Below are 55,094 nucleotides of genomic sequence, written 5' to 3' on the forward strand. Positions count from 1 at the left end.
ACAGGGCTTAGGGGGACATCATGACCGGCGCCGCCATCGACGCTCGGCAGTTGATCGAAGTAGGTCCGCCACTCATTGGGCACGGAACCTGGGTCGGCGAGGTATTGCTCGTAGAGCGCTTCCACATAGTGAACGTTGCTGCCGCTCACATGGGAGCTGTTCCACATCAACTCCATTATGCCTTGTTGCATCTCTCGGTCACCCTACACTGATGGGGTGTTGTCGGCGCCGTCACGGGCCAGCCGCGACGGCTTGGCTGGTGCCCTGCCGGAAGGGCGTCTTCTCTTCCCGGCGGTTCCAGCCGTGAGGCCGGAATCCTTGCAATCCATGGTCGAGAGCCGGTACCTGTGGCACCGGCTCTCGTCCTGCTGATCGCGAGCCGACCGCGACACGACGTCGCGGTCTGGCATGGGCCGCTATGATAGCAAGCCCCGCGCCACGATTTAAGTGGCATTCGCGAGTAGCATGTCGCGGATCTTTCCGATCGCGCGGGTCGGGTTGAGCCCTTTGGGGCATACCGCGACGCAGTTCATGATGCCGCGACAGCGGAACACGCTGAACGGATCCTCCAGTCCGGCAAGGCGCTCTCGCGTCGCGGTATCGCGCGAGTCCGCCAGGAAGCGGTAGGCCTGCAACAGGCCGGCCGGGCCGACGAACTTGTCCGGATTCCACCAAAACGACGGGCAGGAAGTCGAACAGCAGGCACACAGGATGCACTCATAGAGACCGTCGAGCTTGTCGCGATCCTCCGGCGACTGCAGGCGCTCGATCGCCGGCGCCGGGGTATCGTTCTGCAGATACGGCTGCATGCGCTCGAACTGCTTGTAGAACAGCCCCATGTCGACAACCAGGTCGCGCACCACCGGGAGGCCGGGCAGCGGGCGCAGCACCAGCTTGTTGTCCTTGACCACATCGGACAGCGAAGTGATGCAGGCCAGGCCGTTCTTGCCGTTCATGTTCATGCCGTCGGAGCCGCATACACCTTCGCGACAGCTGCGACGGAAGGCCAGGGTGGTGTCCTCGGCCTTGAGCATCTCCAACACGTTCAGAACCATCAGGTCGCGGCCCTGGGTGTCCAGCTGATACTCCTGCATGTAGGGCGCGGAGTCGGTTTCCGGGTTGTAGCGGTAAATAGATACCTGAAGCATCTCGTGACTCCCCTTAGTAAGTACGGATTTTCGGCTCGAAGGTGTCGACGGTCTTCGGCTTGAAGTTGACGTCGCGCTTGCCGACCCGCTTTTCGGCCGGGAAGTACATGGAGTGCTTCAGCCAGTTGGCGTCATCGCGATCCGGGTAGTCGTAGCGGGAATGCGCGCCACGGCTCTCCTTGCGTTCCAGGGCCGCGATGGCGGTGGCTTCGGCCACTTCCATCAGGTTGTCGAGTTCGAGCGCCTCGACGCGAGCGGTGTTGAAGGCACCGGACTTGTCGACCAGATGCGCCTCGCCGATGCGACCGCGCAGGTCGGCCAACTGCTTGACGCCCTCCTGCATGTGCTCCTCCTGGCGGAACACGCCGAAGGAGTTCTGCATGATGCTCTGCAGCTCGGTCTTGAGATCGGCTACAGACTCGCCGCCGGTGGATTCGTTCCAGCGCGTGATGCGCTTCATGGCCGTTTCGATATCGGAATCGGTGGCACCGAGGTAATCGATACCCTCGTTGAGTGCGCCTTCGATGAATATGCCGGCCGCGCGGCCGAACACCACCAGGTCGAGCAGCGAGTTGCCGCCCAGGCGGTTGGCACCGTGCACCGAAACGCAGGCCGCCTCGCCGCAGGCGAACAGGCCATTGATGATGTGATCGTTGCCGTCGGCGTCCTGCATGATCGCCTGGCCATGCACGTTGGTCGGAATACCGCCCATCATGTAGTGGCAGGTCGGCACCACCGGAATCGGCGCATTGGTCGGATCGACGTGGGCGAAGATCTTCGACAGCTCGCTGATGCCCGGCAGGCGCTTGTTGAGCACCTCTTCGCCCAGATGATCGAGCTTGAGGAAGACATGGTCGCCCTTCTCGCCGCAGCCACGGCCCTCGAGGATCTCCATGACCATGGAACGCGCCACCACGTCGCGTCCGGCGAGATCCTTGGCGTTGGGCGCATAGCGCTCCATGAAGCGCTCGCCGTCCTTGTTGACCAGGTAGCCGCCTTCGCCGCGACAACCCTCGGTCACGAGCACACCCGCACCGTAGATGCCGGTGGGATGGAACTGCCACATCTCCATGTCCTGCATCGGGAAGCCGGCACGCAGCGCCATGCCGATGCCGTCACCGGTATTGATCAGGGCGTTGGTCGTGGAGGCGTAGATACGTCCGGCACCGCCGGTGGCCATGACGGTGGCCTTGGACTGGACGTGCACCACTTCGCCGGTCTCGATGCACATGGCGATGCAGCCCACCACGTCGCCGTTGGCGTTCTTCACCAGATCGACCGCGAACCACTCGTTGAGGAACGTGGTGTTGTTCTTCAGGTTGTTCTGGTAGAGGGTGTGCAGCAGGGCATGGCCGGTACGGTCGGCCGCCGCACAGGTGCGGGCCGCCTGGCCGCCCTCGCCGAAATTCTTCGATTGACCACCGAACGGACGCTGGTAGATGCGACCGTTATCGAATCGCGAGAACGGCAGTCCCATGTGCTCCAGCTCGAAGACGGCCTTGGGCCCCTCGGAACACATGTACTCGGCCGCATCTTGATCGGTGATGTAGTCGCCACCCTTGACGGTGTCGTACATGTGCCAGCGCCAGTCGTCGTTGGGATCGGCGGAAGCGATGGCACAGGTAATGCCGCCCTGGGCGGAGACGGTGTGCGAGCGAGTCGGGAAGACCTTGGACAGCACGGCTGTCTTCTTGCCGGACTTGGCCAGCTCGAGCGCGGCACGCAGGCCGGAGCCGCCGCCACCGATGATGATGGCATCGTAGGACAAGGTACGCATGTTAGGCATGAATCAGGCTCCCCACAGAACTTGGATGCCCCAGACCAGGAACACGAAAATGGCCAGGATGATGACGACCTGGGTGCCGAGGCGGATGGGCGTCGACTTGAGATAGTCGGTGGTCACGGTCCACAGACCGATCCAGGCGTGCGCGGCAAGAGAGATGAAGGCCAACAGAGAGAAGATCCGCATCCAGGTCTGGGCAAATAAGTTGTTCCAGGTGGCGTAGTCGAGCCCAGGGTTGAACAGCAGGTACGCGACGATGAAGACCGTATAGAGCGCCAGGATGATCGCCGTGACGCGTTGAAGCAGCCAGTCGGAAAGGCCGCTGCGACCCAGATTGGTGATGTTGGTTACCATACCCAGACTCCCGCCAGAATGACCAGGACGGCACTGAGGACCACGGTGGCCTGTGCCTTCTTGACGCCCCCTTCCAGGGTTACGCCGTAACCGGCATCCATCAGCATATGGTTGATACCGGCAACGAAATGGAATGCCAGGGCCGACAGCAGACCCCAGGCGATCAGCTTCGCCAGGAAATTATGCGCCAGCGCATCCCTCACGGCCTCGAATCCTTCCGGCGACGACAGGGATTTGTCGAGCGCCCAGAAGGCAAAGATGAGGCCAATGAACAGGATGACGCCGGTGATGCGATGGGTGATCGACGTCAGGGCGGGAAGTGGGAACTGTATCGTGGTGAGGTCGAGGTTGACGGGTCGTTTGCTATTCACGGCTCTATACACACTCTCTTGGCTCGCTCTGCCACCAGTGGGACCAGGCGTGAGCGGGCGGTGGTTTGAGGTAGGGGGCTCGCCGCTGCCGAGACGGGCATGACAACGAGTACCTGCCAGTCGCGCGGTGTGGATTATAGGGACATGAACCCCCAGTGACAAATGCGCACCGCTGCGACTCGACCATGGTTCAAGCCCGTTCGTATCCCGACGACAGTTAGTGAAACCACTCTATTCTCGAAGTATGCTTGGCACGATGGCTCATGATGCAAAGCATCATTTCCTCTACAGATAATTATACAGCACAAGAACTCCTGCATAACTACCCGGTCACTTTGGCCTAATTGACAATCCCGGGAACGCTTCTATAGTGGGCGAACCTTTTTCGTGGGCCAGGCGTTGCAACACGGTTTGCGAATGAATGAGTTAACGCACATTTCGACTTCAGAGGAGGCCAGTATGGCTGACAGGAAAGCGACACTGACGGTAGACGGCCTGGACAAGACGATCGAGCTGCCGGTCTACTCAGGCACCCTGGGCCCTGACGTGGTCGATGTCCGTGGTCTCGGCGCCGAAGGCCTGTTCACTTATGACCCTGGCTTCATGGCAACCTCCTCTTGCCAATCGGCCATCACCTATATCGATGGCGCCAAGGGCGTGCTGCTGCACCGTGGCTACCCTATCGACCAGTTGGCCAAGGAGTCCAACTTCGTCGAGCTGTGCTACACGCTGCTGTTCGGCGAACTCCCCAACGACGAGCAGTACGCCGACTTCGAGTCGCGGGTCCGCAACCACACCATGGTTCACGACCAGATCAACAACTTCTTCAAGGGTTTCCGGCGCGATGCCCACCCGATGTCGATCCTGTGCGGCGTGGTCGGCGGCCTGGCGGCCTTCTACCATGACCACATGGACATTACCGACGAGAAGGACCGGGAGATCAGTGCCATCCGCCTGATCGCCAAGATGCCCACCATCGCGGCGATGTCCTACAAGTATAACGTCGGCCAGCCGTTCAACTACCCGCGCAACGACCTGAGCTATGCAGAGAACTTCCTCTACATGATGTTCAGCAACCCCTGCGAGGAGTACAAGGTCAATCCGGTCTACGCCAAGGCCATGGACCGCATCTTCATGCTCCACGCCGACCACGAGCAGAATGCCTCGACCTCCACGGTGCGGCTGGCCGGCTCTACCGGCGCCAACCCCTTCGCCTGCATCAGCGCCGGCATCGCCGCATTATGGGGGCCAGCTCACGGCGGAGCCAACGAGGCAGTGCTCAAGATGCTCGACGAGATCGGCGATGACTCCGAAGAGAACATCCAGCGCTTCATCGACAAGGCCAAGGACAAGGACGACCCGTTCAAGCTGATGGGCTTCGGCCACCGCGTGTATCGCAACTTCGATCCACGCGCCAAGGTGATGAAGGAGACCTGCGACGAGGTTCTGGCCGAACTTGGTATCGACGACCCGCAGCTCAAGATCGCCAAGCGCCTGGAGCAGATCGCCCTGGAAGACGAGTACTTCGTGGAACGCAAGCTCTACCCCAACGTCGACTTCTATTCCGGCATCATCCTCAAGGCCATGGGCATCCCGACCAACATGTTCACGGTAATCTTCGCCGTGTCGCGCACGATCGGCTGGATTTCCCACTGGCACGAGATGCTCTCCCACGACTACAAGATCGGCCGCCCGCGCCAGCTCTACACCGGCCACACCCAGCGCGACTATCCTGCCAAGTAGTCCGGCAGGCAGCGGCCCTGCCGCAGCGCCACCCTTCGCAGAGAGCCGCCTCCGGGCGGCTTTCCGCTTTTCGGTAGCATGACAGCATGCAAGACAAGAGGAGTCTCCGATGAGCCAGAGCCTATCCACCGTTGCCTTCATTGGCCTGGGCGTCATGGGCTATCCCATGGCCGGCCACCTGGCCCGCGCCGGGCTAGAGGTTCGCGTCTACAACCGCACCGCCGTCAGGGCCGAGGCGTGGGTCGCCGAGCATGGCGGCACGCACCACGCCACCCCGCGCGAAGCCGCCCAAGACGCCGACCTGGTCCTGGTCTGCGTGGGCAACGACGACGACGTCCGACAGGTTACCCAGGGCGAGGACGGCGTCCTGCACGGAATGAGCCAGGCCAGCCTGCTGGTGGACCACACCACCGCCTCGGCGGACCTGGCCGAGGAACTCGCCGCCGCCTGCCGGGCACGCGGCATCGGTTTTCTTGATGCCCCGGTCTCCGGCGGCCAGCAAGGCGCGGAGAACGGTGCGTTGACCATCATGTGCGGTGGCGACGACGAGGACTTTGCCCGAGCCGAGCCTGCGCTCGCCCATTATGGCCGCGCGGTGACCCTGATGGGCCCGGCAGGGAGCGGGCAACTGACCAAGATGGTCAACCAGATCTGTATCGCCGGACTGGTGCAGGGCCTGGCCGAGGGGCTTCACTTCGCCGAGCAGGCCGGTCTCGACCAGCAGCGAGTAGTCGACGTCATCTCGAAGGGAGCCGCCGGCTCATGGCAGATGGAGAATCGCCACAAGACCATGATCGACGATGAGTACGAGCACGGCTTTGCCGTGAACTGGATGCGCAAGGATCTGGGGATCTGTCTCGAGCAGGCGAGGCGCCTGCAAGCCCGCCTGCCGGTCACGGCGCTGGTCGACCAGTTTTATGGTGACATACAGGTGATGGGCGGGGGACGCTGGGATACCTCATCATTGTTGCGGCGTCTGAGATCCGCAGGCCGTAACTGAGCCGCACGAGGCGTCGCCTACCCGCGACGCCTCGTAACTGACAGTATCAGAAAAGTAACACAAAAGTCTTGACAGCCTTTTCAGCCAACGCTCTTAAACGGCCTCCGACTTTTTCCACACATTCTGTGGATAACCCTGTTTACAACCCTTAGAAAACGCCATCAAATCGGCATGACAAGGGGGTTGGCCTTAGATTGTTTATTTTTTGATCAATCATAACTCATTGAATTTTATCATTTTTTGCGACTGCACATTCTTGGCGATGCTAACGCATAGATTTCGCACAGCCAGCCAGCGAGACACTGCACAAGTGGACAAGTCAAGCCTGAAATGGTGGAAAAACCGATGCTTCAATGCACTTTCCACGCATGAGAAGACCACCCGAAGGGTGCTTGGGAATGTAATTAATGAGAACAAAAAAAGTCGCTAATAAGCGACAGGATGCGAAGACAGGAATACGTGAGTGGCGTCCCATAGGGGGTTCGAACCCCTGTTCCCGCCGTGAAAGGGCGGTGTCCTGGACCACTAGACGAATGGGACGCAAGACGTCACGGAAACGAAGTGGTGGAGCCTAGCGGGATCGAACCGCTGACCTCGACACTGCCAGTGTCGCGCTCTCCCAGCTGAGCTAAGGCCCCACACGTCTCGTGAAGACGAGGCGTATACTACTGATTCGACTCGTCTTCGTCAACTTGAATTTCGCTTCGGGCTTCGGGCTTCGGGCTTCGGGCTTCGGGCTTCGGGCTTCGGGCTTCGGGCTTCGGGCTTCGGGCTTCGGGCTTCGGGCTTCGGGCTTCGGGCTTCGGGCTTCGGGCTTCGGGCTTCGGGCTTCGGGCTGGCAGCAGTCTGTATAGTGACACGTCTGCTGCCAATGGCTTAGCCCGCGGCTCGCAATTTACAGCTCTCGAAATTCCTTCTCGAAGCGCTTGGCCTGTTTCTTGGAAACGCCGCCAAGGACTTCAATGGCGTGACGCAAACGCGCTCGTGTCACATCGGAGCCGAGAATGGCCATGGCATCCATGACGGAGGTGCTCGATGCGGAACCCGTGATGGCCACGAAGACCGGTGCCAGGAAATCCTTCATCTTGAGGTCGAAGTGACCGGCAAGGGCCTTGACCTCGTCGAGCAGGATCTCCTTGCTCCATGCCGGCACCGTCTCGAAGCGCCAGACCAGGAACTGGAGCAGCTTCACAAGCTCCTCGCGATCCAGCTTGACGCCTGCGAAGTCCTCTTCACGGATCGACGGCAAGCCCGAGAAGAAGTGTCCGGCCAGCGGCGCGACCTGAGACAGGGTTTCCACCCGGGGGCGCACCTGAGGAAGGATCTTCTCTACGTACTCTTCGTTGAAGGCCCATTCGATCAGGGCCTGGAGAAAGGCTCGGTCATCGAGATCCTCGCGGATATAGAGGCCGTTGAGCCAGGTCAGCTTCTCTAGATCGAAAACCGGCCCACCCAGCGAGACACGCTGAACGTCGAAGTGCGCCATCATCTCGTCGAGGCTGAACTTTTCGCGCTCGTCGGGCATCGACCAACCCATGCGTCCCAGGTAGTTGATCACAGCCTGCGGCAAGAACCCCATGCGACGGTAATAATTGATGGAGGTCGGGTTCTTGCGCTTGGAGAGCTTCGACTTGTCGGGGTTGCGCAGCAACGGCATGTGGCACAGTGCGGGCATGTCCCAGCCGAAATACTCGTAGAGAAGTTGGTGCTTTGGCGCCGAGTTGATCCACTCCTCACCCCGCAGTACATGGGTGATCCCCATCAGATGGTCGTCGACGACGTTCGCCAAGTGATAGGTGGGCATGCCATCGGACTTGAGCAGCACCTGTGCATCCACCTGCGCCCAATCGACTTCGATGGGGCCGCGCAGCATGTCGTCGATCACGCAGGTACCGGTGGAAGGCACTCTCATGCGAACCACATACGGCCAGCCTTCGCGCTCACGACGTGCCTCTTCCTCTTCTTCCAGGGCCAGATCCGAAGGCTTGAGCGCCAGGTGCATGCCGGCCGCCTTGCGCGCCTCACGCAACTCATCGAGCTCCTCGCTGGTGCGATAGCACTTGAAGGCATGGCCTGCCTCGATCAGCTGCCGCGCGTACTGAGCATAGATGTCGCCGCGCTCACTCTGCCGGTAGGGGCCGTGCGGTCCTCCCACGTCGGGGCCTTCATCCCACTCGAGGCCCAGCCAGCGCAGCGAGTCGAGAATCATGCGTTCGGACTCGGCAGTGGAGCGAACGCGATCGGTATCCTCGATACGCAGAATGAACTGGCCGCCATGCTGTCGGGCGAAACATAAGTTGAACAGGGCGATATATGCGGTGCCTACGTGGGGATCGCCAGTAGGAGATGGCGCTATGCGAGTTCGTACGGTCATGTCGTCCTTATCCGGTTGTCATGCATATGGCGGCATTATACGCACCTGGGCCCATAGCGGCAGCCGCCTCGGCAAGACGCCTGGGAGCCGCCTCATCTCTCCCCCTGCTCCTTTTTGCCGCTCAATAAGTGTCTTTTTATCGTTGACGCGTTAAATTTGCACAGTCAGCGAGGATAATCGAACATCCTCGTCCCTATTTATTCGACTGTCGACAGGTTGACGAGATGGATTCATTGGGCCCTAAAATCAAACAGCTGAGGTTGAAGGCGGACCTCAACAAGGCCGCCCTCGCACGGAAAGTCGGTGTCTCTGATGTCACGATCTCTTACTGGGAATCAGGCGCCATCAAGCAAATCGGTCACGCCCGACTGGTGGCCCTGGCTGAGGCCTTGGATTGCTCGCTGAGCCAGTTGCTGGCGAACGAGGACGAGGAATCATCTTCCGCGCTATACCTGTATGGCAAGCCGCCCGCTCCCTGGCTTGCACCGAGCGCCAACCGCGTCGCACTCCCTGGCGATCTCATTTCCAGCTTCGATTGGCATGGCGAGTGTTACCTGGTCACGCCGGCCCCCGGCGAGCACTTCGATTTTCTCGATTCAGGCGACTTTGCCGCCTTCGGCCCGACCGACGCCTACGACAAGCCTGGCCATTATTTAATCGAGGGTGAGAATTGTCTCTATATCGACCAGCTGGAAGTGGACGTCGGCCTGAAGGAAGGAGACCGTGTCGTCGGCAGACTGCTGGCACGCTGGCGGCAGCACGAAAAACTTTGAGCGACAGCGTGTTTCAATCGACTTCCAGCACCTCCACCCGATCGGTTGCTCGCCGGGGTTCGTTGCCTATCAGGAAGCGCCGAGAATAGCTGGCAACCTGTCCCAAGCCGTGACCTGACGCCTTTACCAGCGGACCTTCGAGCGCCTCTCCTCGGTCGCCGATTCGCTCGCGGACGCCTGCGGGCTGAACGCTGGCTTCGGACAGGTTCACGGTAATGCGATAGCCACCATCGGGAAGACCACTGCCCGGCCCGAGGGGCCCGGCGGTAAATCGCCCCTCAGTGACACCTGTACGCGTCTGCCACCGCACTCCGCTCACTTCACGCTCAACCATTACCACTAGCCGCGTCTCATCCGGCAGGTTGGTGTTTCCCTCCACGACGAGGCGGCGATCGCTGCGTAGCGTGGCGCCTGCTTCGATCTCGACGGAGAGTGGCTTCGGCGGCGTCGCGTCCGGCGCCGGCTCGGCAGCGATGTCGGCAGTGCTCTCGCTCTGCTGGGCGCCTTCCGTATCGCCCTCTCCCCGGGAGTTATCATCGTCGCCCCCACAGCCCACCAGCCCCATCAATGCCAAGAGACCTGCGCAGGTCAGCCGACGCCATGCCATCATGCCCTTCTCCCGACCGGTAGCTAAGCAACAAGACTACCATTCATTGGCAAGGGCAGTCCGTCCCGGCAAGCGGAGGGATCAGGGCATTCCTTCGAGTTCGGCACAATCGAAGCAGAACGTCGCATACGGCAGGGCCTCGAGGCGCGCCGGATCGATCAATTCGCCGCAGCGCTCGCAGACATCCCCTTCACCTTCCTCGATACGCTCAAGCGCATGCAGAACCTGCTGCAGCTCCTCCTCCGCTTCGCTCTCGAGGGCATCGATGACATCCTCGTTCTCCAGTTCGATTGCCTGCTCCTCCAGGTCGCGATCAAGAGGCTCGTCCTGCCTCAGCTTATGGAGCTTGTACTGGTCCACACGCTCGACCAGTTCGTCGCGCAGCGCTTCCAGTACGTCTTGTCGTTCCTGCATCTCGCACCTCCAGCGATGACGGCACATGACTACTACATAGCATATGCCGACGATATCGCCTCGGATCGCGGGCCGGGCGCTACTCGCTGCTGGCGAAGAAAAGTGAGTAGTGCCACTCTTCGTAAGGCTGGCAGGATGTTACCCGCTCACCGAGCTGCGCCAACCGCGCCGCGATCATCGAACACTCTTCCAGGGAGAGAAAGGGACCGATGGCTTTTTCCTCTTCTCCTTCGAGGAAGGTGAAGTGCAGTAACGCCGGCCGCCCGCCCTCGAGCGCCCCGAGTCTGTCCGGATAGGTATCCACCATGGCGGCAGCATCAGCGAAGACATCACAAAGATTCTCTCGTCTCACTTTCAATGCAAGATTGAGTTCTTCCCTTTCGCGCGCCTGTGCGTACTCCGCCATGAAACAATTGACTTTATACTGCTGAAGAAGACTCAGGGAACGCTCGTAGAAGTAAGGATGACGGCGCATGAGTTCCGCAATACCATCTGAATAGAGTCTTTCGATTCTATCGTATTCACTCGCTTCGACTTGATACTCTTTAAATGAACTTCTTTCCCACTCCTCTGGCCAAATCAGCATCCAGGACATAAGTACGGAAAAAGCAGCCAGCATGATCATGATGCTGTATCGATAGAATAGATCCGACAGGTTCCCTACTTTCTTATTCATTTTTCTTTTCCTTATCGCCAATCGTCACAGGCCCCAGGCACTTCGCTCCAAGCAGAGCAAATCCGCCTGATACCAGCCCCAATATCTGTCGCCTCATGCGCTTGAAGAACCAAATGCCGACCAAGCCGTCAGTATGGTCGGCATCGATGCCGATTCTTTTCTCGAACCATAGAGCTAGACACGCTGAGGATAGAGAGAGACCCGCTGAGACTCGTCATAGGGCAGACAGCCTGTGGTTCGCTCCCCTAGGCTTGCCAGCCGCTGTGCTATCTCGGCGCACTCTTCCAGAGTAAGGAAAGGTCCGATACGCTGTTCGGCAGCCTTGTCCAGATAGATGAACTCGTAGAGTTCAGGGTGGAAACGACTCCAGCCGTTCAGGCGATCGGCATAGGTATCAACCATGGCAGCGGCATCGGTAAAAATACCGCAAAGCCTCTCATAACGAGGCAAGGCGGAAGGCCGGCTCACTGCAGCTTCGCCGGTACCAAGATGGTGCTGCATCAAGCAGTAATATTTTTGATTATCGAGGATGCTCAGCGATTTTGTGAATAGTTCGCCATTGACTCGCATCAAGTCCGCGGCATCTTCCGAATAGGAAGTACTGACTTTTTCATATCGTATCGCTTCCGGCTCCTTCCCAACGGCCATATTGACCGTCAAGCCGTGCGGCCAGAAAAGTATCCCTGAAGCGAAAAGCAAAAAGACAACAATTGCGATGCTAGGACCTTTATCGCTAAGAAATTTTGATCCTGCCTTCCATGTTAGCGCGATCATTCTTCTTCTCCTGCGTTGTGAGCCCTATGGATAGCGACTTCTACTAATAGAGACTTTCGCTCTTTACCTTCTCCTTTGTTCCAACTCATTGGCTGAGCCCTGCCACGCTGACCACGGAACGACGCCTAGCGCCATCGACCCAGCCCGCTGCCCAAGCTATCTAAAAAACACCAGCATAGCTCAGGTCCGCTTTACGTATTGTTGCATTTCAAGCATTCACTCCTGAGAGTGGCAGGGGAATATTCACCGCAGCCCTCACCAGTCAAGCCCGAATCAGGCAGAGAAAGCCCGACCGTCAGGCCGGGCTTCGATCTCCGCATCCGCTGCTCACCACTGCGGATTCCTGTCCGCGCCTCCCTGGGTCGCATTGGCCATCCTGGCCCGGCCTTCCTTGTCGCGCTTCCCTGAGCTCCAATACCTTGCCATCTTTCGCAAGCAAACGATTTAACCTGCGTTAACAATAAGAGCAGGAAATTTGTCATGATCCACACTTAAGAAACGTAATGTTACCTTTGCAGAATGACATAGATCATGGGCCAAGCGACGGCTGTGCGTACCCTACCCCGCCTGATGGCGCCCCCGCTGCTTCACAGGCACCCCCGACAGGCAAAAAGAAAAGCCCGGCCGATGCCGGGCTCCAATCTGTGGTTCCTTTCCCGCTCACCACGACATTCCTGTCGTGCATCCCTGGCGTCATCGAGCGCTCCTCTGCTCGGCCTTCCTTCGTCCCCGCATCCTTGCGAGATACTCATAGCCTAGGTGCCAAGCCGCTACGTGACAAATGGCAAAAATTCATGGGCTCACGCGGAGATACGCAAATTCATCAATCTCGACTGCTTGCCAATTTAACGCTTGCGTGAAGGAGACCCATCGCACGAAAACGACACCTCCCGCTTGCTCACCTCGATGCGTATGACGCATCGATAAGGGTGCCGCTATGCGGCGAGGAGAGCGTCACCAATCGGGCCAACGGCCAAGGCTGCCTACGAAGGATCGAGCCATTGCGTACTCTCCGACACGAAGAAAGCCCGGCCTTGGCCGGGCTTTCCTGGGGTCGATTCCCTTCGATAGAACGCGGGCTTCCCGCCCGCCCCTCCTGCCCGCCCCTCCTGGAACTTGAGCCATCCTGGCCCTGTCTTCCTTGTCGAGCGCTCCCTCGCTCTGATGGGGATAGCTTGCCAGAGCCAGATGGGCAGGTCAGTCTCTCTAAGCGGTAGTGCTTGTAGGAGATCGTGCATGGAGCGCGTAATACGCTTTCACATCAGGCGACGCCTAACGGACACCGAGCGCTGCTTGGCCTTGTGGGGTGAGCTCGATTCGCTGCAGGTCACCGCGTTCGTCACGTGTCACCGTGACCAGGCCGTCGGCCTCCAAGGCCTCGACTTGCGCCGGCAGTTCATCGACAAGGCTATCATCACCAAAGTGACCGAAAGGAGCGGCCAGCACACCGCCGTGCTGTAAGGCGTACGATATTATCTCGACCTGATGGTCCGTCAGTTCATGATTCATGCGTCCTCCGGAGAGCGTTCGAGGCGTGAGCCGATCCTTGCGTCGTCGCCTGCCAGCAAAGAGGCAGCCCCCTCACCGAAGTGAGGGGGCTGACAGGCTGCTACATGCAGATATGGCTATGGAACACCGTGGCCTTGGGACATCCTGTCTCGTTCAGCCTTCCTGTTCCTTTGCGTGGGTTTCCTACCCAACAAGGCATCCCGCCTTGAAAAAGCATCCATGCCTTGGATACATACTTAAGTCTAATAAAGAAGCGCTTCATTTCAAGATGACTTTGACATGTCTTATTCCCAGGCGAAATAAAGGGAATAGAACCCTGGCCAGGTCGCCGTTAAAAGCCGAATTAGACCCACCTACATGGCTCGATTAAAAGAATTGGAGCCGTGGGGAACCATGTATCTTCATGTAACGTTAGGCAACAATAACGCAGAGCTGAACGACAGCTCGCAACCTGAGGTGTACGTAATGACCGAATTCGTATGCCCAATCTGCAAAGGACGGTGGCTTGGCAGCTATACCTGTGAGCACCGCTGCACCCAGTGCGGCAATCCGATCAAGGCCAGAGAGCCATGGAGGGAAGAAGACGAGACCGAAGAAGCCGTCATGAGCGACCGGATCGAACAAGACGAGGGCCCAATTCCCGCAGCGAGCGACGTAGGGATGGCCATAGCGGAGTCCCGCTCATGACCGTCCCTGCCGAGATCGAGATCGCCAGCATCCAAACCCTGGAAGCGGAAGTCGCGGCCCTGAGGCTGGCGATTGCCGAAGTGGGGCTGGAAGTTGAATGCCTGAAAGCGGGCTATCGCATCACTGATGCCTCACTGTCCCGGCTACAGACGACAGCCCGGTGGCAGGAACTGCGGGCAGCCATTTCCACCATCGAGGCCATGGGTGACCACTCACGCCATATGACGCTGGCCGTCAATAGTCTGCACGCCAGGGCCCGACGCCTGCGAAAGAACGCTGAGTAGGGGTCGCCTTCCATTCCGGACCGTCTGAGTACCGGACTCTACTGGGCCGCCAGGCCCCCTGCCGAAACGGGCCCTCGGGGGCCCGTTTCGGCCTGGTCAGGTAGCCACCTTCATCGTCACGATGCCGGCGACTATCAGCAGAGCGGCAAAGACGCGCAGGGGCGATACGGCTTCCCCCAGGAGCCACACGCCGACGATAAAGGTGCCTATGGCACCGATGCCTGTCCAGATCATGTAGGCGGTACCCAACGGTAGGCTTCGCATCGCGACCGCCAGCAACCCGAACGAGCCCACCATCGTCACCAGCATCACGGTGGTCGGCAACAGGCGCGTGAACCCGTGCGACTGCTTCATTGCCAAGGCCCACACGACTTCAAGCAGGCCGGCCAGACCGAGAAGCACCCAAGACATAGATGTCCCTTTTCATCTCTCGGGTCGTCCCGAAATGTATGCCCGGGATGGGGGGAGGTCGTCCTCCCGGGACGGGATTATAGAAGCGTTTATTCCCAAGGCAATGCTTACGTCGGAAGCTGTGCCCGCCTCACCCGGCGCAACGTGCTGGAAGGAATGAGTCGACGACCGGCGATGCAACAAAAAAGCCCGGCCATGAGGCCGGGCTGCATTTTTGCTTCCTTTCCACTCCCTCAGGCATCCTGCCCGAGCATCCTTGGTGCGTGAGCCTTCCTTGACTCGTTCTTCCTTGCCGGGCCTCCTGCCCGATGTGCTTACTGTGCCAGATGAAAGGCGGCAAGAGATTAACCTGGGATAGATCGGCTTGTAAGAGATTGCCGATGCGTACTGTAGGCGCACATGCCCAGTGAGCCAGCTGCCAGGCGCCACATGCACTTGTTGCGTCGCTCTTCGCAAGGCCTTCTCTGGGCGCGCTGTCTCTTCTTGCGTACAATGACCGGCCATCTCCGTCCCTGCTTCCTGCATTTCGTCATGGAGGCGCGATCAAGCGTCGCACCCGGTGAATCGTCACCGTATGGACAGCTTGGCAGTCGTGCACGGTGAGGCGATACGAGGCGGATCAAACGGTAATGACGGCACGACCCTGGAGGCCATCGATTGAGCGATATGACTGGACACGATCCTCTGGCACGGGCTCGCCGGTTCTCCGTGGCGCCGATGATGGACTGGACGACCCGTGATTATCGTGTGTTCGCCCGCACCCTGACGCGCCGAGCCCTGCTCTACACCGAGATGGTCACTACTGGGGCCATCCTGCACGGCAGCCCGCGCGAGCGCTTCCTCGGCTATGACGAGGTCGAGCACCCCATCGCGCTGCAGCTAGGCGGCAGCGACCCCGGCGAGCTGGCCGAATGCGCGGCCATCGCCGAGGCGTGGGGCTACGACGAGGTCAACCTCAACGTCGGCTGTCCCAGCGATCGGGTACAGAACAACCTGATCGGCGCCTGCCTGATGGGTCATCCCGAGAAAGTCGCCAACGCGGTGCGAGCCATGCACGATGCGGTGTCGATCCCGGTGACGGTGAAGTGTCGCATCGGCATCGACGACCAGGATGAGGACGCCGACCTCGAGCGTTTCATCGCCCAGGTGGCGGATGCCGGCTGCGAGACGTTCATCGTGCACGCACGCAAGGCGTGGCTCCAGGGACTCTCGCCCAAGGAGAATCGCGACATCCCGCCACTGAACTACCCGCGCGTGCATCGCCTCAAGGCCGACCGGCCGGAGCTGCACATCGGTATCAACGGCGGCATCAAGAGCCTGGACGAATGCCGCGAGCAGCTGGCCCGGGTCGACAGCGTGATGGTCGGGCGCGAGGCCTATCAGAACCCCTGGCTGCTGGCCGGCGTCGACGAGGCGCTCTACGGCGAACCCGGACCGGCCGCCACCCGGCACGAGGCGGCGCGCATGATGCGTCCCTACATTGCCCGCCGGTTGGAAGAAGGGGCGAAACTCAACCACATTACCCGCCATCTACTGGGCCTGTTCCAGGGCCAGCCGGGCGGTCGCCGCTTCCGACGTCACCTTTCCGAGAACGGCCATCTGGACGGCGCCTGCCTTCGGGTCTTCGATGACGCGCTGAGCCTGGTACCGGAGCGGGAACCCGTCGCCACGGCCTGATCCGCTCAGTAAAGCGGATCGGGCAATGGCTCGAGGCTGGAGTGGAAGGTCTCGATGGCGCTCTCAGCCTCCTCGATGGCGTCGAAGCGAGCGATATGGAACAGCGCCTCGCCCTCGTTGGCCAGCGGCAGCCGGCTCATGCCGATCACGATGCCGTCGGCCATGGCCCTGACCGCTGCCTCGGCGTTGCCGAAGGGGTCGGCCACCTTGCCCAGCACATCGCCGCGAGCCACCCGCGCACCGAGGCGCACCTTGGGCCGCAGGATGCCGTCGATCGGGGCTCGCGCCCAGCTCGAGCCGTTGGCGACTTCCGCCGCCGGCGGCGGCCGGCGGCGGTGCTCTCCCGCGAGCATACCCAGCCGTCGCATCACGCGCAGTACACCACGCACCCCTGGTGCTATCGCCCATTCATCGAAGCGCAGCGCCTCGCCGGCCTCATAGGTAAGCACCGGAATGCCGCGGGTCTGTGCGTAGTGGCGCAGGCTGCCCTCGCGCAGCTCGGCATTGAGGATCACTGGCGCACCGAAGGCGTTGGCCATGCGCTCGGTCTCGCTGCCGGAGCTGAACTGGGCACGGATCTGCGGCAGATTGGTCCGGTGAATGGCGCCAGTGTGCAGGTCGATGATGTGGGTCGCGTGATCGACGATCTGCTCGCGGAATAGCGCCGCGACTCGCGCCCCTAGCGATCCCGTCTCGCTACCGGGAAAGCAACGATTGAGGTCGCGCCGATCGGGCAGGTAGCGGGTGTGCTGCACGAAGCCGAATACGTTGACGATGGGCACCGCCACCAGGGTGCCATGTAGCCCCTGGATCTGCTTCGAGCGCATCAGCCGCCGCACGATCTCCACGCTGTTGATCTCGTCGCCATGGATGCCTCCGCAGACCAGCATGACCGGCCCCTGGCGCCGGCCGTGAACCACCTCGACAGGAATATGCAGTGGCGCGTGGGTATAAAGCCGCGCAACCGGCACGTCGATCTGCTTGCGGCTACCCGGCATGACTCGGACACCTGCAAGGTCGAAGGGGGTGCGAGGCATGAAGGCTCCTGAAACGAAACAGTGTTCGTCTCGTTATACAGGGCTAAGCCGTGTATGACGAGAGGCCCGTCTCAACGTCCCAGGTGCGCTTCCATACACTCGTGTAGGTAAATTGGGCAGTGCTGCGGTAAAATGATCTCGGACCGGACCCCGAGGAGGCAGTCAAAAATGGCCCGACGCACTAAGACGGAAGCCGCCGCGACGCGCGAAGCGCTGCTCGATGCCGCCGAGGCGATCTTTCTCGAACGCGGGGTCGCGCGGACGTCATTGGAGCAGATTGCGCGCCACGCCGGCATGACGCGCGGCGCGGTCTACTGGCACTTCAAGAACAAGGCCGACCTCTTCCAGGCCATGCTGCAGCGGGTAAGGATGCCCTTTCAGGAACTGGTCGAGGAGATCGGCGACCCCAGCCTGGCCGAGAGACCGCTGGAGGCCATCCGTCAGGCCTGTCAGCGTGGCTTCGAAAGGCTGGAACTGCCCCGCTACCGCCGCGTGCATGCCATCCTCATTCATCACTGCGAGACCTTCGCCGAGATCGATCCCTTGGCGATGCAGAACGAGATGGCCGACGATGCCCTCGGCGCCCTGCGCGAGTATTTCGCCTGTGCCGCCCGGCTGGGCCAGCTGCGCGAGGACATCTCGCCGGAAATTGCCGCCAGACTGATGCAGGCCATGCTCGGCGGTCTGTTCCACGACTGGCTGCGTAACCATGAGCGCTTCGCCCTGCGCGAGGACGGCATGGCGCTGGTCGAGGCTCAGCTCCGCCTGTTAGCACGCTCCTCCCCGTCGTCACGTTGATCTCACCGGTCCGTCATTGGTCGACCCACCGCGGCACTTGCCCTGTTTCAGACGCAGCTGGCTCAGCCGGGTGCGCGCATCAAGGAAATCACCCTCCGCCACGCTGCGATACGCCGCTTCGCCAGCGATGTGCTTGACCAGCACACGCCGCTCGCCGGCGTGGGGCATGTTCGATGGCTTGCCATGTAGGCGTACCTCGCACTCCGGATCGTCGACGAGCACGGCCCGAGTCCAGCCTTCGTCATCGGGTTCCGCCGTTACTTCCACGCATTCTCCCAGCAAGCTGCGACATTGCGAGCTGAAGTGCCGGTGAAACCAGCGGTGCAGCGCCTGGCATAGCCCGGCGGCTAGCGGCGAGGCGACCGCAAAGGCGGCCCACAGCACCGCCAGACCGAGGGGTACTCGAAACAGGCCCAGGGAGAACCCGCGCAGCACGAACCACTCCAGCGCCAGGGTGATGCCCCCCGCCAGCACCACCAGTACGCTCAGCGCGAAGGCGACCGGCACGCCGGCGAATCCCAGCGCTACCATGCTGCTGGCCAGGTGATCGCCCTTCAGGCTGTCACGCTCGAAGAGTTCCAGCGGCGCCAGACGCAGAGCCACCAGCAGCCAATACAGCGCCACCAGCGGCAGCAGCACGCTGAATATCACGACGGGAAAGCTCACGGCGAGCTGGCGGATGGTTTCCATGACAGCCTCCTACACCGGTAATTAGCCGGCAAATGACCTGTACCTCCAGCATAGACCAAGGCGCGAACGGCTGGAGATGCCAGGGCGGCATGCCTCATGAAAAGCGCTCAGGAAAAATCACCAGCCGAAAAGAAAGGCACCACCCCGAGGGGTGGTGCCTGGCTTGATAAAGGCGTCGCGGCCGGTCAGCCCCGTTCGCCCTCCGCCGACGCCTGGTCATGCGTCGTATCGCTACCGCGCAGCTTGCGCCGCAGCCAGTCGGAAATGACGGCGATCATGGCGTAGAAGCTTGGCACGAAGCAGCTGCCCAGCACCGCCACAGAGGCCATGCCGACCGCCACCGTGGTGCCGATATGATGGCTGCTGACGTCGCTGGCCCCGCTGGCCAGCGCCAGCGGCAGGGTGCCGAAGATGAACGCCAGCGAAGTCATCACGATCGGGCGGAAGCGTAGCTCGGCAGCGGTGATGGCTGCCTCGCGGATCGACTTGCCCTGCTCCTTGCGCTGCAGCTCGGCGAACTCGACGATCAGGATGGCGTTTTTGGCCGCCAGCCCCACCACCACCAGCATGCCGATTTCCACGTAGACGCTGGTGTCGAGCCCGCGCAGCGCGATGCCACCGATCCCCCCCAGGAAGGCGAAAGGCGTCGCGGTCAGCACCGCCAGCGGCAGCGACCAGCTCTCGTACTGGGCCGCCAGGATCAGGAACACCATCACGATGCCGAACACGATGGCCAGCATCGCGGTGTTGCCCAGCTGGCTCTCCTGGTAGGCGGTGCCGGTCCAGCCCATGCCCCAGCCGCCGCCCAGCGTCTCCTCGACGATCTCTTCCATGGCGGCGATGGCCTGACCCGAGCTGTAGCCCGGAGCGGGCCCGCCCTGGAACTGGGCGCCCAGGTAGACGCCGAAGCGCGACACCACCGCCGGCTTGGCCTGGCGCTCCAGCGTCACGAACTCGGAGAGGGGAATCCGCTCGCCATTGCCGCCGCGCACCGAGACCTTGCTGATGTCGTCCGGTGTCTTGCGGTACTCGTCCTCGTTCTGCAGGTAGACCTGGAAGTTGCGGTTCTGGTAGCTGAAGTAATTGACGAAGCCGTTACCGAAGGTGTTAGACAGGGCAGCGTTGAGGTCCTCTAGCGCCACCCCGTAGCTGAGCGCCTTCTGCTGGTCGATCTCCGCCCGGTAGCCCGGCACGTTGACGTTGAAGGTGGTGAATACCTGCTGCAGCGCCGGGTGCTGATTGGCCGCCTGCATCACCTGCACCGAGGCCTGGAAAAGCTCCCGCGGGCTGGCGCCCCCGAAGGACTGCAAGTAGCCGGTGAAGCCGCCGGTGGTGGATAGCCCCATGATCGGTGGCACGTTGAAGGCCATGGCCGAGCCGCCGGGCACTTCCGCCCCCAGCTGCATGATCCGCCCCACCAACTCGGTAGCGGTCAGCTCACGCTCCGACCACGGGTCCATGTTGATGAACATAATGCCGCGAGCGGTGTTCACCGCGCTGGAGAGGATGTCGTAGCCGGCCACCGCGGAAGAGTAGCGCACACCGGGGATCTCCTCGATGCGCTCGCTCAGCTCGGCCATGTAGGCCCGGGTCCGCGCCAACGAGGCCGAATCGGGCAGTTGCACGCTGGCCAGCACGACCCCCTGGTCGGTTTCAGGCACCAGGGTCGAGGGTGTGATCTGATAGAGCCACCACGATCCGCCGATCACCAGGGCAGTCAGCAGCAGCGCCAGCCCCCAGAAGCGCACCAGCGCCTTGACCACCCACATGTAGGCGGCGGTAATGCCGGCGAACAGGCTGTCGAACAGACGCAGCGGCGTATTGATCGCCCGCATCAGCTTCGACTGGCCCAGCTTGGGCTTGTGCTTGATGAAAATCGCCGACAGCGCCGGGGTGAAGGTCAACGCCATCAGTGCGGAGAAGGCCACCGAGACAGCTACCGTGATGGCGAACTGCTGGTAGATCTGGCCGGTGAAGCCGCCAAGGAAGGCCACCGGCACGAACACCGCGGCCATGATCAGCGAGGTGGCGATGACCGGCCCGCCTACTTCCCGCATGGCGCGGATGGTGGCCTGGGTGACCGTGATCTCGTCGTCCTCGCTGAGTACCCGCTCGACGTTCTCCACTACCAGGATGGCGTCGTCCACCACGATACCGATCGAGAGTACCAGCGCGAACAGCGTCAGCAGGTTGATAGAGAAGCCGAACAAGTAGAAACCGGCGAAGGTGGCCAGCACCGAGACCGGCACCACCGACATGGCGATCACCGTGAAGCGCCAGTTCTGCAGGAAGATGAACAGGATCACGCCGACGATCAGGAAGGCTTCGATGAAGACGTGGGTAACGGTTTCCACCGAGGCATCAATGAACAGGGTCGTGTCGTAGGGCACCACGTACTCGAGCCCCGGCGGGAAACGCCCCTCCAGCTCGTCCATGGTGTCGTACACCGCCTGCGCCGTCTCCAGGGCGTTGGCGCCCGGCTGCTGGTTGATGATGATCGGGGTCATGGAGGCGCCGTTCAACCGCGCTTCCACACCGTAGAAGGAGGCCCCCAGCTCGATGCGTGCCACGTCGTCCAGACGCAGCGCCGAGCCATCCGGGTTGGTACGCAGGAAGATATTGCGGAAATCGTCGACATCGTTCAGCCGGCCACCCGCCGTGATGGTATAGCTGAACGCGCGCGGATCGCGCTGCGGCGTGGCCGCCAGGCTGCCCGCCGGCACCTCGGTGTTCTGGGCACGAATGGCTCTCGCCACCTCGGTGGGGGTCAGGTCGTACTGAGCCAGTTTGTCCGGGTCCATCCAGATGCGCATGGCGAACTCGCCGCCACCCAATACCTCGGCCTCGCCCACGCCGGGTACCTGGCGCAGTTCGTCGAGGATATTGAGGGTCGCGTAGTTCTGCATGAAGACGTTGTTGTAGTCGCCCTCGGGGGAGATCAGCGCCACCAGCATCAGAATCGAGCTGGAGCGCAGCTCAACCGTTACGCCCTGGGCCTGCACCGCCTCTGGCAGCTGCGACAGGGCCCCCTGCACCCGGTTGTTGACGTTGATGGTGTTGATGGCGCCTTCGGTGCCGATGTTGAAGGCCACGTCCATACTCATGGAGCCGTTGTCGGCACTGGTCGAGGTCATGTAGAGCATGTCCTCGACGCCGTTGATGGCTTCCGCGAGCGGTGCGGCCACCGTCTGGGCCACCGTCTCGGCATCGGCACCGGGGAACTGGGCGCGTACCGAGACAGTGGGTGGCACCACGCTGGGATACTGCTCGATCGGCAACACCCGCATGCTGGCCACCCCGATCAACGTCAGGATGATCGCCAGCACCGTGGCGAAGATCGGCCGTTTGATGAAGAAATTGGAGAAACTCATGTGGCGTCGTCCTCGCCGGCCTCGGCAGGTGCCGCGCCCTCATCCATGGCAGAGGCGGCTTCTCGTTCAGCCTCGGCTTCGGCCTGCTCGACCTCTTCGCCCAACTCTTCGGCATCGCCATCGAACGGCTGCGGCTCGATGGGCGTACCGGGTTCGATGCCGGCGGGATCGCCGACTACGACACGCTCGCCTGGCTCGAGGCCATCACGGATGATCTGCCAAGGCCCGGCCACCTCGCCCAAGTCCACCGTGCGGGCGCGCGCCACGTCGTCCTCGTCGAGCACGAACACCTGGGGCCCCATCAGACCCTGGGTAATGGCGATCTCGGGCACCGCCAGCACATCGAAGCGGCGTAGCCCCACCAGGCTGACGCGGGCGAACTGACCCGGCAGCACGCGGCCATCCGGATTGGCGAACGTGGCGCTGGCTTGTACGGTGCTGGTGGCCTCATCCACCCGTGAGCCGAGAAAATCGAGGTGCCCTTCCAGCATCTCGCCCTCGGCAGCGCCCGCTCCGGGCACCCGCAATACGGCCTGGATCTCCTCGAGCGTTTGCTCGCGCAGTTGATGGCGCAGCTCGAAAGCGTCGCGCTGCGGCAGTTGGAAACGCACCTCCAGCGGGTCCAGTGGCGTGATGGTGGCTAACGCCGTACCGGAACTCACCAGGTTACCCACGTTTACCTGCGAAAGCCCAATCCTGCCCGACACCGGGGCCGTCACTTCGGCGTAGCCCAGATCGATACGTGCGCTCTCCAGCGCCGCTTCGGCCTGGGCGACGGCGGCCTGGGCGACACCCAGCTCGGCGCGTGCCTGATCGACCTGCTGGCGGCTCACGGAGTTCTGGTTCAACAGCCGCTCGAAGCGCTCGGCGTCGCGTTGGGCACGGGCCAGCTCGGCACGCGCACTTTGCAGGTCGGCCTCGCGCTGGTTCACCGCCGCCTGATAGAGATCGGGTTCGATGGTGTAGAGCTTCTGCCCCCTCTCCACCATCTGGCCGGGTTCGAAATGGCGCTCCTCAAGGAAACCGGTGACCCGTGCCACCAGGGTGACCTCATCGTCGCTACGCAGCAACGAGGCATAGGCCTTTTCCAGAGCGATATCCCGTTTCGTGATTTCCACGACCTCCACCGGATGCGGGGGCCGCTCCCGGTTGCCGCCCTGCGGGGCCTGATCGGGCGAATCATCCTGGCCACAAGCGGCCAACAGCAGGCCAGCGGCCACCGTCAGCAGGATGTGCCGGCCGTGTCGGAACAGGATTTTCATGGTCTGAGTCGTTCCCGTGATGTGCGTAAAGAAGCATCGAGTTTACATTCACACATGTATGGAAGTAAATGTTAGGGAGCTAAACAGCTGCGCCAAACACTGCCAGTCAGTGATGCGATGAATCCCGAATGTAGAAGGGGCCACGGGGAGACCCCCCTACGAGCGAACACATCCACTCACTCGGAGCGAGGCCGACTGCGTATTATCCGCCCTTGCGGATGGACCTCGATGCGACCGCCACTACCCTCGCCCACCACGTCGTCGCGCCACATGTCCGGGCGTTGTCGCGGTCTTACTTCATCGGGCCGGGGCGGCTCATCGGGGCGAGGCAGGCCGGCGTTGGGCACGTAGCGCTCGAATAGCGACGCGGGAAGTTCCAGCACGAAGGAGGAATCGTGTCGCCTACGCTCGCGCCAGCGTTCGCGATGCCAGGCGAAGGGCTGGAAAACCGGTTGCCAGGCGGGAGACGACGAGTCACGGCGTGGCTCCCCCGGTTCCGCCCAGGCGGAAGCACTCAGGGCAAGCCATCCCGCCAACAACAGTGAACGCAAGCCGACTCGTTCGAGTCCCAACGATTTCATCGTATCGTCCCCCCCTGTGCCTCGCTTTCCACCCCATCCGGGCAGGCTTCAGTATAGGTGGGCTGCCGCGCGGGGCTAGCCGCGTAAATCAAGCGGTTCGATGCATCATGCCTCGTGGGCAGGGCCGTCGGTCGCAGGCCAGCAGCTCGTCTGTCCCGCCCTGGCCCGCCACCGACTCTACGAGGTGTGGAGGCTTACAACGGGCGTCGTGCTGAGCTACAGGTGATAGCTCAGCGACAGCGCGCCGTGCACGGTGCTGTTCTCCTGGCCTTCGAACTCTCTACTACGCCAAACATGCGCCAAGCTCACCTCCCAACGCTCCCAGGTCAACGCCAGTCCTAGCACAGCGTCGCCGACCAGCTCCCGGCGGTCGACCGAGTGGCTGTCACGCACGGTGTTGCCGTCCAGCAGCAGGTTGTGTGCCGTATAGCGACCCTGCAATGCGGCAAAAAGATGCCAGCCGCGGGCCGGTGACATCGAGACCTGTCGATAGCCGCCTTGCTCAACCCCCAGCGACGGCCAGCCCATGCTGTTGTCCAGCCCTTGGCCAAGACGCAAGCCGTAACCCGCTCCGGCCTGAACGACGAGATTGCCAAGGGATGCCGAGAGTCCCGGCCCGTGCTGCATTTCCATTGTCCCCAGCGACTGGCGATGCCACCAGTGACGGCGGTAAGACGCGTTGAGGATGGGCTCGTTACCCAACTGGTGGGACCAACCGCGTGGTCGTTGGCTGCTGGTGAAACGGTGCACCTCGCGCTGGACGCTGTCGGCCGCCGCGACAGGCCCGACCGCGCCGACGTCGAACTGCAGCGCCTCTTCACGCTGCCAGGCGCCGCGCAGCGGTTGCCGGCCATACAGGGAAAGGCCGCCCAGCACCAGGCCGGCATAGGGGCGGTCATCCTCAATGAGGTCGTGTCGCTCCACCTCCACCGGCGTGTACATGCGGTAGCTCAGGTGGAAGCTCAGCGTGTCGACCTGATTCAGCCAGCCTTGCGGCAGGCCTGCGGCGATTCGCTGGCTCCAGTGATCCGGCGCCGCCGCCTGGGTCCAGATAAGTTCCATGCCGGCCGTGTAGTTGGCGTCATCCCGGCTGAGCATGCCGTCGTTGTCCAGCTGCAGCGTGACGACACCCGGGTCGGCCAAAACCTGTGTGGCCAGGAGACAGCCGACGGCCCATGCGCCAGCGAAACCGCCCATGCTTCGATACATAGCGACAGCCCTCTTCCTTGAGCAGGCTAATGAACATACTCGAGTGTATGTACGCTACGGCATAGTGGGCAAGCCTATTCAAACAAACTTTTGAATGAGCGATCCGTCGCGTCATGCCTGCTCGACAATGGCCACCGCCCGCTCAACCGCGCCACGGTAGCCTCCACCGAACAGCAGCAAGTGATTGAGCAAGGGGTAGAGCTGGAATAGCGCCTCGCGCCGCGGCCAATCGTCGGGAGCCCGGCCATTCCAGTAGGCCTCGAAGAACGCCTCACCCGGCGAGCCGAACAGGGTCAGCATGGCGAGATCGACTTCGGGATAGTGGCGATAGACCGCCGGGTCGAGGATCGCGGGCCCTTGGGGAGTATGCAGCACATTTCCCGACCACAGGTCGCCGTGCAACAGGCTCGCCGGGGCATGCGGCAGCCACGCATCGAGACCCTCCGCCACGACCTCGATGCGGCCGCGCAGCCGCGCGTCCAGCAGGCCGCGTTCGTGGCAGGCCTGGGCCAGCGGCAACAGACGCCGCTCGCGCTGAAAGTCGCGCCCGTCGGCAAGCGGTGCGTTGGGTTGCGGGGTAAGGCCGCAGGCATTGTCGCGGTGCCAGCCATGCTCATCCGCAACGTTGTCGTGCAGTGCCTTGAGACCGTCGCCCAGCGTTGACGCGGAACGCACTGAGCGCGAGCCACTCTTCAGCGCCTCCATGATCAGCCATTCCCCTTCCAGTGCCAGCACCTCGGGTACCACCAGGGAGCTGGCCGCCTCGTGCAGCGCCCTGAGCCCGTCGGCCTCGCCGCTCAAACGTTCGGGATCGTCGCGCTTGGCCACGACCGCCCCCTGATCGGTGTCCAGCCAGTAGACCGCCGCGATATCGCCGCCGCTCATTGCCCGCGGCTCCCCGCGTGGCGTCAGTCCGCTGCGTTCAAGGAGAATCGCCAATCCGGTTTGCATGAACCACCTTCCGCGCCGCTACGATAAGAACAGGTCGTCTGCCGCTCTAGCGTAGGGGACAGGTCGACCACCCTGCCATAGCGGGCGACGTGTTCCGCCATCCCGCTATGGCACAAAGACGAATCGAGCGTTATCAGGCCATGGCAAGAATGGGCATGGCGATGGACAGAAATGAATGTCACGAGGATAGAACCATGTACAAGCTCGCCTTCTTCGTTCCTGTCGAGGATGCCGAAGCGGTCAAGGAAGCCGTGTTCGCCACCGGAGCCGGGCGTATCGGCGATTACGAGGCCTGCTGTTTCCAGACCTTGGGCACCGGCCAGTTTCGCCCGCTCGACGGCGCCGACCCGCACATCGGTCAGGTCGGCGAGCTGGAGCGCGTGGAAGAGGCCAAGGTGGAACTGGTCTGCGAGAATCATCTGATTCGCGAGGCCGTCACGGCCCTGAAGACGGCTCACCCCTACGAGGAGCCGGCCTTCGACGTGTGGAAACTCGAGGTTTTCTAGCCTCTTCTTCCAGCCGCTTACCGGATAGCATTCGCACTCAACCCAGACGTTGGGCGATGCGCCGTTCGAGTTGCGCCTGGTCCTCGGCGAAGCGGCGGATTCCCTCGGCCAGCTTGTCATTGGCCATGGCGTCCTGGTTGTGCCCCCAACGGAACTCGGGCTCGGTGAGCGGCACCGGACGCTCTTCGGCGGGCGGGAACTCAACTTGCTTCTCGACCTCGCCCTTCTCTGCTGCCAGCTCCTCGAGCAGTGCTGGCGATATCGTCAGCCGGTGGCAACCGGCCAGTGCCAGCACCTGGGCCGTGGTGCGAAAGCTCGCTCCCATGACCACTGTGTCGAAGCCGCCGCGCCCGGCGCGCTCGCATACGCTGCGCACGAATTGCACCCCCGGGTCCTCGTCCGGCGCGTACTCCTTGCCGGTCTCCTTTTTGTACCAGTCGGTGACACGGCCGACGAACGGCGAGATCAGGAAAACACCGGCATCGAAGCAGGCTTGGGCCTGAGCCTCGCTGAGCAGCAGCGTCAGGTTGCAGTTGATGCCCTCCCGCTCGAGCCGCTCGGCGGCACGGATGCCTTCCCAGGTCGAGGCCAGCTTGATCAGTATCCGGTCGCGTCCAATGCCACGCTTGCCGTACAGCTCGGTCAACTCGTGCGCCTTGCGAAAACTCGCCTCGCGATCGAAGGAGAGCCTGGCGGCCACTTCGGTGGAGACCCGTCCGGGAACCCGCTTGGCGATCTCGCTACCCTTGGCCACGGCGAGGCGGTCCACGGCGCGCTCGACCTGCGCCTGAAGATCGCCCCCTTCGGCCTTGACCGCGGCGAGCTCCTCGTCGATCAGTGCCTGGTAGCCCGGCAGGTCGAAGGCCTTGAGCAGTAGCGAGGGGTTGGTGGTGGCATCCTGGGGCTGGTAGCGACGAATGGCGTCGAGGTCGCCGGTATCGGCGACGACCAGCGAGTGTCGTTTGAGCGCATCGAGTCGGGTCGTCATGGTCTCTCCGTATTCGAAGTCGGGACGTGGGGTCAGACCGGAACGCCGTGATGGGCGGCAAGCGCCTGGCGGTAACGGCCGTACACCTGTGCATAAGCATCCACACTCACCGGATCGGGCTCGGCCAGCGAGGCCTCGTCGAGGTGCACGAGTCGCGTACAGAGCGACTCGAGCGTGGCGTCTCCACGACGATGGCACCAGGCCGCCTGAAGCGCGGCCCCCAGGGCCGCCGCATCGGTGATCTGCGGGCAGATCACCTGGGTCCCGGTGATATCGGCTACCATCTGCCGCCACACCGGGCTCTTCGCACCGCCGCCGATCAGTCGGATCTGACTTGCCCCCTCGGCCAGCTCGCCGAGCAGCTCGAGCCCGTAGCGCAGGCCGAAGGTGGCACTCTCGATCACCGCGCGGCACAGGTTGGCCTGGGTCAGGTTGAGGCTGGTCAGGCCCAGGAAGCTGGCCGAGGCATGCGGCAGCGCCGGCACCCGCTCCCCCTGGAAGAAGGGCAGCACCGTGACGCCCTCGGCGCCGATCGGTGCCGCGGCCAGGCGTTCGCCGAAGGTCGCCAGGTCGAGCGCGAACAGCTCGCGCACCAGCGTGCTCGCCGAGGTCACGTTCATGGTACAGATCAGCGGCAGCCAGCCGCCATGGCTGGCGCAGAAGTTGGCCACCATGTCGCTCTCGGCGCGCACCGGCGCGGGCGAATAGGCGCACACCGTACCCGAGGTACCGAGGCTCATGGTCACGATTCCGGGGGCGATGTTGCCGGTCCCGATGGCCCCCAGCATGTTGTCGCCGCCGCCGCTGGCGACCAGCACGTTCTCATCGAGGCCGAGCTCACGAGCCAGTGCGGGGCGCAGCGTGCCGGCCGGTTCCTGCGAGTCGATCAGCCGCGGCAGCACTCGTTCGGGATCGAGTTCCGGGGCGATCTCGGCGAAGACGTCGTGCCGCCAATGCCGGGTCAGGGTGTCGAAGTAGCCGGTGCCGGAGGCGTCGCCTGCCTCGGCCACCTTCTCGCCTGTGAGCCAAAAGTTGAGATAGTCGTGGGGAAGCAGCAGGCTTTCGATGCGCTGATATGCCTCGGGATGCACCTCGCGCAGCCAGGCCACCTTCGATGCGGTATAGCCGGTCTGCAGCACCAGGCCGAGCCTGTCGAGGCAGCCCGCCTCGCCACCCAGGCGCTCGATCAGGGCGGCATTGGCCATTGCCGTCTCGGTATCGCACCACAGCTTGGCGGGATGCACCGGGTCTCCCTCGGCGTCCAATGCCACCATGCCGTGCTGCTGGCCGGAAACGCCGATGGCGCGAATCGCGCGCCTCTCGATCCCCGCGTGCGCCACGGCCTCGTCGAAAGCACCGCGGAAAGCCTCGATCCACTCCTTCGGGTGCTGCTCGCGGCACCCGTTCTCGCCCTCGAGCAGGCGATGCGGACGGCTCGCCTCGCCGAGAATCGCCTCGCCGTCGAGGTCGACCACTACCACCTTGGTGCTTTGGGTACCGCAGTCCACGCCGATATACATCACGCCCTACCTCGTTCGTGTACCAAGTACTCAAGCGTAGCGCGCGCGCCGCGCTCATGCAGGCGCTGAAGTGCGTCGAGATAGGCGTCACGGAAGCGTGACGCATCGGCGAGATCGCCGAACAACTCGCGATTGTCGATGAAGGCGGTCGGTCGGCTGCGATTGTCGGCGGCAATGGCCATCAACCTATCCTTCAGGCGGTCAACCACCTCGATCGGTTCGCCCTGTTCATCGATGCCTTCGGCATAGCGCGCCCAGCTCGCCACCACCGCCGCAGAGCGATGGATCTCGCCGCCCCGCGCGAGCTGCTCGCGAATCACCGGCACCAGCCACTTGGGAATGCGGTCGGAGCTTTCGGCGCAGAGTCGCGCCAGTGTGTCCTTGATCTCGGGATTGGCGAAGCGCTCGATCAGCGTGAGACGGTACTGTTCTAGATCCACGCCTGGCACCGGCGCGAGCGTCGGGCTGCCTTCGTGGCGCATGTAGCCGAGCAGGAACTCGATGAACAGCGGGTCCCGGCACACCTCGTGGGCGTAGCGGTAGCCGGCCAGGGTGCCGAAGTAGCACAGCGCCTGGTGGCTGGCGTTGAGCAGGCGTAGCTTCATCAGCTCGTAGGGCACCACGTCCTCGACCACCTGCACGCCGACTTGCTCGACCGGTGGCCGCCCGTTGACGAAGCGATCCTCCAGCACCCACTGGGTGAAGGGTTCGCAGACCACCGGCCACGCATCGTCAATGCCGAAGCGCTGCACCAGTTCCTCGATGTCGGTTCCGGCGGTAACCGGCGTGATGCGATCGACCATGGCGTTGGGGAACGGCACCTCGGACTCGAACCACTCGCCGAGCGCGGCATCACGCGCTCGGGCGAAGGCGGCGAACATACGGCTTGCTACCTCACCGTTGCCCTGGATGTTGTCGCATGACATCACCGTGAACGGCGCCACGCCGCGCTCACGACGCCGCCTCAGCGCCTCTACGACCAGACCGAATGCGGTACGTGGAGTACGGGGATTGGCCAAGTCGTGGCGCACGTCGGCATTTTCGAGATCGAACTCCCCGGTGACCGGGTGAAAGTTGTAGCCCCCTTCGGTGACGGTCAGCGAGACGATGCGAATGGCCGGGTCGGCCATGCATTCGATCACTGCCTCGGGGTCGTCGGGAGCGAAGAGGTAATCCACCATGCTGCCGATCACACGCGGCTCGCGCTGGCCGTCGGGGTGCTTCACCACCAAGGTATAGAGATGATCCTGCGCCGCGAGCGCCTCCTGCATGCGCCGGTCGCCGGGCATTACGCCGACCCCGACGATGCCCCAATCGAGTGCCAGCCCTCGAGTCATCAGGTCGTCGAGGTACATCGCCTGGTGAGCGCGATGGAACCCGCCCACCCCGATATGGACGATGCCCGGCGTCACCTGGCGGCGGTCGTAGCCGGGCACGGCGACCCGTGGGTCGAGCTGGTTGAGCGTGGCGCTGCTCAGAGCGGTCATAGGGCACTCCTTGCCGCGTGCGGCAATGACGGTGGAAAGGCGAAACGGCGTCGGCGGGATGTCCTAGCGCCAGTAGAGATCCGGCTCGATGGATTCCCGCTTGATCAGGCGCGCATTGAGCATGTCCTTGTGGCGCGCCTTGGCGATGGCGCCCGCCTGGTCCTGCCCCATGCCTAGCCAGCGCTGGATCAGCCGCGCCTCGAGGACTTCATCGCTGACCTCGAGGAACAGCGTCATGTCGAACAGGGGGCGCAGCTCACGCCACGGCTCACGGTCGAGCAGTAGATAATTGCCCTCGACAATCACCAGGCGGTGCTCGAGGGTGATCAGGCGCCCACCGGCACGCGCCAGATCCAGCGGCCGATCGAAGGTCGGCACCGCAACGCTGCGATCGGCGCGGCGGATGCGCTCCAGGTCGTGCTTCAGGCCATCGGGATCGAAGGTCTCCGGCGCGCCCTTGATCGCCAGTTGGCCCCGCGGCTCAAGGATGGCGTTGTCGAGGTGATAACCGTCCATCGGCACCACCTCGGCGATGCCCGGCTGCCGCTCGTTGAGTTCGCGGCACAGCCACTCGGAAAGGAACGACTTGCCCGCCCCCGGCGGCCCGGCCAGGGCAACGATGAAGCGTTGCCGGTTCTCTGCGGCCTCGAGCAGGCGCACCGCCATGTCGTGAATATTGGGGTTCATTTTTTCAGCTCATCCAGTTACCGCCGTCCACGTTCAATGTTTGGGCAACCACGTATTCGCTGTCCTCCGAGGCGAGAAACACCGCCGCCCCGGCATGATCCTCGGGCCGCCCCATGCGTCCGTAGGGCACCGCTTCGCCGACCAGGCGCTTCTTCTCGCCCAGCGGGCGGTTCTCGTAGCGCGCGAAGAGCGCATCGACCTCATCCCACATCGGCGTGTCGACCACCCCCGGGGCAATACCATTGACGTTGATGCCGTACTTGATCAGGTCGAGTCCGCACGACTGGGTGAGGCTGATCACCGCCGCCTTGCTCGCACAGTAGGCGCTGACCAGCGCTTCGCCGCGTCTCCCCGCCTGCGAGGCCATGTTGATGATCTTGCCGCCCTGGCCCCGGGAAACCATGTGCCGCGCCACCGCCTGCAGGGTGAAGAACATTCCCTTCGTGTTCACGGCGAATTGACGATCGAAGCTCTCCTCGGTGACCTCGAGCACCGGGGCCATGTCGAATACCGCCGCGTTGTTGACCAAGATATCGATGCCGCCCAGGTGCTCGGTGACCGCCTGGATGGCGGCGGCGATCGACTCGCGATCGCAGACGTCCAAACGCACGCCCATGATCCGCTCGGCCCCCTTGGGGCGCAACCGGCCCACTGCCTCCTCGACGCCCTGCGTATCGATGTCGGCCACGGCGACCCGGGCCCCTTCCTCCAGGTAGCGATCGGCAATGGCCAGGCCGATACCGCGTGCCCCGCCGGTGATCAGAGCGGTCCTGTCAACGAGCTTCATTACAGACTCCTTTTCTCAGCGCTCGTCGCCTGCGGCGACGCCACGCGCAGCTGTCGTTCCTCATGCCAGCGGTCGATGAGCGCCGCCAACCCATGCATGCTCGGCAGTATCCGCCAGGCGCCGGCACGGCGCAGACGCTCGGCGTGGCCATCCTCGATGTGGCTGGCCCCGGTGAAGCCGATTACCATCATGCCGGCGGCATGCGCCGCGGTGACACCGGAGACACTGTCCTCGACTACTAGGCAGTCACGTGGGGCACAACCCAGCGAGCGCGCGGCAAACAGGTAGAGATCGGGGGCGGGCTTGGGACGTTCGACCTGCTCGGCCGTGAATAGCGGCACCTCGCTGAGCCAGGCGTCGAGCCCGGTGGTGGCAAGCGAGGCCACCACGCGGCGGCGCCGGCTATTGGAGACGATGGCCAGCGGCAACCGCAGGCCGGCCACCGTTTCCACCACCCCCTCAATGGCGCGGACCTCTTCGGCCAGGCGTGCTTCGATGGCGCCGTCGATCCGCGACAGGGCGTCCTCGGGCAGGCGATGCGCGCTCTGGGCTTCGAGCTGCGCCAGGATGTCCGCAGTGGTCATGCCCAGCGCCTGGCGCAGGGCGACATCGCGGGGAATGTCCGGCAACAGGTCGGCCAGTTGCCGGACCAGCGTGGCCTCGGCGATCGTCTCGCTGTCCACCAGCACGCCATCGCAATCGAAGATCAGGGTCGGTGCGCTCATTGGCTCCCCGCCATGCTGGTGGCCCGATTGTCCTGACGATTGAGCGCGGCCAGGGGGTGACGATGAAGGCTGGGCAGGGCCAGGCCGTCGCTGCCGAACAGATGGGCACAGGCGGGAGCGAAACCGAAGCACAGCGTATCGCCCACCCGGTGCTCGACGTTGCCGTCGGCGCTCACGGTAATCAGTGCCTTCTGCATGCGCACGTAGAGCGAGGTCAGCCCGCCGAGACGCTCGATCACCTCGATGCGCCCTTCCAACGGTCCACCGGCGTCGAGCTGGATGTGCTCGGGGCGGAAGCCGAGCTCGAGCGCAGTGCCGGGCGCCACGCCATCACCGTCGACCGGCACCTCGCAGTTGGCGCCGCCCGGCAGCCGCACCTCGACTCCCGCGGGGCCGGCGTGGGCGACCGTCACCTCCACGAAGTTCATCTTCGGCGAGCCGATGAAACCCGCCACGAAGCGATTGCGCGGATGATGGTAGAGCTCCATCGGCGAGCCCACCTGCTCGACCACCCCGCCCTGCAGCACGACGATCTTGTCGGCCATGGTCATGGCCTCGATCTGGTCGTGGGTGACGTAGATCATGGTGGCGTCCAGCGCCTCGTGCAGACGCGCCAGCTCGATGCGCATCTGAACGCGCAGCGCGGCATCGAGGTTGGAGAGCGGCTCGTCGAACAGGAAGATGCTGGGGTTGCGCACGATGGCACGCCCGATCGCCACGCGCTGGCGCTGGCCGCCGGAGAGAGCCTTGGGCTTGCGGTCAAGCAGCGGCTCGAGCTGCAGAATCTCGGCGGCCTCGCGCACCTTGCGCCGGCGTTCCTCCTTCGAGATCCCGGCGAGTTTGAGGCTGAAGCCCATATTGTCCTCGACGGTCATGTGCGGGTAGAGCGCGTAGCTCTGAAACACCATCGCCAGGCCACGCTCGGCCGGGCCGACCTCGTTAATGCGCCTGCCGTCGATCATGATGTCGCCCGACGTAGCACTCTCGAGCCCGGCGATCATGCGCAGCAAGGTCGACTTGCCGCAGCCGGAAGGGCCGACGAAGACCACGAATTCCCGGTCGTTGACGTCCAGGTCGACACCCTTGATCACCTGGGTATCGTCGAACCGCTTGACGATGTTGCGAAGCTGTAGGGTTGCCATGGGAGTTCCTCGTTACTTGACGGCGCCGAAGGTCAGGCCGCGCACCATCTGCTTTTGGGTCAACCAGCCGAATATCAGGATCGGCGCGATGGCCATGGTCGAGGCGGCGGAAAGCTTGGCCCAGAACAGCCCCTCGGGGCTCGAGAAGGAGGCGATGTAGGCGGTCAGCGGGGCGGCGTTCGATGAGGTGAGGTTGAGGCTCCAGAACGCCTCGTTCCAGCTCAGGATCACCGACAGCAGCCCGGTGGAGGCGATCCCCGGCAGGGTCAGCGGCATCAACAAGTAGACCACTTCCTGGAAGGTGCTGGCGCCGTCCATGCGTCCCGCCTCGAGAATGTCGCGGGGCAGGTCCTTGAAGAAGGTGTAGAGCATCCACACCACGATCGGCAGGTTCATCAGGGTGTAGACGATGACCAGCCCGGTGCGGGTATCGAGCAGCCCGGTGGTGCGGAACAGCAGGTAGATCGGCACCAGCACCCCGACCGGCGGCAGCATCTTGGTCGAGAGCATCCATAGCAGCGTGCCCTTGGTGCGCCGGGTGGGCAGGAAGGCCATCGAATAGGCCGAGGGAATGCCGATGAGCAGGGCCAGCAGCGTAGAGCCGAAAGCCACCGTCACGCTGTTGAGCGCAAACTTGAAGTAGTCGGCCCGGGCCTGTACGGCGATATAGCTGTCGAGAGTCGGCGAGAACAGCAGGCTCGGGTCGGCAATGGCCGCCGCCTCGGTCTGGAAGCCGGTCAGCACCATCCACAGGATGGGGAAGAAGATGAGCAGAGCGATGCCCCAGCCGAGCAGCGTCAGCAGCCATCGGCGAACATCGAGCAACCCTTGCGGGGCGTCGATAGCAGGTGCGGCATCGGCAAAGGACGCCTGACTTTCGGCCGTCAGGGAGGGCTTGGGTTTGGCCGTCGTCATGATGAGTCTCCTAGCTTTCCAGGTTCCGGGCCACCAGCCGAACCAGGAAGATGGCGACGATGTTGGCGAGAACGATGGCGACCACGCCGCCGGCGGAGCCCAGCCCGACGTCGAAATCGAGCAGCGACTGCATGTAGATCAGGTAGGCCAGATTGGTGGTGGCCAGCCCCGGTCCACCCGAGGTGGTGACATAGATCTCAGCGAAAATGGTCAACAGAAAGATCATCTCGATCATGATCACCACGCTGATGGCGCGCTTGAGGTGCGGCAAGGTGATGTAGAAGAACACCGCCAGCGGACCGGCGCCGTCCATGCGCGCCGCCTCGACCTGATCGTCGTCGAGCGACTGCATGGCGGTGAGCAGGATCAACAGCGCGAACGGCAGCCACTGCCAGGCCACGATGATCACGATCGAGGTCAGCGGCAGCGACGAGAACCAGTCCACCGGGGACGCGCCGAACACCCGCGCCAGCCACGCCAATACCCCGTTGTCGGGATGCATCATCATGTTCTTCCATACCAGTGCGCTGACCGTGGGCATGACGAAGAACGGTGAAATGGCCAGCACACGGGCGATGCCGCGACCGGGAAACTCCTGCTGGAACAGCACCGCCAGCAACGTACCGCCCACCACGGTGATGACCAGCACCCAGCCCACCAGCAGCAGGGTATTGCCCATGGCCCGCCATAGCGCCGGGTCGGTGAACAGGTACTCGTAGTTTTCCAGCCCGGCGAAGCCGGTCATTTCGGGCATCAAGAGGTTGTAGCGCTGGAAGGAGAACCACAGGGTCATGCCCAGCGGCACCAGCATCCACAGCAACAGCAGGCTGACCGCGGGGGCTTGCAGCGAGAGACTGCGAAGTCCGCCGACGGTACGTCCGGAGGCGCGTGTCTTGCTCATGGCGAGTTACCGCGATTGAGGGGTTGGGCGGCCGGGACGACACACCGGCCGCAGGGTCGGGCGCGTATCAGTCGAGATAGCCGGCGCGCTGCATGGTGCGCTCGGTGGCACGCTGGGCCGAGGCTAGCGCCTGCTCGACGGAAGTCTCGCCGGTCAAGGCCGCCGCGATCGTCTGGCCGACCTGGGTGCCGATCGACTGGAACTCGGGAATTCCGACGAACTGCACGCCCTGGTACGGTGTCGGTTCCAGGGTCGAATCGGTGGGGTCGGCGCTGTTGATCGCCTCGAGCACAAAGCCGGCGAACGGCGCCTCGCGCTGATAGTGCTCGTTCTCGTAGGTCGATTCGCGAGTGCCCGGCGGCACGCTGGTCCACCCCTCGCTCTCGCCGACCAGTTCGATGTAGTCCTGCCCGGTAGCCCAGGCGATGAAGGTCTGGGCCGCCTCGGGCGAATCGGATGAGCTGGGGATCGCCAGTGCCCACGACCACAGCCAGTGCGCGCCCTTGGGGGTCTCGGCGATCGGCGCCGGGGCGAAGCCAAGCTCATCGGCCACCTCCGACTCGTCGGGGTTGAACAGCTTGCCCGCCGCCGAGGTGGCATCGACCCACATGCCGCACTTGCCGCGCGAGAACATCGCCAGGTTCTCATTGAAGCCGTTGGAGCTGGCGCCTGCAGGGCCGTAATCGTTCATCAGATCGACGTAGAACTGGACCGCCTCCTGCCAGGCCGGCGAATCGAGCTGCGGGTTCCACTCCTCGTCGAACCAGCGTCCGCCAAAGGTGTTCACCAGGGTGGAGAGAAACGCCATGTTCTCGCCCCAGCCCGGCTTGCCGCGCAGACAGATACCGGCCACACCGTTCTCGGGGTCATGAATCGCGCCCGCCCATTCGCGCACTTCCTGCCAGGTGGGCTGATCGCTCATTTCGATACCGGCCTCCTCGAACAGGTCGGTGCGATAGAACATCATCGAGCTTTCGGCGTAGAAGGGCAGCGCATACAGCGTGCCGTCGTGGGAGAGGCCATCGCGCACCGGCTTGAGCAGATCGTCGACGGCATAGTCGTCGGGCAGGTCGTCGAGCGGCACCAGCCAGCCGCGCTCGGCCCAGATCGGAGCCTCGTAGGTGCCGATGGTCAACACGTCGAACTGACCGCCGTCGGTGGCGATATCGGTGGTAAGGCGTTGGCGTAGCACATTCTCCTCAAGCACCACCCAGTCGATCTCGATGTCGGGGTGTGCGCTCTCGAATGCCTCGGTGAGGCTCTGCATGATTACCATGTCGTTGTTGTTGACCGTGGCCACGGTAATGGATTCGGCGTGGGCGACACCGGCGGCGGCAAGACCGGCCAGGGGGATGACGCGCTTGAGCTTCATCGCTTGGCTCCTTTGGATGCATGCCCTTCTCAGGGCTAGTTGTTGTAGGGGTAAGGCTGGCTGATTTGAACATTTACTCAGCAATCGATCAAATGATCGAATACGGGCCGAGAAAACGCAAAGCCAGCGGCATTAGTCTTTAGTCCAAACACTCGTTATCGAGGATGAAGCGAGCGGCACTCTCGTCGGTGACCAGCCCCTTGAGCCAGCCACCGCGCAAGGCGGCGAGGATGGCGGGCCCCTTGTCGCGCCCTCCGGCGAGCGCCACCAGCGACTGGTCGCGGAACATCGTGAGCGGCAGGCTGGTGACGCGCCGGGTGATGGAGCAGTCGATCACGTTTCCGGCCTGATCGAGCGGCCAACCGAGCAGTTCCCCCACCGCCTTGCGCGAAAGCAGCTCGTCGAGTTCGGCCTCGCTGATGAAGTGGTCCTGGAACAGCGTGGCCTGACGGTCGATGCGGCCCACTCCGATGAAGGCGGCCTCGGCCTCCTTGGCGACTTCAACGATAGCCTGGAACAGACGCTGGCCGAGCATCGCCTCCTTCTCCTCCACCGAACCTGCCACCACCGGTGCCGGCAGCAGGAAACGCTCGCCGCCAGTCTTGTCGGCCAGTACCATCACCCCGTCGTAGCGGTTGGCGGAGCCGTCGCGGGCGACATTGCCCACCAGCGAGACGAAGCGATGCTGGGGCCGCTCGATGCGACTCAGCGACTCGACCGTAGCGCGTACCGAGCGCCCGGTGCCCAGCGACAGGGTCAAGGGCTCGGAGCGCTCGATCAACCTGGCCAGCCGCTCGGCACCGGCTACCGCCAGGTAGTGGGCGCTACTCTCGGGCGCTTCGGGGTCGGCGGGGACGACGTCGCAGAACTCGAGTCCGAAGCGCTGGAGGATGGCATCGGACATGACCATGCAGTTGGCCAGCGGGTGGTCGATATGCACCTTGACCAGTCCCTCCTGACGCGCCAGGGCCAGCAGCCGCTGCACGCCGGGACGCGACACGCCGAGCTGGCTGGCGATCTCGTCCTGAGTGCGCCCGCCCACGTAGGAGAGCCAGGCGGCTCGCGCCGCCTGATCCAGCTTGAGCTCGAACTTGTCCACGTCGCGTATTCCTTGTCGTTGCCGATCAGGCGGAGCCCTCTCATGCCGGACCCCAGTCAGGCTGAACCAAAGTAGCGCTCTCGATCCGCAGCGGTGATGTCGCTGATGTGCAGCGGGAAGACCTCGCTGCCCCGGTCGGCGTAGAAATGGCGCAGGGTGCGCTCGATGGTGGGAAATGCCAACTCGTCCCAGGGTATCTCGTGCTCCTCGAAGAGAGCCACTTCCAGGCTCTCCGGGCCAGCGGAGAAATCGCCGACGAGCTCGGCGAGAAAGATCATATAGACCTGGTTGATGTGCGGCAGGTTGATCAGGGTATAGAGCCCATGGATGCTGACCTCGGCGCAGGCCTCTTCCCAGGTCTCGCGGGCAGCGGCCTCGACGGTCGTCTCGGCGTTCTCCATGAATCCCGCCGGCAGCGTCCAGTAGCCCTTGCGCGGAGCGATCGCGCGGCGGCAGAGCAGAATGCTCGATCCGCTCACCGGTAGCGTGCCGGCCACGATGCGGGGGTTCTGATAGTGAATCGAGCCGCAGGCATCGCACAGATAGCGGGGCCGATCGTCCCCTGTCGGGATTGCAAAGCGCACGGTATGGCCACAGTGGCTGCAGAAGTTCATGGGTCTCCCTGACAGGCTTGACGTCGGCGAAGGCGCCCGGGTAGAAGGAAGCAAATCCGATGGAAACTCCATGTTAGAGAAACTACGCAAGCGCCTGCAAGCGCACGCTCCCCGCCGCCTGCGGCTCGACATGCCCCAAGCGGCGGTACTGTTGCCGATCGTCGATCGCCCCCAGCCGACACTGCTCTTCACCCGCCGGGCGGGTCACCTCAACACTCATAGCGGACAGGTGGCGTTTCCCGGCGGCAAGCGCGAAGAGGCCGATCCCGACCTGCTGACCACCGCGTTACGCGAGTCCAGAGAGGAGATCGCCCTGCCGCCGGAGCGGGTCGAGCTGCTGGGGCAATTGTCCGACGTGATCTCGCTGCACGGCATCCTGGTCACTCCCTACGTGGGCCTGATTCCTCCGGACCTGCCGCTGGCTCCCGATCCCGGCGAGCTGGACGCTATCTTCGAGGTGCCGCTCGAGCTGTTCCTCGAGGATCGCCGCCACCATACCGACGTGATACCGGTCAACGGGCGCCCCCATTACGTTCCCAGCTACCATACCCAGGGCCAGGTGATCTGGGGGCTGTCGGCCATGATGCTGGTGGAACTCATGGCGGAGGGCTTCGACCGTCCGGTGAGCCTGTTCGAAGAGCCATCCAGCGGCCGGCTGTGCTATTTCCCCGAGCGCCTGCTGCGCAGCACGCAGACCGAGACACGCCGCCCCGGCTCCCTTTCGCATCGCTGAGGAGCGCCTGCATGTCGCACCTGCATCAACCGGTCTTCGATACCGCCGCCCTGCCCGATCTTGTCGACGCGCTGGTCGAGCAGGGTTGGTTCGTGGGCGAGGGCTTCCTAGATGCCGAGCTATGCCAAGCCCTGTGCCAGGAGTTGACCGACATGGCCGAGCGCGACGCCTTGGCCGCCGCTGGCATCGGTCGTGGCGACGAGCATCAGCTGCGCCGCGACATCCGCGGCGACGCCATCCGTTGGCTCGATCGCGAGAGCCTGGCCCAGCGCCGCTATCTGGACGCCATGGGCGATCTGCAGCACGAACTGAACCAGGCACTGTTTCTCGGGTTGTTCGAATACGAGGCGCACTTTGCCCATTACCCACCCGGGGCCTTCTACAAGCGTCATCTCGACAGCTTCCGCGGGCGCGCCAACCGCGTGGTCTCCACGGTGGGCTATCTCAATGCCGGCTGGCCCGCGGACGGTGGTGGCGAGATGGCGATATTCGCCGCCGACGCCCCGGAGCGGGAGGTGGTGAGAGTACGACCGGAGGCCGGCAATTTCGCCTGTTTCCTTGCCGAAACGGTGCCTCACGAGGTGCTGCCGACCCGGCTGCCTCGCGCCAGCATCGCCGGCTGGTTCCGGCGCAACGCCTCGCTGGGCGGGCTGGTGGACCCGGCGCGCTGATGGCAAGCGAGATCGAGGCGCTGCGCGCACGCCTGGCCGAACTCGAGGTCCGCAACGCCGAACTCGAAGCGAGAGCCAGTGAGCTCGACGAAGAGAAGCGCCACTACCAGTGGCTGGCCGAGAGCACCACCGACCTGATCTCGCGCCATGCTCGCGACGGCACCTTCCTCTACGCCTCCCAGGCCGCTCGCGAGCTGCTCGGCTACGAGCCCGAAGCGCTGATCGGCGTCTCCGCCTACGAGCTGTTCCACCCTTCGGACCTGGCCGATCTGCTCAACAAGTCGCCGCGGATCTATTACCACGACGGCTTCTACCAGCAGACCTACCGCTTCCGCGCCAAGGACGGGCACTACGTGTGGTTCGAAACCACCAGCCGCACCCGTCGCGATCCGCACACCGGTGAACTGCTCGACATTCTCTGCGTCTCGCGCGACGTGGGGCGGCGTATCCGCGCCGAGGCCAACCGAGAACGCCTGGCCCGTGTGGTGGAATCGACAACCGACTATGTACTTTTCGTCGACGGCAACGAGCGGGTGTTCTATTCCAACGAGGCCGCCCGACGCCTGCTGGGCCTGCCACGAGAGGGGCTGGACGTCCGGCTAGAGCAGGTCTACATGCCGGCTTCGCTGGCGATCCTGCGCGACATCGTGCTGCCCGCCGTGGCGCGCTACGGTTCATGGAGCGGCGAGCTGGAGATGCCCGGGCCCAAGGGACCCACGCCGGTGCTCAGCGTGGTACTGGCCCATCGCGGGCCGGGAGCGGAACCCGATCACCTGTCGCTGCTCAACCGTGACATTGGCCTGCGCAAGTCCGCCGAAGCGCAGGCACGCCGCCACCAGGAGCAGATCGCCCACGCCAACCGGCTGGCCACCACGGGCGAACTGGCATCCAACATAGCCCATGAACTCAACCAGCCGCTGACGACCATCGCCAACTACGCCAATGGTGCACTGCTCCAGCTACGCACCGCGCCGGATCGCCCCGCCGGTGACCTCGCCCTGCCGCTCGAGCGCATCGGAGAACAGGTCCAGCGCCTGGGCGAGCGGCTGCGCCATATCCGCACCTTCGTGCGCAAGGGGCAGACCCGGCCGCGCCCGGTCGTTCTGCTCGACGTGGTCGACGCGGCCTGCCGCCTGTGCGAATGGCAGTACCAGCAGGCGCGGATCGAGTTGCGGTACGAACTACCCGAGGTGCTGCCGCGGGTGCTTGCCGATCCGATCGCCCTGGAGCAGGTGCTGGTCAACCTGCTGCTCAATGCACTCGAGGCGAGCCGGGAGCGGCCCGGCGCCAGCGAAGTGCTGGTGGGTGCGCTGCACAGCGGTCCGCGAGAGGTGACCTTCCGCGTCAGCGACCAAGGGCCCGGCATCGGTGCCGACGACGCGCAGGCGATCTTCGCCCCCTTCCACACAAACCGCTCCGACGGCCTGGGCATGGGGCTGGCGATCAGCCGTTCGCTGATGGAAGCCATGGGCGGCAGCCTGATGCTGGAGGACGGTTCCGACGGCGCCACCTTTGCGGGTACACTGCAGACCGAACCGCCCCCGGCGCATCGCCGCGTACCGCCCCGGAGCCCGTCGTGACCGAAGTCCCCGCTTCTCCCTGCATCGCCGTTGTCGACGACGACGAGGCACTGCGCGATTCGCTGGCCTGGCTGCTCGACTCCGTGGGACTTGCCACCCGCGCCTTCGCCGATGGCGAGGCCTTCCTGGCGGCAGGCCTTGATGTCTGCGACGCCGTGCTGCTCGACGTGCGCATGCCCGGCTTATCAGGCCTGCAGGTTCAGCAACGGCTGATCGAGCGCGGCGACACCGCGCCGATCATATTCATGACCGGCCACGGCGACGTGCCCATGGCCGTGGCGGCACTCAAGGCCGGCGCCTTCGATTTCCTCGAGAAGCCCTTCAACCAGCAGCAGCTCATCGATGCCGTGCAGCAGGCCTTGGCCGAGCATCAGCGGCTAGGCGAGATACGCGCCCGAATCGATGACCTGCGGGCCCGCTATGACGCACTTCGCCCCAAGGAGCGACGCATCATGGTGCATGTAGCGGAAGGCATGACCAGCCGCGAGATCGCCGTCCATCTTGACGTCAGCGCCAAGACCGTGGAGATCTATCGCCTGCGCGCCATGAAGGCGCTGGGTGCCGCCAACCTGGCCGAGCTGGTGCGCATCTGCGTGGCGCTGGGGCTGGTCGATCCGCTGCCCCAGCGCTGAACCACGCTAGACCGCCAGTTCCTCCCAGAACAGGTCCTCGTTCTCGTCCTGCTCCCTAGATTCCGGAGCCGGCTTCAGCGCAACCACTTCGCCGTTGGGATTTTCCAGCAGCTCGCGCAGCCTTTCGTAATTGAGCGGCACGCTGCGCTCGTTGTCGCTGCGCTCGAGCAGCGACAGGGTCTCCATCAGCGCCGCCATGCCCGCCTCCTGCTCTTCCAGCGCCTCGTAGACCTGGACGTAGGGCATGTCGCCGTCCCAACCGGCCTTGATCGGCTGATTGATTAGGTTGACCTGCATCCCCACGGGTACGCGTTCGAAGATCGACTCGATGTCCTCTGGGAACATGCGGATACAGCCGCGGCTGGCACGCATGCCGATACCGTCCGGCTTGTTGGTGCCGTGGATCAAGTAACCGGGAATATCGAGCATGATGGCATGGCTGCCCAGCGGATTGTCGGGCCCGGGAGGTACCACGGCGGGGGCTTCTTCCCCCCGCTCCGCCGCTTCCTGACGCACGGAGCTCGGCGGGTACCAGGCCGGATCCTTCAACAGCATGGTGGTTTTGGTTTTGCCCAGCGGGGTATCGAAGCCCTCGCGACCGATGCCGATCGGGTAGGTCTCCACGCGCGGCGTCTCGCCCTCCTCGACTTCCGGATAGTAGTAGAGGCGCAGCTCGGCGACGTTGATCACGATTCCCTTGCGTTCGACCGGCGGCAGGATGAAGCGACCGGGAATCACCACCTCGGTCCCCTCACCCGGCATCCAGACGCTGACCTCGGGATTGGCGCGCCGGATCTCCTCGTAGCCCACGTTGTGCTCACGCGCGATGTCGAGCAGTGTCTGCTCCTCACTCGCCTCGACGGTATAGCGCTCGCCCACGACGTCGCCCTGTTCGGGCAGCGGATAGTGTCCCTTGGGCCACTCGGCCTCCTCGGCTTCCTCGGCTTCCTTGGTTTCCGTATCCTCCTCGGACCATGCCACGCTCGGCGACAGCAGCACAGTGGCCAGCACGCCCAGCAGGAGCGGCAGCCATGCCAGGCGCCGCATCGGTCGGTGGCATTGCCCAGCCACGCCATAGTGCGTCATAACGATTGCCTCAGCCTTTTCACCTTCAGGTGATCCTTGAGCGAGGGCCTAGTCTATTCGGCCCGCATGGATTTCGACAGTTACTGCCTCGGGCGCCCCAACGTCACAGTACCGGCGCGAACAGATAGGCGCCGCGCGCGGCGATACGATGCCAAAGTGGGCGCTCCGCGATCTCCTCCGGCTCGATACGGGTCGAGTGAGAGAAGTCCTCTTCGAACATGGCCGCCACTTCCCGGGCAAAGTCGGGTTCCATGACCAGTGCGGTTACCTCGAAATTGAGGCGGAAGGAACGGTTGTCAAGGTTGACGGTACCGACGGCGGCCCCGACGTCATCGATGACGAAGGCCTTTCCATGCAGGAACCCGTCTCGATAGCGATAAATTTTCACTCCAGCGTCCAGCATCGGCCCCAGAAAGGCGTAGGTGGCATAGCGTGGCAGCAAGTTGTCCTGCCGCTCGGGGATCAGGATTCTCACATCGATGCCGTTGAGCGCGGCCAGCTTGAGCATCGTCTGGACCCCGTCATCGGGGACGAAGTAGGGGCTGGAGATCCAGATACGCTCCTTGGCGGCATGGATAACCTGCTGGACCATCAGGCTTGCGGTCTCGAACCGATCCGCGGGGCCCGACGGCAGAATCATCACGGGCGCCTGACGCTCGGTCGTGGCAGGCTCCCACGCAAGTTCGAGGATATCGTCGCTGGCCCAGAGCCAATCCTCGAGAAAGACCAGCTGCAGCGCCAGCGCGGCCGGCCCTGTCACCTTGAGATGCGTATCCCGCCAGGGCCCGAGCTCCTCATGCCCCTGCCAATACTCATCACCCAGATTGAAACCGCCGACCCAGGCCCGCTCGCCGTCGGCCACCATTACCTTGCGGTGATTGCGAAAGTTGAGCTGGAAACGCTTGCCGGGGCCGCGGGTGGAGGGAAAACGCTGCACCTTGACGCCTCCCTCGCGCAACGCGTGCAGATAATCGCTCGGCAGGGCGTAGCTGCCTATCTCGTCATAGAGGAAATAAACGTCGACGCCCTCCTGCGCCTTCGCGATCAAGCGTTGCTGGAACGCCGTGCCGATATCGTCATCCCGCACGATATAGAACTGCACCAGCAGGTACTCTTCCGCAGCGTCGATGCCTTCGAGAAGGCTGCGATAGGTCTGCTCGCCATCGACCAGCAGCATCAGGTCGTTGCCTTCCAGAAGCGGCAGCCGGGCGAGGTCCTCGATACCGGCCAGATAGCTCTCGTCAGGAATGGACGCGGCATGGCCCGTACGCAGCGCCTCGAGTTCCTCCTCCAGGGTCTCGCTCAGGCGCAGGTCTTCATCGCGCCGCGACGTGATGTAGCCCTCGAACTTGTTGCGTCCGAAAATCCAGTAAGTGGGCACGGCCACCAGTGGCATGGTGTTGAGAGAAACGATCCAGGCGATGGCCCCCGCCGAGGTGCGGCTGGTCATCAGCGCCTCCAACGACGACACGGCCCCGAGCAGATGGGATACGGTCACGATAATGGCGAAAGCGCCCCACTTGCGACGCCTGGCCTTTCCGTTCCCATGCGCCTCGCACCGTTCGTGCGTCATGTTGTGGTTCTCCGAACCCGCCTCAAACGAACAGTGTTCCATGACGCTTCAAGGCACTCAAGTCGTACCCCGGCAAGCGGCCTCAATCTCGACTCGCATCCGGCACGAAACAGACCGAAGGCAGTCCGATAGCCGCTCATCGTGCCCATCCTGGATATCGTTCTTTCCGACATGGCGGCTGCAGGCGTATCCACCGTCAGCGCTGGAACCAAGGGAACTCCACTTCTTGCGCTGGGTCATTGAAGGAGGCGAACAGGATAGGTTTCAATGAGAAGGCAACATCACGAGGACGTTCCATGAGAGCTGTCGCCAGGTCGACTCAGAGCAGACACAACCAGGGCATTCGCTTCCTGGCGCTGCTGATCGCCTTGCTGCTGGCGCTGAACAGCCTGTCGACTCACGCGGCCATGGATACCCACCAGGCTGATTGCGGTGTTGCCTCGTCCATGCAGCAGTTCGATGACGATACCTCGGACGATTCGCGCTGCTCGGCATGTAGCATGGTGCCTCATCTCGGCAGCCTGAGCGCCGTCGAGCCCCCCTTCCCGGCCGTGGCCCCGGCGCTGGCCATGACGGACCACAGGATGCCGCCTCCGCGGCGCCCTCCCAAGGCCTGAGCGAATGCACGACGAGCCCATGCGGCTCGACGATACACTTAATTCGTCAGGAGTTACCGTCATGATGACTAACTGCCTTGCCCTGATGGGCAACATGAGCTGGCTTGGCTGGCTGATGCCGCTGGCCGTCCTGTCCCTATTGGGATTAGGGATCGCCGCCCTGCTCAAGTATCTATTCATTTCTTCGTCTTCCACGCCTCGCCATGGAGCCGACTCATGAACCATCGCACCACATCCCTGTTGCTTTCCGCCAGCCTGCTGCTGGGTGCCGCCTCAACCGTTCACGCCGCCCTGCCCGAAGAAGCCACCCTGTACAAGAACCCGCAGTGTGGCTGCTGTGTCGAGTACGCCCGCCAGCTCGAGGAGCGTGGGGTCTCGGTCACCATCGTCGACGATCAGGACATGGGCAAGATCAAGCAGGAGGCCGGTCTGCCCTACGGGCTGGGGTCCTGCCACACCGTTCAGATGGGTGGCTATACCATCGAGGGCCATGTGCCCTTCGAAGCGGTGGAAAGATTGTTCGAGCAACGGCCTAAGGTCGATGGCATCGGGCTGGCCGGCATGCCTATCGGCACCCCGGGTATGCCCGGACCCAAGCGGGAGGATTGGAATGTCTATCAGTTCACCGATCAGGAATCGATGCCGTTCATGACACTGTAAGGGTCTGGGTTATCGCCGGGGCGGCCGCAGCCGCTCCGGCGATGCTCCGATCTGCGAAGGCGGCCATAGGCAGTCCGCTCATTTGCGCCAGAACATCGGCGTCAGCAGCACCAGCACCGTGAGGATCTCGAGCCGCCCCATAAGCATCCCCAGGCAGAGCAGCCACTTTGCCGCATCGGGCAGCGGCGCGAAGTTGCCGGCCGGTCCGATGATCTCCCCAAGTCCCGGGCCGACATTGGCCACCGCCGTGGCGGCGCCCGAGAGGGCAGTCGTCAGATCCAGCCCCATCAGCGACAATCCCAGCGCCAGCCCCGCTATGGTCAGGAAAAAGAAGAAGGAGAACGCCACGACGCCACGGGTGACGTCGTCGGTAAGAGGCTGGTCGTTGTAGCGAAAAGCGAAGACCCCGCTGGGGTGGGTCAGGAAACGAAGCTGATTGCGCAGCAGCATGGCCGCCACCTGGAAGCGGAAGATCTTCATGCCACCACTGGTGGAGCCGCTGCACCCTCCGACGAAGGTCAGGTAGAAGAACGCCACGTAGGCCAGTGGCCCCCAGAGGCTGTAGTCATCCGACGCATAGCCCGTGGTCGTCACTACCGAAATCACGTTGAAGCTGACCTGGGTCAGCGCCTCGAAGGGCGGCGTGCCGAGCCACGCCCGCCAGAGCGTCAATCCCAGTATGACCACCGCCAGCAGGAACAAAAGGCCCTGCACCTGCTGATCACGCCATAGCGCAGTGCGGGCGCCACGCAGCGTGCGGATATAGAGCACGAAGGGTAGCGCACCGGCCAGCATGAACAGGCTGCCCATCCACAGCAGGAACGGGTTATCGGCGTAGGCACCGAAAGAGGCGTCCGAATTGGCAAATCCCCCGGTCGCCAGAGAGGTCATGCCGTGTACCACCGCATCCAGGGGCGTCATACCGCCAAGCCAGTAGATCAGCATCGCCAGCAGGGTGAACCCGCAATAGATACTCAATGTGGCCTTGGCGATCCCACCCGTGCGCGGCATGACCTTGTCCGACCAGTCGGAGGACTCGGTATGGAACAGGCGCATGCCGCCGACCTTGAGGAAAGGCAGGATAGCGATGCCCATGACGATGATGCCGATCCCGCCCAGCCACTGCATGATCCCGCGCCACAGCTTGAGACCGTCGGACAGCGACTCGATCTCGACCAGGATGGTCGAGCCGGTAGTGGTAATGGCCGAGACCGATTCGAAGACGGCATTGGTAAAGCTGAGCTGCGGCGCCCCGAGTATCAATGGCAGACTGGCAAAGCCGCTGATCGTCACCCAACTGAGAGTGGTGAGCACGAACATCTGCCAAGACTTGAGTTCGATTACCGTCTTGAGGGTCGATAGCCATACCGTGCCGACCGCCGCCAGCACCAGGAGCATCGACAGGCCGAAGGCTCGGGCATCGGGGTCGCGCTCGATGACCAGCACGGCCCATGGCAGGGCCATGAACAGGGCCAGTACCAGCCACAATACCGACATCACCTTCAAGACCGGCGCCCAGTTGTCCCATTGATATCTCAGGCGGTGGGCAAGGTCCCACTGATTCCCGCTGATCGCACCCATCGAGCGCAGTCACCCTTCAGCCAATATTGCGAAAGGTATGAAAACATAGCCGCCCGGAAAAAACCCTAATTTCAGCAACGCGAATATGTGTTTCACCGCCGCAGCATCTCCAGGTACTGCTTCAGCACCACGGCGTTGTTGCGCCGTTCGTCCTTGGCGCTGAATACGAGCGTGACACGCTCGCGTCCAGCGCGGGCCGCCAGGTCGCGCACGACGTCGCGATGGGCCTTGAGTTCGCCGAGATAGCGACGGCGAAACTCCCCCCAGGTGAGCCGCCCGTCATGGAAAGCCTTGCGCAGTTCATCGCTCGGCGCGACCTCCTTTGGCCAAGCATCGATGCGCGCCTGTTCCTTGGAGATGCCGCGTGGCCAGAGGCGGTCGACCAGCACGCGGTGGCCGTCCCGGGAATCCGGCGAATCGTAGGCACGCTTCAAAGCAACGTTCACGATGACGCTCCTCCATGGTTTGGTGTCATCAGGTAGCGCAGCAAGGGCCTCATGCGCCGTGTAGGCAATCGCTTACATCACGGCACACGAAATACTGACATCACTAATGCCTAAAGAGCGCTAGATTGAGAATCACTCACGCCAGTTCCTGCACAGCAGTCGTGAGTCCCTTGCTTACGCCCGCGCTCCAGCGGGCTTTTTTATGCTCCGACGCGGGCATTACCGCTCTCGCCACAGCGGATGACATCGCTAATCGTCGAGATCCTCGATCAGCGTTTTCATCTCGGCGATCTCCTCGCGCTGCGACTCGATGATCTGGTCGGCCAGCTCCCTGACCCGGGGATCGGCGATGTTGGCCCGCTCGCTGGTCAGGATGGCGATGGAGTGGTGAGGGATCATGGCGCGCATGTAGGAGACGTCGTCGACCGTGGCCTGGCTTCTGACCAGCCACAGCGAAACGCCGAAGATCAACGCGCTACCGAGATAGATGCCGGCATTGATCTTGCGATTGGGGTACATGCCGATCATGTAGGTCAGCATGATGATGGCCATGCACGAGCCCATGATGAGCGCCATGTAGGTTCGCGTCTCGCTGTAGGTGAGGTGGTCGAGACGAAAGGTGTTGAGGTACATGAGGCCGTACATGACCACGGTCGAGGTCAGAATCATGGCGGCGAACTTGAAATACATCTTCATGTTCGGATCCTTGAGGTTGGCCCGGGCCGACGTCAGCGCCGGACCGGGACGAGTCCTTGAATTCCAGCGGTGGCACGCGATCAGCGAATCGTCGCCACCCCGCCTTACCCTTTCATCGTGGCTGAGCCCGCCGCTTTCATCCACCCGGGTGAAATACCCATCCCGATAGCACGCTACAGAGGCGCTCACGCGCCGAGCGCATCCCCCACCGCGATGGTCTGTCCCGCCCCCTCCAGCAGCGTGGCATTCTGGCCGAAATACGCCCCCGGGCGCCGCGGCTGCGTCTTCATCTCTATCAGCGTCTGCAGCGGCTCGCCGGGCACGGCGATGGTACCGCTAGCCTGGTCGACAGTGGTGATCTTGCAGCGCTGGCAAGGCTTGCGCAGTCCCATTCGATAGCGTCCGTCCGCCGAGCCGAGCGAGTCCCAGCCATCCTCGGCGAACGCATCGGTCCCGGCGACGACGATGTTGGGCCGAAAGCGATTCATCGGCAGCGCCTCGAGCCCCTTGGCCTGAAGCGTCCGGTTGAGCGCCGCGAGCGAGGCTTGCGTGGCGATCAGGAAAGGGTAGCCGTCGGCAAAGGCGATATGGGCCTCCTCTCCCTTCAGGTGATAGGGCTCCACGGCACGCCGCTCCTCGGGAGCGAAACGCACCAGACGCAGCCCACTGCCGCGCCAGTCGCCCAGCACACCGGCCAACCAAGTCTTCGCCTCGGCGCCTTCGTCCAGCGCCTGGCAGGCGGACTCCCAGACGTAGGCGGTCAGCCGCGGCTGGTCGTCGCGCGCCAGTTCGATGCGCAGAGGCTCGGCATCGGGATGCTCGAGAGTCAGCACATCGGCTCCGAGCGTGACGGAGATCAGAGCCATGGCCGGCATCTGGCGCTGGGTAACGAAGCGTCCCACGTCGTCGACGATCATCCACTGGCGATCGAAGGCAAGCCCCCGCACGCCGAGCGCCGCCTGCTGGAGTGGAATGCCGCGCAGCGACTTGACCGGATAAACGTTGAGCTGAGTGATGTGCATCTAGATTCTCCCTCTCACGCCAACGCCAGTTCGACGGCCTGCGCGGCATGGATCGCCGTGGTGTCGTAGAGCGGCACGGCGGTATCGTCCTGCGTGATCAGCAAGGCAATCTCGGTACAGCCGAGAATCACCGCCTGGGCGCCCCTTTCGGCCAGCGTTTCGATCACTTGCAGATAGGCCCTGCGCGAGGCCGGCTCAACCCTACCGAGACACAGCTCCTGGTAAATGACGCGGTGTATCGTGTCACGCTGGGCCTCGTCGGGAATCAGCACCTCGATGCCGTGATGCGCCTCGAGACGCTCGCGGTAGAACGTCTGCTCCATGGTGAAGCGCGTGCCCAAGAGCCCCACCCGTTCGACGCCGTCCTCGCGCAAGCGCTCGGCGGTGGCATCGGCGATATGCACAAGCGGAATACCAACGGCAGCTTCGATCTGGGGTGCCACCTTGTGCATGGTGTTGGTGCCGATCATCAGGAAGTCGGCGCCGGCTTGCTCCACTTGTCGCGCCGCCGTCGCCAGGGCCTCACCGCAGGCCTCCCATTCGCCCCGCTGCTGCAAGGCCTCGATATCGGCGAAATCGACGCTGACCATGACCACCCTGGCCGAATGCAGCCCGCCCAATCGCTGCTTCACTCCCTCGTTGAGGGCCCGGTAATAGCTCACGGTCGATTCCCAGCTCATGCCGCCGAGCAGGCCAATAGTTTTCATTTTTTCTGTCCCTTGATGGTTGGGGTCGGCCTGACCGACCATGAACTGCCGCTGACAAATGCGCTACCTTCCGAGACAATGTAGCGTTCCCGACAAGGCAAGAGGTGGCATAGATATGTCCGAGGCATGGCAGCAATATCGTAGCGCACCCGCGCGTGGAACGCGCCTGATCCCCTTCACGGAGCTGGCGGCCGGCGAGACTCGCACCCTGACCCTGCAGAGCGAGAACGGCAGCTTTCCGCTGCTACTGGTGCGCCTGGATGACACCGTGCTCGCCTACGTCAATGCCTGCCCTCATCAGTACCTACCGCTCGATCAGCGCGGCAGTCGTCTGCTCAGCCAGGATGGCGAGCAGCTGCGCTGCACCAACCACGACGCCACCTTCTCGGTCCGCACCGGGGAAGGCATCGGTGGCCTGGGCCTCGGTTGTGCCCTCGACCCGGTACCGGTCAGCGTCGACGATGAAGATTGGCTGGTCATTGCCGAAAGGAGTGAGCCGTAGCGACTTCAACCCGCTTGATCCATTTTATCAGTAACTTTTATGGGATAGGCAGGTTCCCATCAGCTAATTTCAATCGTAACCTTTCGCTTTCCCCACACGACAAGGACGCCGCATGTCTCCGGCCGATAGCCTGCGCCTTATCCTGCTCTCTTCGCTGTGGGGGATGTCCTTCATCTTCATGCGCGTGGCAGTGCCTGAGTTCGGCCCGGTACCGTTGATTCTGGTGCGCATGGGCCTGGGGGCGCTGCTGCTGCTGCCGCTTCTGTTCAGCCTGCGCTACCTTGCACTGGTGTGGGAGAACAAGGGCGGCCTGCTGCTGCTGGGGCTGGTCAATCATGTGCTGCCCTTCTGCCTGCTGGCATTGGCCACCGTACGCCTCGAAGCGGGCTTCACCTCGCTGATCAACGCCACCACGCCGATCTTCACCGCCCTGCTCGGTGCGCTGTTCTTCACCACGCCGGTGCAGCGCCGGCAATATCTCGGCCTGGCGCTGGCCTTCTTCGGCGTGTACGTGCTCTCGGCCAACCGGCTCGACTTCTCGCTGGGCGGCGACGGCTGGTTCATCCTCGCCGCCGTCGGTGCCACCTTCTGCTACGGTGTGGCCACCAACTACTCCAAGACCTACCTGTCGCATCTTCCTGTGCGCGTGCTGGCCGCGGGCAGCACGGCCATGTCGGCACTGCTGCTGCTGATCCCAGGGTTATGGCTGTGGCCCGCCGAGCCGATCGGCGGACTGGCCTGGGCCAATGCCCTGGGACTCGCCGCCTTCAGCACCACCCTCGCTTTCCTGCTCTACTTCGGGCTGATCTCCAGTGCCGGCGCCACCGCCACCTCGACAGTCACCTTCCTGGTGCCGGTCAGCGCGCTGCTCTGGGGTTACCTGCTACTGGATGAACGACTTAGCCTGCAGGTCATGATCGGCATGGCCATTACCCTGGCCGGGACCGCCATTGCCACGGGGATGATTCGGCTGCGCCGACGCGAAGTTGCCTGAAAACATGCCACGAACAAACAAGCCGGCAGCGCTAATTGCGCTGCCGCCTTGTTTGTCGCTGACTTTGTTCGTGGGATATCGAATCAGAAGTTCGGCTTGCGCTTCTCGACGAAAGCGCCCATGCCCTCACTCTGCTCGTCGCCGGCGAAGCAGAACGCGAACAGGGCGGTTTCCAGCGCCAGGGAGCTGTCGAGGTCCTGATCCATGCCGTCGTGCACGGCCTGCTTGGCGGCACGTACCGCCTGAGGACCGTTGCCGGAGAGCTGCTTGGCGAGTTCGGCGGCGTAGGCCTCGAGCTCGGCCTGGGGCATGACGCGGTTGACCAGGCCGATGCGCAGGGCTTCCTGGGCGTCGATCTTGCGCCCGGTGGTGACCAGATCGAGCGCCATGGCCGGCCCGACCCGACGCGGCAGGCGCTGGGTGCCGCCGAAGCCGGGAATCACCCCGAGCAGCACTTCCGGCTGGCCGAAGACGGCATTGTCGCTGGCGACGGCCCAGTCGCAGGCCAGCGCCAGTTCGCAGCCGCCGCCAAGACAAAACCCGTTCACCAAGGCGACCACCGGCACCGGCAAGGTCTCGAGACGCTTGATGGTACGCAGCGCCTGGTTGGCGAAGGCGCGTGCCTCTTCCGGCGTCTTCTCACGCATCTCGGTAATGTCGGCGCCGGCGACAAACGATTTCTCGCCCGCTCCGGTGATCAACACGGCGCGCAGGTCATTGCGCCCTTCCAGCTCGGTCAGGATGGTTTCCAGCTCGTGCAGCACCCCGCTGTTGAGGGCGTTCAGCGCCTTGGGACGGTTGACGGTCAAACGCACGACGCCGGCGTCATCGGCTACCTCGATCAGCTTCTCGCTCATGTGGGGCTCCTGTTATATCGCATTCTTGTAGAGGGTTACCGACCAACCCTAGCGAACGCTTGGTTGGTCGGCAATCCCCTGTTATACAAATTAGCGAAAGGAAGTGTTCGATTCACGTCACGAGCGAAGATAGGCTGGTTGCCGACGGACCGCAGCTCCCGGAGCGTAGCCTGTTACATGAGGAGAGCGACGGTTCGCCGGCAATCAAGATGGCTAGGTTCGTTCCCGACGAACCAACGCACTTCCCACATCCCTGTGGGTCGTCGAGCGCAGTAGTGAATCGTCGCTTACTGGTAGACGTGGAAGCCTCGCCCTGATTTCCGCCCCAGGTAGCCGGCAGCCACCATGCGCTTTAGCAGCGGGCAGGGGCGATACTTGGGATCGCCGAAACCTTCCTGCAGCACCTCCATGATTGCCAGGCAGACATCCAGCCCGATCAGGTCGGCCAAGGCCAGCGGCCCCATCGGATGCGCGGCCCCGAGCTTCATGGACTGGTCGATGTCATCGGCACTGGCCGCCCCCTCCTGCAGCAGGAAGGCGGCCTCGTTGATCATCGGCACCAGCAGGCGGTTGACGGCGAAGCCGGGCGAGTCGGCGATGGCTACCGGGGTCTTGCCCAGCGCTTTCGCCAACGCCTCGATGCGCGCCACGGTGGCATCGGAAGTCTGTTCGGCGCGAATCACCTCGACGAGCTTGAGCACCGGCACCGGATTGAAGAAGTGCATGCCCACCACGCGTTCGGGGCGCTCGCATACCGCGGCGAGGCGAGTCAGCGACAGCGATGAGGTGTTCGACGCCAGGATGGCGTCATGGGTCAGGCGGCTCAGATCGCGGAACAGCTTTTCCTTCAGCGCCGGCTGTTCGGGTGCGGCTTCGGCGATCACTTCGCAATCGCGCAGCGCCTCCAAGGAGGTGGTCGGCTCGAGGCGTGCCATGGCGTCGCGCTTCTCGCCCTCACCGAGCTTCTCCTTGGCCACCAGTTTGGCCAGCCCCTTGTCGATGGCGGCCTGGGCACGGCCGAGCTGGTCATCGGCCACGTCGTAGAGTCGAACGGGAAATCCGCTGCCGACCAGTACCTGGGCGATGCCCTGCCCCATGGTGCCGGCCCCGACCACGCCTATCGCTTGTTGGCTCATCGTATCTCTCCCGCTCAGTGCTTGCGCGCTTCTTCGCGCAGAACGAATTTCTGGATCTTGCCGGTGGAGGTCTTGGGCAGCTCGGTAAAGATCACCGTCTTCGGCACCTTGAAACGCGCCAAGTGGCTGCGGCAATGCTCGATGATCTCGGCTTCCGTGACCTCGCCGTAGCCCACCTTGCGCTTGACGAAGGCGCAGGGCGTCTCGCCCCATTTCTCGTCGGGCTTGGCCACCACCGCGGCCTCCTCCACCGCCGGATGCGAGTAGATGGCGTCCTCGACCTCGATGGTGGAAATGTTTTCGCCGCCGGAAATGATGATGTCCTTGGAGCGGTCCTTGATCTCGATGTAGCCGTCCGAGTGCCACACGGCGAG

At 63.3% G+C, this 55,094-nt stretch carries 57 protein-coding genes and 2 tRNA genes (2 of these 59 only partly in view); 16 read left to right on the top strand and 43 right to left on the bottom strand.

All coding sequences use genetic code 11. The features are described 5' to 3' along the window. The 5 genes from CYJ07_RS04725 to sdhC form a co-directional block, all read right to left on the bottom strand. Positions 1-191, bottom strand: partial view of a 2-oxoglutarate dehydrogenase E1 component gene (locus CYJ07_RS04725; RefSeq protein ID WP_104202525.1) — the 5' portion only. 2,644 nt of this gene lie to the left of the window's left edge; the window shows 191 of its 2,835 coding nt (coding positions 1-191); its start codon is at positions 189-191; the stop codon falls past the left edge of the window. Between the two features lie 252 nt (positions 192-443). After that, entirely contained in the window at positions 444-1,148 is a 705-nt protein-coding gene (locus CYJ07_RS04730) for a succinate dehydrogenase iron-sulfur subunit (RefSeq protein WP_104202526.1), read from the bottom strand. A 13-nt stretch (positions 1,149-1,161) separates the two neighbouring features. Continuing rightward, positions 1,162-2,934 (bottom strand): succinate dehydrogenase flavoprotein subunit, encoded by a 1,773-nt coding sequence (gene sdhA / locus CYJ07_RS04735; RefSeq protein WP_104202527.1) that lies wholly within the window; start codon positions 2,932-2,934, stop codon positions 1,162-1,164. A gap of 3 nt (positions 2,935-2,937) precedes the next feature. Beyond that, a complete protein-coding gene (sdhD, locus tag CYJ07_RS04740) occupies positions 2,938-3,285 on the bottom strand; it encodes a succinate dehydrogenase, hydrophobic membrane anchor protein (RefSeq protein ID WP_104202528.1) in 348 nt (115 codons plus the stop codon). Further along, complete coding sequence (sdhC, locus tag CYJ07_RS04745) at positions 3,279-3,656, bottom strand: succinate dehydrogenase, cytochrome b556 subunit (RefSeq protein WP_197038255.1); 378 nt, start codon at positions 3,654-3,656, stop codon at positions 3,279-3,281. Before sdhC ends, sdhD begins: the two co-directional genes overlap by 7 nt. 459 nt (positions 3,657-4,115) lie before the next feature. Here sdhC and gltA point away from each other — a divergent pair, with 459 nt between their 5' ends. Beyond that, on the top strand, positions 4,116-5,399 hold the full coding sequence (gene gltA, locus CYJ07_RS04750; protein ID WP_104202530.1) for a citrate synthase: 1,284 nt from the start codon (positions 4,116-4,118) through the stop codon (positions 5,397-5,399). Between the two features lie 109 nt (positions 5,400-5,508). Beyond that, positions 5,509-6,399, top strand: coding sequence for an NAD(P)-dependent oxidoreductase (locus CYJ07_RS04755; protein WP_104202531.1), 891 nt, complete (start codon positions 5,509-5,511; stop codon positions 6,397-6,399). A gap of 464 nt (positions 6,400-6,863) precedes the next feature. Here CYJ07_RS04755 and CYJ07_RS04760 read toward each other — a convergent pair. The 3 genes from CYJ07_RS04760 to gltX form a co-directional block, all read right to left on the bottom strand. After that, positions 6,864-6,939: transfer RNA gene (locus CYJ07_RS04760), tRNA-Glu, on the bottom strand. 22 nt (positions 6,940-6,961) lie between these two features. Continuing rightward, positions 6,962-7,037, bottom strand: a tRNA-Ala gene (locus CYJ07_RS04765). Positions 7,038-7,294: 257 nt separating this feature from the next. After that, positions 7,295-8,773 carry a glutamate--tRNA ligase gene (gltX, locus tag CYJ07_RS04770; protein ID WP_104202532.1) on the bottom strand — a complete coding sequence of 493 codons (1,479 nt, stop codon included), beginning with the start codon at positions 8,771-8,773 and terminating at the stop codon, positions 7,295-7,297. Between the two features lie 224 nt (positions 8,774-8,997). Here gltX and CYJ07_RS04775 point away from each other — a divergent pair, with 224 nt between their 5' ends. Continuing rightward, positions 8,998-9,546: a helix-turn-helix domain-containing protein gene (locus tag CYJ07_RS04775; RefSeq protein WP_104202533.1), complete on the top strand. Its 549-nt coding sequence runs from the start codon at positions 8,998-9,000 to the stop codon at positions 9,544-9,546. 13 nt (positions 9,547-9,559) lie between these two features. Here CYJ07_RS04775 and CYJ07_RS04780 read toward each other — a convergent pair whose 3' ends face one another. The 5 genes from CYJ07_RS04780 to CYJ07_RS20245 all read right to left on the bottom strand — a co-directional run bounded on the left by CYJ07_RS04780 (position 9,560) and on the right by CYJ07_RS20245 (position 13,526). Next, complete coding sequence (locus tag CYJ07_RS04780; RefSeq protein ID WP_104202534.1) at positions 9,560-10,156, bottom strand: hypothetical protein; 597 nt, start codon at positions 10,154-10,156, stop codon at positions 9,560-9,562. 78 nt (positions 10,157-10,234) lie between these two features. Further along, positions 10,235-10,567, bottom strand: coding sequence for a TraR/DksA family transcriptional regulator (locus CYJ07_RS04785; RefSeq protein WP_104202535.1), 333 nt, complete (start codon positions 10,565-10,567; stop codon positions 10,235-10,237). 79 nt (positions 10,568-10,646) lie between these two features. After that, the gene (locus tag CYJ07_RS04790) at positions 10,647-11,243 is read right to left on the bottom strand and encodes a hypothetical protein (RefSeq protein ID WP_104202536.1); all 597 of its coding nucleotides are present in this window, start codon (positions 11,241-11,243) and stop codon (positions 10,647-10,649) included. Positions 11,244-11,417: 174 nt separating this feature from the next. After that, positions 11,418-12,017, bottom strand: a complete 600-nt coding sequence (locus tag CYJ07_RS04795) for a hypothetical protein (RefSeq protein ID WP_104202537.1) — start codon at positions 12,015-12,017, stop codon at positions 11,418-11,420. A 1,272-nt stretch (positions 12,018-13,289) separates the two neighbouring features. Further along, entirely contained in the window at positions 13,290-13,526 is a 237-nt protein-coding gene (locus tag CYJ07_RS20245) for a hypothetical protein (protein ID WP_156085468.1), read from the bottom strand. Positions 13,527-14,209: 683 nt separating this feature from the next. Between CYJ07_RS20245 and CYJ07_RS04810 the strand changes: the two genes are divergently transcribed. After that, positions 14,210-14,497, top strand: a complete 288-nt coding sequence (locus CYJ07_RS04810; protein ID WP_104202540.1) for a hypothetical protein — start codon at positions 14,210-14,212, stop codon at positions 14,495-14,497. A gap of 96 nt (positions 14,498-14,593) precedes the next feature. Here the strand turns inward: CYJ07_RS04810 and CYJ07_RS04815 are convergent, their stop codons facing one another. Further along, the gene (locus CYJ07_RS04815; protein ID WP_104202541.1) at positions 14,594-14,908 is read right to left on the bottom strand and encodes a DMT family transporter; all 315 of its coding nucleotides are present in this window, start codon (positions 14,906-14,908) and stop codon (positions 14,594-14,596) included. Positions 14,909-15,574: 666 nt separating this feature from the next. Between CYJ07_RS04815 and dusA the strand changes: the two genes are divergently transcribed. Next, positions 15,575-16,585 (top strand): tRNA dihydrouridine(20/20a) synthase DusA, encoded by a 1,011-nt coding sequence (gene dusA, locus CYJ07_RS04820; protein ID WP_104202542.1) that lies wholly within the window; start codon positions 15,575-15,577, stop codon positions 16,583-16,585. Between the two features lie 5 nt (positions 16,586-16,590). On the opposite strand, the gene CYJ07_RS04825 is transcribed toward dusA, so the two are convergent. Continuing rightward, positions 16,591-17,622, bottom strand: a complete 1,032-nt coding sequence (locus tag CYJ07_RS04825) for a succinylglutamate desuccinylase/aspartoacylase family protein (RefSeq protein ID WP_104202543.1) — start codon at positions 17,620-17,622, stop codon at positions 16,591-16,593. Between the two features lie 168 nt (positions 17,623-17,790). On the opposite strand from CYJ07_RS04825, the gene CYJ07_RS04830 reads away from it, so the two are divergent. Further along, positions 17,791-18,420, top strand: coding sequence for a TetR family transcriptional regulator (locus CYJ07_RS04830; protein ID WP_104202544.1), 630 nt, complete (start codon positions 17,791-17,793; stop codon positions 18,418-18,420). Here CYJ07_RS04830 and CYJ07_RS04835 read toward each other — a convergent pair. The 6 genes from CYJ07_RS04835 to CYJ07_RS04855 form a co-directional block, all read right to left on the bottom strand. Next, on the bottom strand, positions 18,412-19,110 hold the full coding sequence (locus CYJ07_RS04835) for a hypothetical protein (RefSeq protein WP_104202545.1): 699 nt from the start codon (positions 19,108-19,110) through the stop codon (positions 18,412-18,414). The genes CYJ07_RS04830 and CYJ07_RS04835 overlap by 9 nt on opposite strands. 185 nt (positions 19,111-19,295) lie before the next feature. Continuing rightward, entirely contained in the window at positions 19,296-22,481 is a 3,186-nt protein-coding gene (locus tag CYJ07_RS04840; RefSeq protein ID WP_104202546.1) for an efflux RND transporter permease subunit, read from the bottom strand. Then, positions 22,478-23,743, bottom strand: a complete 1,266-nt coding sequence (locus CYJ07_RS04845) for an efflux RND transporter periplasmic adaptor subunit (protein WP_104202547.1) — start codon at positions 23,741-23,743, stop codon at positions 22,478-22,480. Before CYJ07_RS04845 ends, CYJ07_RS04840 begins: the two co-directional genes overlap by 4 nt. A 176-nt stretch (positions 23,744-23,919) precedes the next feature. After that, positions 23,920-24,324, bottom strand: coding sequence for a hypothetical protein (locus CYJ07_RS20250; protein WP_156085469.1), 405 nt, complete (start codon positions 24,322-24,324; stop codon positions 23,920-23,922). A gap of 216 nt (positions 24,325-24,540) precedes the next feature. After that, positions 24,541-25,533, bottom strand: coding sequence for a lipid A deacylase LpxR family protein (locus tag CYJ07_RS04850; RefSeq protein ID WP_104202548.1), 993 nt, complete (start codon positions 25,531-25,533; stop codon positions 24,541-24,543). A 111-nt stretch (positions 25,534-25,644) separates the two neighbouring features. Beyond that, positions 25,645-26,484 (bottom strand): fructosamine kinase family protein, encoded by an 840-nt coding sequence (locus CYJ07_RS04855; RefSeq protein ID WP_104202549.1) that lies wholly within the window; start codon positions 26,482-26,484, stop codon positions 25,645-25,647. 194 nt (positions 26,485-26,678) lie between these two features. Between CYJ07_RS04855 and CYJ07_RS04860 the strand changes: the two genes are divergently transcribed. Beyond that, a complete protein-coding gene (locus CYJ07_RS04860; protein ID WP_104202550.1) occupies positions 26,679-26,990 on the top strand; it encodes a YqfO family protein in 312 nt (103 codons plus the stop codon). A gap of 37 nt (positions 26,991-27,027) precedes the next feature. Here CYJ07_RS04860 and tal read toward each other — a convergent pair whose 3' ends face one another. The 12 genes from tal to CYJ07_RS04920 form a co-directional block, all read right to left on the bottom strand. Beyond that, a complete protein-coding gene (gene tal, locus CYJ07_RS04865; protein ID WP_104202551.1) occupies positions 27,028-27,978 on the bottom strand; it encodes a transaldolase in 951 nt (316 codons plus the stop codon). Between the two features lie 32 nt (positions 27,979-28,010). After that, entirely contained in the window at positions 28,011-29,498 is a 1,488-nt protein-coding gene (xylB, locus tag CYJ07_RS04870) for a xylulokinase (protein WP_104202552.1), read from the bottom strand. Next, the gene (locus CYJ07_RS04875) at positions 29,498-30,985 is read right to left on the bottom strand and encodes a mannitol dehydrogenase family protein (protein ID WP_104202553.1); all 1,488 of its coding nucleotides are present in this window, start codon (positions 30,983-30,985) and stop codon (positions 29,498-29,500) included. The genes xylB and CYJ07_RS04875 overlap by 1 nt, the downstream gene beginning before the upstream one ends. 63 nt (positions 30,986-31,048) lie before the next feature. Further along, positions 31,049-31,672 (bottom strand): nucleoside triphosphate hydrolase, encoded by a 624-nt coding sequence (locus CYJ07_RS04880; RefSeq protein WP_104202554.1) that lies wholly within the window; start codon positions 31,670-31,672, stop codon positions 31,049-31,051. Positions 31,673-31,676: 4 nt separating this feature from the next. After that, a complete protein-coding gene (locus CYJ07_RS04885) occupies positions 31,677-32,459 on the bottom strand; it encodes an L-iditol 2-dehydrogenase (RefSeq protein WP_104202555.1) in 783 nt (260 codons plus the stop codon). Next, positions 32,459-33,184 carry an HAD family hydrolase gene (locus CYJ07_RS04890; RefSeq protein ID WP_104202556.1) on the bottom strand — a complete coding sequence of 242 codons (726 nt, stop codon included), beginning with the start codon at positions 33,182-33,184 and terminating at the stop codon, positions 32,459-32,461. The genes CYJ07_RS04885 and CYJ07_RS04890 overlap by 1 nt, the downstream gene beginning before the upstream one ends. Then, positions 33,181-34,326: an ABC transporter ATP-binding protein gene (locus tag CYJ07_RS04895; protein WP_104202557.1), complete on the bottom strand. Its 1,146-nt coding sequence runs from the start codon at positions 34,324-34,326 to the stop codon at positions 33,181-33,183. The genes CYJ07_RS04890 and CYJ07_RS04895 overlap by 4 nt, the downstream gene beginning before the upstream one ends. Before the next feature lie 12 nt (positions 34,327-34,338). Further along, positions 34,339-35,241, bottom strand: a complete 903-nt coding sequence (locus tag CYJ07_RS04900; protein WP_104202558.1) for a carbohydrate ABC transporter permease — start codon at positions 35,239-35,241, stop codon at positions 34,339-34,341. Between the two features lie 10 nt (positions 35,242-35,251). Then, entirely contained in the window at positions 35,252-36,142 is an 891-nt protein-coding gene (locus CYJ07_RS04905) for a carbohydrate ABC transporter permease (protein WP_104202559.1), read from the bottom strand. A gap of 67 nt (positions 36,143-36,209) precedes the next feature. Further along, positions 36,210-37,514: an ABC transporter substrate-binding protein gene (locus CYJ07_RS04910; protein ID WP_104202560.1), complete on the bottom strand. Its 1,305-nt coding sequence runs from the start codon at positions 37,512-37,514 to the stop codon at positions 36,210-36,212. A gap of 139 nt (positions 37,515-37,653) precedes the next feature. Beyond that, the gene (locus CYJ07_RS04915) at positions 37,654-38,613 is read right to left on the bottom strand and encodes a sugar-binding transcriptional regulator (protein WP_104202561.1); all 960 of its coding nucleotides are present in this window, start codon (positions 38,611-38,613) and stop codon (positions 37,654-37,656) included. A 56-nt stretch (positions 38,614-38,669) separates the two neighbouring features. Then, positions 38,670-39,227, bottom strand: coding sequence for an NUDIX hydrolase (locus tag CYJ07_RS04920; protein ID WP_104202562.1), 558 nt, complete (start codon positions 39,225-39,227; stop codon positions 38,670-38,672). Between the two features lie 70 nt (positions 39,228-39,297). Here CYJ07_RS04920 and CYJ07_RS04925 point away from each other — a divergent pair, with 70 nt between their 5' ends. The 4 genes from CYJ07_RS04925 to CYJ07_RS04940 are packed head-to-tail and all read left to right on the top strand — an operon-like array spanning position 39,298 to position 42,843. Then, positions 39,298-39,960, top strand: coding sequence for a CoA pyrophosphatase (locus tag CYJ07_RS04925; protein WP_104202563.1), 663 nt, complete (start codon positions 39,298-39,300; stop codon positions 39,958-39,960). An 11-nt stretch (positions 39,961-39,971) separates the two neighbouring features. Further along, entirely contained in the window at positions 39,972-40,631 is a 660-nt protein-coding gene (locus CYJ07_RS04930) for a 2OG-Fe(II) oxygenase (RefSeq protein ID WP_104202564.1), read from the top strand. Next, the gene (locus tag CYJ07_RS04935) at positions 40,631-42,211 is read left to right on the top strand and encodes a PAS domain S-box protein (RefSeq protein ID WP_104202565.1); all 1,581 of its coding nucleotides are present in this window, start codon (positions 40,631-40,633) and stop codon (positions 42,209-42,211) included. Before CYJ07_RS04930 ends, CYJ07_RS04935 begins: the two co-directional genes overlap by 1 nt. Then, the gene (locus tag CYJ07_RS04940) at positions 42,208-42,843 is read left to right on the top strand and encodes a response regulator transcription factor (protein WP_104202566.1); all 636 of its coding nucleotides are present in this window, start codon (positions 42,208-42,210) and stop codon (positions 42,841-42,843) included. The genes CYJ07_RS04935 and CYJ07_RS04940 overlap by 4 nt, the downstream gene beginning before the upstream one ends. Positions 42,844-42,849: 6 nt before the next feature. Here the strand turns inward: CYJ07_RS04940 and CYJ07_RS04945 are convergent, their stop codons facing one another. Beyond that, positions 42,850-43,929: a L,D-transpeptidase family protein gene (locus CYJ07_RS04945; protein ID WP_104202567.1), complete on the bottom strand. Its 1,080-nt coding sequence runs from the start codon at positions 43,927-43,929 to the stop codon at positions 42,850-42,852. 103 nt (positions 43,930-44,032) lie between these two features. Beyond that, complete coding sequence (cls, locus tag CYJ07_RS04950) at positions 44,033-45,502, bottom strand: cardiolipin synthase (RefSeq protein ID WP_104202645.1); 1,470 nt, start codon at positions 45,500-45,502, stop codon at positions 44,033-44,035. A 296-nt stretch (positions 45,503-45,798) separates the two neighbouring features. Between cls and CYJ07_RS04955 the strand changes: the two genes are divergently transcribed. From CYJ07_RS04955 to CYJ07_RS04960, 3 genes are all read left to right on the top strand, one after another. After that, positions 45,799-46,119: a hypothetical protein gene (locus CYJ07_RS04955; protein WP_104202568.1), complete on the top strand. Its 321-nt coding sequence runs from the start codon at positions 45,799-45,801 to the stop codon at positions 46,117-46,119. Positions 46,120-46,180: 61 nt separating this feature from the next. Next, positions 46,181-46,339 (top strand): hypothetical protein, encoded by a 159-nt coding sequence (locus tag CYJ07_RS20255; RefSeq protein WP_156085470.1) that lies wholly within the window; start codon positions 46,181-46,183, stop codon positions 46,337-46,339. Then, the gene (locus CYJ07_RS04960) at positions 46,336-46,779 is read left to right on the top strand and encodes a DUF411 domain-containing protein (RefSeq protein WP_104202569.1); all 444 of its coding nucleotides are present in this window, start codon (positions 46,336-46,338) and stop codon (positions 46,777-46,779) included. Before CYJ07_RS20255 ends, CYJ07_RS04960 begins: the two co-directional genes overlap by 4 nt. 78 nt (positions 46,780-46,857) lie before the next feature. Here the strand turns inward: CYJ07_RS04960 and trkI are convergent, their stop codons facing one another. From trkI to CYJ07_RS04985, 5 genes are all read right to left on the bottom strand, one after another. Further along, positions 46,858-48,276: a TrkH family potassium uptake protein gene (trkI, locus tag CYJ07_RS04965; protein ID WP_231489540.1), complete on the bottom strand. Its 1,419-nt coding sequence runs from the start codon at positions 48,274-48,276 to the stop codon at positions 46,858-46,860. 176 nt (positions 48,277-48,452) lie between these two features. Next, complete coding sequence (locus tag CYJ07_RS04970) at positions 48,453-48,806, bottom strand: DUF488 domain-containing protein (RefSeq protein ID WP_197038256.1); 354 nt, start codon at positions 48,804-48,806, stop codon at positions 48,453-48,455. A 249-nt stretch (positions 48,807-49,055) separates the two neighbouring features. Further along, positions 49,056-49,502: a DUF305 domain-containing protein gene (locus CYJ07_RS04975; protein WP_104202572.1), complete on the bottom strand. Its 447-nt coding sequence runs from the start codon at positions 49,500-49,502 to the stop codon at positions 49,056-49,058. A 185-nt stretch (positions 49,503-49,687) separates the two neighbouring features. Then, the gene (locus CYJ07_RS04980; protein ID WP_104202573.1) at positions 49,688-50,524 is read right to left on the bottom strand and encodes an MOSC domain-containing protein; all 837 of its coding nucleotides are present in this window, start codon (positions 50,522-50,524) and stop codon (positions 49,688-49,690) included. A gap of 14 nt (positions 50,525-50,538) precedes the next feature. Continuing rightward, on the bottom strand, positions 50,539-51,231 hold the full coding sequence (locus CYJ07_RS04985; protein WP_104202574.1) for an aspartate/glutamate racemase family protein: 693 nt from the start codon (positions 51,229-51,231) through the stop codon (positions 50,539-50,541). Between the two features lie 115 nt (positions 51,232-51,346). Here CYJ07_RS04985 and CYJ07_RS04990 point away from each other — a divergent pair, with 115 nt between their 5' ends. Further along, entirely contained in the window at positions 51,347-51,733 is a 387-nt protein-coding gene (locus tag CYJ07_RS04990; RefSeq protein WP_104202575.1) for a Rieske (2Fe-2S) protein, read from the top strand. Between the two features lie 112 nt (positions 51,734-51,845). Beyond that, on the top strand, positions 51,846-52,727 hold the full coding sequence (locus CYJ07_RS04995; protein WP_104202576.1) for a DMT family transporter: 882 nt from the start codon (positions 51,846-51,848) through the stop codon (positions 52,725-52,727). A gap of 83 nt (positions 52,728-52,810) precedes the next feature. Here CYJ07_RS04995 and CYJ07_RS05000 read toward each other — a convergent pair whose 3' ends face one another. The 3 genes from CYJ07_RS05000 to CYJ07_RS05010 form a co-directional block, all read right to left on the bottom strand. Next, a complete protein-coding gene (locus CYJ07_RS05000) occupies positions 52,811-53,584 on the bottom strand; it encodes an enoyl-CoA hydratase-related protein (protein ID WP_104202577.1) in 774 nt (257 codons plus the stop codon). A gap of 287 nt (positions 53,585-53,871) precedes the next feature. Beyond that, complete coding sequence (locus tag CYJ07_RS05005) at positions 53,872-54,720, bottom strand: 3-hydroxybutyryl-CoA dehydrogenase (RefSeq protein ID WP_104202578.1); 849 nt, start codon at positions 54,718-54,720, stop codon at positions 53,872-53,874. A 14-nt stretch (positions 54,721-54,734) separates the two neighbouring features. Further along, on the bottom strand, positions 54,735-55,094 hold the 3' end of the coding sequence (locus CYJ07_RS05010) for an acyl-CoA synthetase (RefSeq protein ID WP_104202579.1). 1,272 nt of this gene lie beyond the right edge of the window; 360 of the gene's 1,632 nt are visible here — the last part of the coding sequence; the start codon falls outside the window, past its right edge — the gene reads right to left on this strand; its stop codon occupies positions 54,735-54,737.

Source organism: Billgrantia saliphila (genome assembly GCF_002930105.1).
In the GTDB taxonomy this organism is placed as follows: domain Bacteria; phylum Pseudomonadota; class Gammaproteobacteria; order Pseudomonadales; family Halomonadaceae; genus Halomonas; species Halomonas saliphila.

Excerpts from the sequence above, each read along its gene's own strand:
- CYJ07_RS04860 (WP_104202550.1), top strand. The coding sequence starts at position 26,679 with ATGTACAAGCTCGCCTTCTTCGTTCCTGTCGAGGATGCCGAAGCGGTC.
- CYJ07_RS04825 (WP_104202543.1), bottom strand. The coding sequence starts at position 17,622 with ATGCCTCGCACCCCCTTCGACCTTGCAGGTGTCCGAGTCATGCCGGGT.
- CYJ07_RS04885 (WP_104202555.1), bottom strand. The coding sequence starts at position 32,459 with ATGAAGCTCGTTGACAGGACCGCTCTGATCACCGGCGGGGCACGCGGT.
- CYJ07_RS04955 (WP_104202568.1), top strand. The coding sequence starts at position 45,799 with ATGAGAGCTGTCGCCAGGTCGACTCAGAGCAGACACAACCAGGGCATT.
- dusA (WP_104202542.1), top strand. The coding sequence starts at position 15,575 with ATGACTGGACACGATCCTCTGGCACGGGCTCGCCGGTTCTCCGTGGCG.
- CYJ07_RS04945 (WP_104202567.1), bottom strand. The coding sequence starts at position 43,929 with ATGACGCACTATGGCGTGGCTGGGCAATGCCACCGACCGATGCGGCGC.
- CYJ07_RS04785 (WP_104202535.1), bottom strand. The coding sequence starts at position 10,567 with ATGCAGGAACGACAAGACGTACTGGAAGCGCTGCGCGACGAACTGGTC.
- CYJ07_RS04990 (WP_104202575.1), top strand. The coding sequence starts at position 51,347 with ATGTCCGAGGCATGGCAGCAATATCGTAGCGCACCCGCGCGTGGAACG.
- CYJ07_RS04835 (WP_104202545.1), bottom strand. The coding sequence starts at position 19,110 with ATGGAAACCATCCGCCAGCTCGCCGTGAGCTTTCCCGTCGTGATATTC.
- CYJ07_RS20250 (WP_156085469.1), bottom strand. The coding sequence starts at position 24,324 with ATGAAATCGTTGGGACTCGAACGAGTCGGCTTGCGTTCACTGTTGTTG.
- CYJ07_RS04995 (WP_104202576.1), top strand. The coding sequence starts at position 51,846 with ATGTCTCCGGCCGATAGCCTGCGCCTTATCCTGCTCTCTTCGCTGTGG.
- sdhA (WP_104202527.1), bottom strand. The coding sequence starts at position 2,934 with ATGCCTAACATGCGTACCTTGTCCTACGATGCCATCATCATCGGTGGC.
- CYJ07_RS04815 (WP_104202541.1), bottom strand. The coding sequence starts at position 14,908 with ATGTCTTGGGTGCTTCTCGGTCTGGCCGGCCTGCTTGAAGTCGTGTGG.
- CYJ07_RS05000 (WP_104202577.1), bottom strand. The coding sequence starts at position 53,584 with ATGAGCGAGAAGCTGATCGAGGTAGCCGATGACGCCGGCGTCGTGCGT.
- CYJ07_RS04795 (WP_104202537.1), bottom strand. The coding sequence starts at position 12,017 with ATGATCGCGCTAACATGGAAGGCAGGATCAAAATTTCTTAGCGATAAA.
- CYJ07_RS04755 (WP_104202531.1), top strand. The coding sequence starts at position 5,509 with ATGAGCCAGAGCCTATCCACCGTTGCCTTCATTGGCCTGGGCGTCATG.
- CYJ07_RS04850 (WP_104202548.1), bottom strand. The coding sequence starts at position 25,533 with ATGTATCGAAGCATGGGCGGTTTCGCTGGCGCATGGGCCGTCGGCTGT.
- CYJ07_RS04925 (WP_104202563.1), top strand. The coding sequence starts at position 39,298 with ATGTTAGAGAAACTACGCAAGCGCCTGCAAGCGCACGCTCCCCGCCGC.
- CYJ07_RS04975 (WP_104202572.1), bottom strand. The coding sequence starts at position 49,502 with ATGAAGATGTATTTCAAGTTCGCCGCCATGATTCTGACCTCGACCGTG.
- CYJ07_RS04880 (WP_104202554.1), bottom strand. The coding sequence starts at position 31,672 with ATGAACCCCAATATTCACGACATGGCGGTGCGCCTGCTCGAGGCCGCA.
- CYJ07_RS04900 (WP_104202558.1), bottom strand. The coding sequence starts at position 35,241 with ATGACGACGGCCAAACCCAAGCCCTCCCTGACGGCCGAAAGTCAGGCG.
- CYJ07_RS04960 (WP_104202569.1), top strand. The coding sequence starts at position 46,336 with ATGAACCATCGCACCACATCCCTGTTGCTTTCCGCCAGCCTGCTGCTG.
- CYJ07_RS04855 (WP_104202549.1), bottom strand. The coding sequence starts at position 26,484 with ATGCAAACCGGATTGGCGATTCTCCTTGAACGCAGCGGACTGACGCCA.
- CYJ07_RS04910 (WP_104202560.1), bottom strand. The coding sequence starts at position 37,514 with ATGAAGCTCAAGCGCGTCATCCCCCTGGCCGGTCTTGCCGCCGCCGGT.
- CYJ07_RS04790 (WP_104202536.1), bottom strand. The coding sequence starts at position 11,243 with ATGAATAAGAAAGTAGGGAACCTGTCGGATCTATTCTATCGATACAGC.
- CYJ07_RS04845 (WP_104202547.1), bottom strand. The coding sequence starts at position 23,743 with ATGAAAATCCTGTTCCGACACGGCCGGCACATCCTGCTGACGGTGGCC.
- CYJ07_RS04895 (WP_104202557.1), bottom strand. The coding sequence starts at position 34,326 with ATGGCAACCCTACAGCTTCGCAACATCGTCAAGCGGTTCGACGATACC.
- CYJ07_RS04985 (WP_104202574.1), bottom strand. The coding sequence starts at position 51,231 with ATGAAAACTATTGGCCTGCTCGGCGGCATGAGCTGGGAATCGACCGTG.
- cls (WP_104202645.1), bottom strand. The coding sequence starts at position 45,502 with ATGACGCACGAACGGTGCGAGGCGCATGGGAACGGAAAGGCCAGGCGT.
- CYJ07_RS04890 (WP_104202556.1), bottom strand. The coding sequence starts at position 33,184 with ATGAGCGCACCGACCCTGATCTTCGATTGCGATGGCGTGCTGGTGGAC.
- CYJ07_RS20255 (WP_156085470.1), top strand. The coding sequence starts at position 46,181 with ATGATGACTAACTGCCTTGCCCTGATGGGCAACATGAGCTGGCTTGGC.
- CYJ07_RS04730 (WP_104202526.1), bottom strand. The coding sequence starts at position 1,148 with ATGCTTCAGGTATCTATTTACCGCTACAACCCGGAAACCGACTCCGCG.
- tal (WP_104202551.1), bottom strand. The coding sequence starts at position 27,978 with ATGACGACCCGACTCGATGCGCTCAAACGACACTCGCTGGTCGTCGCC.
- sdhD (WP_104202528.1), bottom strand. The coding sequence starts at position 3,285 with ATGGTAACCAACATCACCAATCTGGGTCGCAGCGGCCTTTCCGACTGG.
- gltA (WP_104202530.1), top strand. The coding sequence starts at position 4,116 with ATGGCTGACAGGAAAGCGACACTGACGGTAGACGGCCTGGACAAGACG.
- xylB (WP_104202552.1), bottom strand. The coding sequence starts at position 29,498 with ATGTATATCGGCGTGGACTGCGGTACCCAAAGCACCAAGGTGGTAGTG.
- CYJ07_RS04935 (WP_104202565.1), top strand. The coding sequence starts at position 40,631 with ATGGCAAGCGAGATCGAGGCGCTGCGCGCACGCCTGGCCGAACTCGAG.
- CYJ07_RS04920 (WP_104202562.1), bottom strand. The coding sequence starts at position 39,227 with ATGAACTTCTGCAGCCACTGTGGCCATACCGTGCGCTTTGCAATCCCG.
- CYJ07_RS04840 (WP_104202546.1), bottom strand. The coding sequence starts at position 22,481 with ATGAGTTTCTCCAATTTCTTCATCAAACGGCCGATCTTCGCCACGGTG.
- CYJ07_RS04930 (WP_104202564.1), top strand. The coding sequence starts at position 39,972 with ATGTCGCACCTGCATCAACCGGTCTTCGATACCGCCGCCCTGCCCGAT.
- CYJ07_RS04810 (WP_104202540.1), top strand. The coding sequence starts at position 14,210 with ATGACCGTCCCTGCCGAGATCGAGATCGCCAGCATCCAAACCCTGGAA.
- CYJ07_RS04875 (WP_104202553.1), bottom strand. The coding sequence starts at position 30,985 with ATGACCGCTCTGAGCAGCGCCACGCTCAACCAGCTCGACCCACGGGTC.
- CYJ07_RS04780 (WP_104202534.1), bottom strand. The coding sequence starts at position 10,156 with ATGATGGCATGGCGTCGGCTGACCTGCGCAGGTCTCTTGGCATTGATG.
- CYJ07_RS04775 (WP_104202533.1), top strand. The coding sequence starts at position 8,998 with ATGGATTCATTGGGCCCTAAAATCAAACAGCTGAGGTTGAAGGCGGAC.
- CYJ07_RS04830 (WP_104202544.1), top strand. The coding sequence starts at position 17,791 with ATGGCCCGACGCACTAAGACGGAAGCCGCCGCGACGCGCGAAGCGCTG.
- CYJ07_RS04905 (WP_104202559.1), bottom strand. The coding sequence starts at position 36,142 with ATGAGCAAGACACGCGCCTCCGGACGTACCGTCGGCGGACTTCGCAGT.
- CYJ07_RS05005 (WP_104202578.1), bottom strand. The coding sequence starts at position 54,720 with ATGAGCCAACAAGCGATAGGCGTGGTCGGGGCCGGCACCATGGGGCAG.
- CYJ07_RS04980 (WP_104202573.1), bottom strand. The coding sequence starts at position 50,524 with ATGCACATCACTCAGCTCAACGTTTATCCGGTCAAGTCGCTGCGCGGC.
- trkI (WP_231489540.1), bottom strand. The coding sequence starts at position 48,276 with ATGTCGGTATTGTGGCTGGTACTGGCCCTGTTCATGGCCCTGCCATGG.
- CYJ07_RS20245 (WP_156085468.1), bottom strand. The coding sequence starts at position 13,526 with ATGAATCATGAACTGACGGACCATCAGGTCGAGATAATATCGTACGCC.
- gltX (WP_104202532.1), bottom strand. The coding sequence starts at position 8,773 with ATGACCGTACGAACTCGCATAGCGCCATCTCCTACTGGCGATCCCCAC.